The sequence below is a fragment of the Nocardioides sp. CCNWLW216 genome (assembly GCF_037120545.1).
GTDB classification, from domain to species: domain Bacteria; phylum Actinomycetota; class Actinomycetes; order Propionibacteriales; family Nocardioidaceae; genus Nocardioides; species Nocardioides lianchengensis.
On the sequence record NZ_JBBBBJ010000002.1, the window covers coordinates 252,795 to 307,000 of the forward strand.

Annotated in this window: 61 protein-coding genes (1 of these 61 only partly in view); 30 read left to right on the forward strand and 31 right to left on the reverse strand. The window is 72.9% G+C overall.

The window, feature by feature from the left end; translation table 11 throughout:
• Window positions 1–106: 106 nt before the first annotated feature.
• Window positions 107–250, reverse strand: coding sequence for a hypothetical protein (locus V7S47_RS05600; RefSeq protein ID WP_336560636.1), 144 nt, complete (start codon window positions 248–250; stop codon window positions 107–109).
• Window positions 251–275: 25 nt separating this feature from the next.
• Here V7S47_RS05600 and V7S47_RS05605 point away from each other — a divergent pair, with 25 nt between their 5' ends.
• Both V7S47_RS05605 and V7S47_RS05610 read left to right on the forward strand, forming a co-directional pair.
• Complete coding sequence (locus V7S47_RS05605) at window positions 276–818, forward strand: DinB family protein (protein WP_336560637.1); 543 nt, start codon at window positions 276–278, stop codon at window positions 816–818.
• A gap of 96 nt (window positions 819–914) precedes the next feature.
• Complete coding sequence (locus tag V7S47_RS05610) at window positions 915–1,550, forward strand: PepSY domain-containing protein (protein WP_336560638.1); 636 nt, start codon at window positions 915–917, stop codon at window positions 1,548–1,550.
• A gap of 15 nt (window positions 1,551–1,565) precedes the next feature.
• Here the strand turns inward: V7S47_RS05610 and V7S47_RS05615 are convergent, their stop codons facing one another.
• Complete coding sequence (locus tag V7S47_RS05615) at window positions 1,566–1,910, reverse strand: DNA polymerase ligase N-terminal domain-containing protein (protein WP_336560639.1); 345 nt, start codon at window positions 1,908–1,910, stop codon at window positions 1,566–1,568.
• 35 nt (window positions 1,911–1,945) lie between these two features.
• On the opposite strand from V7S47_RS05615, the gene dapD reads away from it, so the two are divergent.
• The 3 genes from dapD to V7S47_RS05630 all read left to right on the forward strand — a co-directional run bounded on the left by dapD (window position 1,946) and on the right by V7S47_RS05630 (window position 4,313).
• Complete coding sequence (dapD, locus tag V7S47_RS05620; protein WP_336560640.1) at window positions 1,946–2,887, forward strand: 2,3,4,5-tetrahydropyridine-2,6-dicarboxylate N-succinyltransferase; 942 nt, start codon at window positions 1,946–1,948, stop codon at window positions 2,885–2,887.
• Window positions 2,888–2,947: 60 nt separating this feature from the next.
• Window positions 2,948–3,904, forward strand: a complete 957-nt coding sequence (locus tag V7S47_RS05625) for a hypothetical protein (RefSeq protein ID WP_336560641.1) — start codon at window positions 2,948–2,950, stop codon at window positions 3,902–3,904.
• Window positions 3,905–4,133: 229 nt separating this feature from the next.
• Window positions 4,134–4,313 (forward strand): DUF5999 family protein, encoded by a 180-nt coding sequence (locus tag V7S47_RS05630; RefSeq protein WP_090857918.1) that lies wholly within the window; start codon window positions 4,134–4,136, stop codon window positions 4,311–4,313.
• 24 nt (window positions 4,314–4,337) lie between these two features.
• On the opposite strand, the gene dapC is transcribed toward V7S47_RS05630, so the two are convergent.
• Together dapC and fdxA are read right to left on the reverse strand one after the other, a co-directional pair.
• Window positions 4,338–5,441, reverse strand: coding sequence for a succinyldiaminopimelate transaminase (gene dapC, locus V7S47_RS05635; protein WP_336560642.1), 1,104 nt, complete (start codon window positions 5,439–5,441; stop codon window positions 4,338–4,340).
• A 5-nt stretch (window positions 5,442–5,446) separates the two neighbouring features.
• Window positions 5,447–5,773, reverse strand: a complete 327-nt coding sequence (gene fdxA / locus V7S47_RS05640; RefSeq protein WP_090857924.1) for a ferredoxin — start codon at window positions 5,771–5,773, stop codon at window positions 5,447–5,449.
• Window positions 5,774–5,859: 86 nt separating this feature from the next.
• On the opposite strand from fdxA, the gene V7S47_RS05645 reads away from it, so the two are divergent.
• A complete protein-coding gene (locus V7S47_RS05645) occupies window positions 5,860–6,744 on the forward strand; it encodes a GNAT family N-acetyltransferase (protein WP_336560643.1) in 885 nt (294 codons plus the stop codon).
• Window positions 6,745–6,751: 7 nt separating this feature from the next.
• Here V7S47_RS05645 and V7S47_RS05650 read toward each other — a convergent pair whose 3' ends face one another.
• The 5 genes from V7S47_RS05650 to V7S47_RS05670 are packed head-to-tail and all read right to left on the reverse strand — an operon-like array spanning window position 6,752 to window position 11,297.
• Window positions 6,752–7,561 carry an esterase/lipase family protein gene (locus V7S47_RS05650; protein WP_336560644.1) on the reverse strand — a complete coding sequence of 270 codons (810 nt, stop codon included), beginning with the start codon at window positions 7,559–7,561 and terminating at the stop codon, window positions 6,752–6,754.
• A gap of 29 nt (window positions 7,562–7,590) precedes the next feature.
• Window positions 7,591–9,327 carry a VanW family protein gene (locus V7S47_RS05655; protein ID WP_336560645.1) on the reverse strand — a complete coding sequence of 579 codons (1,737 nt, stop codon included), beginning with the start codon at window positions 9,325–9,327 and terminating at the stop codon, window positions 7,591–7,593.
• Window positions 9,324–9,689, reverse strand: coding sequence for a DUF6113 family protein (locus tag V7S47_RS05660; RefSeq protein ID WP_336560646.1), 366 nt, complete (start codon window positions 9,687–9,689; stop codon window positions 9,324–9,326). Before V7S47_RS05660 ends, V7S47_RS05655 begins: the two co-directional genes overlap by 4 nt.
• A 5-nt stretch (window positions 9,690–9,694) precedes the next feature.
• Complete coding sequence (gene mshB / locus V7S47_RS05665; RefSeq protein WP_336560647.1) at window positions 9,695–10,603, reverse strand: N-acetyl-1-D-myo-inositol-2-amino-2-deoxy-alpha-D-glucopyranoside deacetylase; 909 nt, start codon at window positions 10,601–10,603, stop codon at window positions 9,695–9,697.
• The gene (locus V7S47_RS05670; protein ID WP_336560648.1) at window positions 10,593–11,297 is read right to left on the reverse strand and encodes a (deoxy)nucleoside triphosphate pyrophosphohydrolase; all 705 of its coding nucleotides are present in this window, start codon (window positions 11,295–11,297) and stop codon (window positions 10,593–10,595) included. The genes mshB and V7S47_RS05670 overlap by 11 nt, the downstream gene beginning before the upstream one ends.
• A 24-nt stretch (window positions 11,298–11,321) precedes the next feature.
• On the opposite strand from V7S47_RS05670, the gene V7S47_RS05675 reads away from it, so the two are divergent.
• Window positions 11,322–12,269 carry a hypothetical protein gene (locus tag V7S47_RS05675; RefSeq protein WP_336560649.1) on the forward strand — a complete coding sequence of 316 codons (948 nt, stop codon included), beginning with the start codon at window positions 11,322–11,324 and terminating at the stop codon, window positions 12,267–12,269.
• A 318-nt stretch (window positions 12,270–12,587) separates the two neighbouring features.
• Window positions 12,588–13,844 (forward strand): HNH endonuclease, encoded by a 1,257-nt coding sequence (locus tag V7S47_RS05680; protein ID WP_336560650.1) that lies wholly within the window; start codon window positions 12,588–12,590, stop codon window positions 13,842–13,844.
• An 18-nt stretch (window positions 13,845–13,862) separates the two neighbouring features.
• On the opposite strand, the gene V7S47_RS05685 is transcribed toward V7S47_RS05680, so the two are convergent.
• From V7S47_RS05685 to V7S47_RS05705, 5 genes are read right to left on the reverse strand one after another with little or no spacing between them, the layout of a single operon-like run.
• Window positions 13,863–14,075, reverse strand: a complete 213-nt coding sequence (locus tag V7S47_RS05685) for a hypothetical protein (RefSeq protein WP_336560651.1) — start codon at window positions 14,073–14,075, stop codon at window positions 13,863–13,865.
• 48 nt (window positions 14,076–14,123) lie between these two features.
• Entirely contained in the window at window positions 14,124–14,405 is a 282-nt protein-coding gene (locus V7S47_RS05690; protein WP_336560652.1) for a hypothetical protein, read from the reverse strand.
• On the reverse strand, window positions 14,405–14,941 hold the full coding sequence (locus tag V7S47_RS05695; RefSeq protein ID WP_336560653.1) for a CPBP family intramembrane glutamic endopeptidase: 537 nt from the start codon (window positions 14,939–14,941) through the stop codon (window positions 14,405–14,407). Before V7S47_RS05695 ends, V7S47_RS05690 begins: the two co-directional genes overlap by 1 nt.
• Window positions 14,848–15,228, reverse strand: coding sequence for a hypothetical protein (locus V7S47_RS05700; RefSeq protein ID WP_336560654.1), 381 nt, complete (start codon window positions 15,226–15,228; stop codon window positions 14,848–14,850). Before V7S47_RS05700 ends, V7S47_RS05695 begins: the two co-directional genes overlap by 94 nt.
• A 32-nt stretch (window positions 15,229–15,260) precedes the next feature.
• Window positions 15,261–16,079 (reverse strand): thioesterase family protein, encoded by an 819-nt coding sequence (locus V7S47_RS05705; RefSeq protein ID WP_336560655.1) that lies wholly within the window; start codon window positions 16,077–16,079, stop codon window positions 15,261–15,263.
• 31 nt (window positions 16,080–16,110) lie between these two features.
• On the opposite strand from V7S47_RS05705, the gene V7S47_RS05710 reads away from it, so the two are divergent.
• Window positions 16,111–16,479, forward strand: coding sequence for a YidH family protein (locus V7S47_RS05710; RefSeq protein ID WP_336560656.1), 369 nt, complete (start codon window positions 16,111–16,113; stop codon window positions 16,477–16,479).
• Between the two features lie 6 nt (window positions 16,480–16,485).
• Here V7S47_RS05710 and V7S47_RS05715 read toward each other — a convergent pair whose 3' ends face one another.
• Genes V7S47_RS05715 through V7S47_RS05725 form a run of 3 tightly spaced genes read right to left on the reverse strand, consistent with a single transcriptional unit; the run spans window position 16,486 to window position 18,613 of the window.
• Window positions 16,486–16,863, reverse strand: a complete 378-nt coding sequence (locus V7S47_RS05715) for a VOC family protein (RefSeq protein ID WP_336560657.1) — start codon at window positions 16,861–16,863, stop codon at window positions 16,486–16,488.
• Between the two features lie 9 nt (window positions 16,864–16,872).
• A complete protein-coding gene (locus V7S47_RS05720; protein ID WP_336560658.1) occupies window positions 16,873–18,111 on the reverse strand; it encodes a PASTA domain-containing protein in 1,239 nt (412 codons plus the stop codon).
• Window positions 18,104–18,613 carry a SigE family RNA polymerase sigma factor gene (locus tag V7S47_RS05725; protein ID WP_336560659.1) on the reverse strand — a complete coding sequence of 170 codons (510 nt, stop codon included), beginning with the start codon at window positions 18,611–18,613 and terminating at the stop codon, window positions 18,104–18,106. Before V7S47_RS05725 ends, V7S47_RS05720 begins: the two co-directional genes overlap by 8 nt.
• Window positions 18,614–18,696: 83 nt before the next feature.
• Between V7S47_RS05725 and V7S47_RS05730 the strand changes: the two genes are divergently transcribed.
• The 12 genes from V7S47_RS05730 to V7S47_RS05785 all read left to right on the forward strand — a co-directional run bounded on the left by V7S47_RS05730 (window position 18,697) and on the right by V7S47_RS05785 (window position 31,477).
• Window positions 18,697–19,773: an acetamidase/formamidase family protein gene (locus V7S47_RS05730; protein WP_336560660.1), complete on the forward strand. Its 1,077-nt coding sequence runs from the start codon at window positions 18,697–18,699 to the stop codon at window positions 19,771–19,773.
• Complete coding sequence (locus V7S47_RS05735; RefSeq protein ID WP_336560661.1) at window positions 19,770–21,278, forward strand: AtzH-like domain-containing protein; 1,509 nt, start codon at window positions 19,770–19,772, stop codon at window positions 21,276–21,278. The genes V7S47_RS05730 and V7S47_RS05735 overlap by 4 nt, the downstream gene beginning before the upstream one ends.
• 85 nt (window positions 21,279–21,363) lie before the next feature.
• Window positions 21,364–21,855 carry a 2-oxo-4-hydroxy-4-carboxy-5-ureidoimidazoline decarboxylase gene (gene uraD, locus V7S47_RS05740; RefSeq protein WP_336560662.1) on the forward strand — a complete coding sequence of 164 codons (492 nt, stop codon included), beginning with the start codon at window positions 21,364–21,366 and terminating at the stop codon, window positions 21,853–21,855.
• Entirely contained in the window at window positions 21,852–22,172 is a 321-nt protein-coding gene (gene uraH, locus V7S47_RS05745; RefSeq protein WP_336560663.1) for a hydroxyisourate hydrolase, read from the forward strand. The genes uraD and uraH overlap by 4 nt, the downstream gene beginning before the upstream one ends.
• Before the next feature lies 1 nt (window position 22,173).
• Complete coding sequence (pucL, locus tag V7S47_RS05750; RefSeq protein ID WP_336560664.1) at window positions 22,174–23,052, forward strand: factor-independent urate hydroxylase; 879 nt, start codon at window positions 22,174–22,176, stop codon at window positions 23,050–23,052.
• Window positions 23,049–24,383, forward strand: coding sequence for an allantoinase AllB (allB, locus tag V7S47_RS05755; protein ID WP_336560665.1), 1,335 nt, complete (start codon window positions 23,049–23,051; stop codon window positions 24,381–24,383). The genes pucL and allB overlap by 4 nt, the downstream gene beginning before the upstream one ends.
• Window positions 24,380–25,597, forward strand: a complete 1,218-nt coding sequence (locus V7S47_RS05760; protein ID WP_336560666.1) for a pyridoxal-phosphate-dependent aminotransferase family protein — start codon at window positions 24,380–24,382, stop codon at window positions 25,595–25,597. Before allB ends, V7S47_RS05760 begins: the two co-directional genes overlap by 4 nt.
• Window positions 25,594–26,826 carry an allantoate amidohydrolase gene (locus V7S47_RS05765; protein ID WP_336560667.1) on the forward strand — a complete coding sequence of 411 codons (1,233 nt, stop codon included), beginning with the start codon at window positions 25,594–25,596 and terminating at the stop codon, window positions 26,824–26,826. Before V7S47_RS05760 ends, V7S47_RS05765 begins: the two co-directional genes overlap by 4 nt.
• The gene (locus V7S47_RS05770; protein ID WP_336560668.1) at window positions 26,823–27,635 is read left to right on the forward strand and encodes a MurR/RpiR family transcriptional regulator; all 813 of its coding nucleotides are present in this window, start codon (window positions 26,823–26,825) and stop codon (window positions 27,633–27,635) included. The genes V7S47_RS05765 and V7S47_RS05770 overlap by 4 nt, the downstream gene beginning before the upstream one ends.
• Window positions 27,635–28,399, forward strand: a complete 765-nt coding sequence (locus V7S47_RS05775) for an FAD binding domain-containing protein (RefSeq protein WP_336560669.1) — start codon at window positions 27,635–27,637, stop codon at window positions 28,397–28,399. The genes V7S47_RS05770 and V7S47_RS05775 overlap by 1 nt, the downstream gene beginning before the upstream one ends.
• On the forward strand, window positions 28,396–31,017 hold the full coding sequence (locus V7S47_RS05780) for a molybdopterin-dependent oxidoreductase (protein WP_336560670.1): 2,622 nt from the start codon (window positions 28,396–28,398) through the stop codon (window positions 31,015–31,017). The genes V7S47_RS05775 and V7S47_RS05780 overlap by 4 nt, the downstream gene beginning before the upstream one ends.
• Window positions 31,010–31,477, forward strand: coding sequence for a nucleoside deaminase (locus V7S47_RS05785; RefSeq protein ID WP_336560671.1), 468 nt, complete (start codon window positions 31,010–31,012; stop codon window positions 31,475–31,477). Before V7S47_RS05780 ends, V7S47_RS05785 begins: the two co-directional genes overlap by 8 nt.
• A 101-nt stretch (window positions 31,478–31,578) precedes the next feature.
• Here the strand turns inward: V7S47_RS05785 and V7S47_RS05790 are convergent, their stop codons facing one another.
• From V7S47_RS05790 to V7S47_RS05805, 4 genes are read right to left on the reverse strand one after another with little or no spacing between them, the layout of a single operon-like run.
• A complete protein-coding gene (locus V7S47_RS05790; RefSeq protein ID WP_090857997.1) occupies window positions 31,579–32,394 on the reverse strand; it encodes an ABC transporter permease in 816 nt (271 codons plus the stop codon).
• Window positions 32,394–33,200 (reverse strand): ABC transporter permease, encoded by an 807-nt coding sequence (locus V7S47_RS05795; RefSeq protein WP_244509428.1) that lies wholly within the window; start codon window positions 33,198–33,200, stop codon window positions 32,394–32,396. Before V7S47_RS05795 ends, V7S47_RS05790 begins: the two co-directional genes overlap by 1 nt.
• The gene (locus V7S47_RS05800) at window positions 33,197–34,018 is read right to left on the reverse strand and encodes an ABC transporter ATP-binding protein (protein ID WP_336560672.1); all 822 of its coding nucleotides are present in this window, start codon (window positions 34,016–34,018) and stop codon (window positions 33,197–33,199) included. The genes V7S47_RS05795 and V7S47_RS05800 overlap by 4 nt, the downstream gene beginning before the upstream one ends.
• A gap of 26 nt (window positions 34,019–34,044) precedes the next feature.
• Entirely contained in the window at window positions 34,045–35,175 is a 1,131-nt protein-coding gene (locus V7S47_RS05805) for an ABC transporter substrate-binding protein (RefSeq protein ID WP_336560673.1), read from the reverse strand.
• Window positions 35,176–35,305: 130 nt separating this feature from the next.
• Here V7S47_RS05805 and V7S47_RS05810 point away from each other — a divergent pair, with 130 nt between their 5' ends.
• The 4 genes from V7S47_RS05810 (at window position 35,306) to V7S47_RS05825 (ending at window position 39,627) form a co-directional block, all read left to right on the forward strand.
• A complete protein-coding gene (locus tag V7S47_RS05810) occupies window positions 35,306–36,022 on the forward strand; it encodes a GntR family transcriptional regulator (protein WP_336560674.1) in 717 nt (238 codons plus the stop codon).
• Between the two features lie 18 nt (window positions 36,023–36,040).
• Window positions 36,041–37,051 (forward strand): type IV toxin-antitoxin system AbiEi family antitoxin domain-containing protein, encoded by a 1,011-nt coding sequence (locus tag V7S47_RS05815; RefSeq protein WP_336560675.1) that lies wholly within the window; start codon window positions 36,041–36,043, stop codon window positions 37,049–37,051.
• Window positions 37,052–37,426: 375 nt separating this feature from the next.
• Complete coding sequence (locus V7S47_RS05820; RefSeq protein ID WP_336560676.1) at window positions 37,427–38,920, forward strand: NCS1 family nucleobase:cation symporter-1; 1,494 nt, start codon at window positions 37,427–37,429, stop codon at window positions 38,918–38,920.
• Entirely contained in the window at window positions 38,917–39,627 is a 711-nt protein-coding gene (locus V7S47_RS05825; RefSeq protein WP_336560677.1) for an aspartate/glutamate racemase family protein, read from the forward strand. The genes V7S47_RS05820 and V7S47_RS05825 overlap by 4 nt, the downstream gene beginning before the upstream one ends.
• Here V7S47_RS05825 and V7S47_RS05830 read toward each other — a convergent pair.
• Window positions 39,624–39,932: a cupin domain-containing protein gene (locus tag V7S47_RS05830; protein ID WP_336560678.1), complete on the reverse strand. Its 309-nt coding sequence runs from the start codon at window positions 39,930–39,932 to the stop codon at window positions 39,624–39,626. The genes V7S47_RS05825 and V7S47_RS05830 overlap by 4 nt on opposite strands.
• Window positions 39,933–39,941: 9 nt before the next feature.
• The gene (locus V7S47_RS05835) at window positions 39,942–40,499 is read right to left on the reverse strand and encodes a TetR/AcrR family transcriptional regulator (RefSeq protein WP_336560679.1); all 558 of its coding nucleotides are present in this window, start codon (window positions 40,497–40,499) and stop codon (window positions 39,942–39,944) included.
• Between the two features lie 76 nt (window positions 40,500–40,575).
• Between V7S47_RS05835 and V7S47_RS05840 the strand changes: the two genes are divergently transcribed.
• A complete protein-coding gene (locus V7S47_RS05840) occupies window positions 40,576–40,899 on the forward strand; it encodes a DMT family transporter (RefSeq protein WP_336560680.1) in 324 nt (107 codons plus the stop codon).
• Window positions 40,900–40,908: 9 nt separating this feature from the next.
• On the opposite strand, the gene V7S47_RS05845 is transcribed toward V7S47_RS05840, so the two are convergent.
• Entirely contained in the window at window positions 40,909–42,564 is a 1,656-nt protein-coding gene (locus V7S47_RS05845; RefSeq protein WP_336560681.1) for an FAD-binding dehydrogenase, read from the reverse strand.
• A 32-nt stretch (window positions 42,565–42,596) separates the two neighbouring features.
• Window positions 42,597–43,229 carry a FadR/GntR family transcriptional regulator gene (locus V7S47_RS05850; RefSeq protein WP_336560682.1) on the reverse strand — a complete coding sequence of 211 codons (633 nt, stop codon included), beginning with the start codon at window positions 43,227–43,229 and terminating at the stop codon, window positions 42,597–42,599.
• 119 nt (window positions 43,230–43,348) lie between these two features.
• On the opposite strand from V7S47_RS05850, the gene V7S47_RS05855 reads away from it, so the two are divergent.
• Window positions 43,349–44,704, forward strand: coding sequence for an SLC13 family permease (locus V7S47_RS05855; RefSeq protein ID WP_170867087.1), 1,356 nt, complete (start codon window positions 43,349–43,351; stop codon window positions 44,702–44,704).
• Here the strand turns inward: V7S47_RS05855 and V7S47_RS05860 are convergent.
• A complete protein-coding gene (locus V7S47_RS05860) occupies window positions 44,701–45,396 on the reverse strand; it encodes an HAD family hydrolase (RefSeq protein ID WP_336560683.1) in 696 nt (231 codons plus the stop codon). The two genes, V7S47_RS05855 and V7S47_RS05860, sit on opposite strands and share 4 nt — an antisense overlap.
• Window positions 45,397–45,496: 100 nt before the next feature.
• Here V7S47_RS05860 and V7S47_RS05865 point away from each other — a divergent pair, with 100 nt between their 5' ends.
• A complete protein-coding gene (locus V7S47_RS05865) occupies window positions 45,497–48,001 on the forward strand; it encodes a hybrid sensor histidine kinase/response regulator (protein WP_336560684.1) in 2,505 nt (834 codons plus the stop codon).
• Here V7S47_RS05865 and V7S47_RS05870 read toward each other — a convergent pair.
• The 3 genes from V7S47_RS05870 to V7S47_RS05880 all read right to left on the reverse strand — a co-directional run bounded on the left by V7S47_RS05870 (window position 47,993) and on the right by V7S47_RS05880 (window position 49,870).
• A complete protein-coding gene (locus tag V7S47_RS05870; RefSeq protein WP_336560685.1) occupies window positions 47,993–49,252 on the reverse strand; it encodes a sensor histidine kinase in 1,260 nt (419 codons plus the stop codon). The genes V7S47_RS05865 and V7S47_RS05870 overlap by 9 nt on opposite strands.
• 39 nt (window positions 49,253–49,291) lie before the next feature.
• Window positions 49,292–49,549 (reverse strand): hypothetical protein, encoded by a 258-nt coding sequence (locus V7S47_RS05875; protein WP_139175564.1) that lies wholly within the window; start codon window positions 49,547–49,549, stop codon window positions 49,292–49,294.
• 114 nt (window positions 49,550–49,663) lie between these two features.
• A complete protein-coding gene (locus V7S47_RS05880) occupies window positions 49,664–49,870 on the reverse strand; it encodes a hypothetical protein (protein ID WP_336560686.1) in 207 nt (68 codons plus the stop codon).
• Between the two features lie 145 nt (window positions 49,871–50,015).
• Here V7S47_RS05880 and V7S47_RS05885 point away from each other — a divergent pair, with 145 nt between their 5' ends.
• On the forward strand, window positions 50,016–51,119 hold the full coding sequence (locus tag V7S47_RS05885) for an alcohol dehydrogenase catalytic domain-containing protein (protein WP_336560687.1): 1,104 nt from the start codon (window positions 50,016–50,018) through the stop codon (window positions 51,117–51,119).
• An 18-nt stretch (window positions 51,120–51,137) separates the two neighbouring features.
• Here the strand turns inward: V7S47_RS05885 and V7S47_RS05890 are convergent, their stop codons facing one another.
• Window positions 51,138–52,745, reverse strand: a complete 1,608-nt coding sequence (locus V7S47_RS05890) for a methyl-accepting chemotaxis protein (RefSeq protein WP_336560688.1) — start codon at window positions 52,743–52,745, stop codon at window positions 51,138–51,140.
• 104 nt (window positions 52,746–52,849) lie between these two features.
• Here V7S47_RS05890 and V7S47_RS05895 point away from each other — a divergent pair, with 104 nt between their 5' ends.
• A complete protein-coding gene (locus V7S47_RS05895) occupies window positions 52,850–53,494 on the forward strand; it encodes an SDR family oxidoreductase (protein WP_336560689.1) in 645 nt (214 codons plus the stop codon).
• A 7-nt stretch (window positions 53,495–53,501) separates the two neighbouring features.
• On the opposite strand, the gene V7S47_RS05900 is transcribed toward V7S47_RS05895, so the two are convergent.
• Window positions 53,502–54,206 carry the 3' portion of an NAD(P)H-binding protein gene (locus V7S47_RS05900; protein WP_336560690.1) on the reverse strand. 273 nt of this gene lie beyond the right edge of the window, so the window shows 705 of its 978 coding nt (coding positions 274–978); the start codon falls outside the window, past its right edge; the stop codon is at window positions 53,502–53,504.

Genomic DNA, 54,206 nt, shown 5'->3' on the forward strand with positions numbered 1-54,206 from the left:
GACCCTCGTCTCACCGGGGGCGTTCTTCCGGAGGCTCACCGCTGATGACGGCTCGAGCGCCTGTGGACAAATCGTACGGCGGGCCCGGGTGCGGCCGCCAATCGGTTCAGGCGCGCAGGATCTGGTGCCGGTCGATCGGCGCGCTCACCCCGGCCGGCTCGACCTCGGCCGTCGGGTGGTCGTCGTCCACGCGGGCGAGCAGCGACCACCCGCCGTCGGCGGGCACCGGCAGAACCCGGTTGCCGTCCACCGGCCGCTGCTGGTCGGGTGGGGTGATGAGCGACCTGTGGCTGCCCGAGACCGAGGACCCCCGCACCTACGGCAACCCGCACGGCGAGAAGGCGACGTACGTCGTGTACCTCGCCAACTACCGACTCACCCTCGGGCTGAAGTGCGACGGGCTGACCCCCGAGCAGCTCGCCTCCCGCAGCGTGCCGCCCAGCACCATGAGCCTGCTCGGGCTGGTCCGGCACCTGGCCGCGGTCGAGCACAGCTGGTTCCAGCGCGTCGCGCAGGCCACCGGCGAGGGCCGGCTCTACCGGACCACCGAGGACCGCGACCACGACTTCAACGGCGCCGAGCCGACGCACGAGTGCGTGGACGACGCCTTCGCCACCTGGCGGCGCGAGGTCGCGAAGGCCGAGGAGTGGTTCGCGGGCGTGCCCGAGGCCGACCTCGGCCGCGAGCTCCCGATGCCCGGCGACGAGGGCACCGTGAGCGTCCGCGACCTGGTGGTGCACCTGATCGAGGAGTACGCCCGGCACTGCGGCCACGCCGACCTCCTGCGCGAGTGCGTCGACGGACGGACGGGTCAGTAGCCCTCTTTGCCTCGCCTTGAGGGTCGGTTCGCGTGCGGTTAGCGCGGGCCGACGCACGGTGGACCCGTACCGTCCACCGAACCGAGGAGACCTCCCGTGAACACCCGCCGTACCGCTTTCGCCGCCCTCTCGCTCCCCCTCGCTCTGGCGCTCGTCGCCTGCGGGGGTGACGACGACGCGGACGACCGGGCCGAGGACCGGGCCGAGCAGGCGGCCGAGCAGACCCCGGCGTCCTCCGCGCCCGCCACGCCGTCCGACGGCGCGTCCTCCGCCCCGGCCGACGCCCCCGCCGGCGACGACAGCACCCTCCTGGCCGCGGCGGCGACCGCCGCCGGCGCCGTCCCGGGCGGGACCCTGTTCACCCTCGACCTGGAGGCCGGCGGCTGGGAGGCGGACGTCGTGGACGCCGACGCGACCAGCTTCGACCTGGCCCTCGCCGCCGACGGCTCCAGCGTGACCCGCGAGCCCGTCGAGGACCGCGACGACGCGGACGACACCGACGACCGGGCCGAGCGGGAGCAGCTGCTGGCCGACGCGACCGTCGACCCCGCGGGGGCGGTCGAGGCGGCGCGCGGCGCCGTACCGTCCGGCACGGTCACCGGGCTCGACCTCGAGCTCAGCGCCGGTACGGCGGTCTGGGAGATCCAGCTCGACGAGGACACCGCCACCGAGCAGACGGTCGTGGTCGACGCCGCCACCGGCGAGGTGCTGCGGACCGAGCAGGACGACTGACCAGGAGCGGACGGACTAGGGCTGCTCCTTCGTGAGGTGGAGCAGCCAGTCCGCGCCCGTGTGGATCAGGGCGTAGCGCCGGCTGCCGGTCTCCCCGTGCAGCACGAACACGAACCGGCGCTCCGTCCGGTCCTCCAGCTCCCACCACCCGTGGTCGGCGATCGACTTGTGCTCGTCGGTGTACGACGCGTGGTCGAGGTCGTGGTCGTCCACGGCGACCGCGAGCCGGTCGTGCCGGACGTCGGTCGGGAGCCCCTTCGGCACCGCCCAGGACCGGAGCACCCCGTCCTCCTCCAGCCGGAGGTCGAGGTGCGGCCGGGGCTTGCGGTGGTCGTGCAGGACGAAGACCGGACGCGACATCTCCCCACTCTAGGAACCCCGTAGGGTGGACGCCCGTGACCACCGCTGCCTGGGGCTACGGCCTGACGACGTACGCCGCCGACGAGACCGTCCTCGACACCTGGTTCCCCGAGCCCGCGCTGGGCGAGAAGCCCGCCGACGCCGCGCCGCCGAAGGATCTGGTCGCGCTCGAGGGCACCGACACCGTCCGGCGGGTCGAGCGCCGGGTGACGCTGGTGGAGATCGCCGACCTGGCCGCCGCCCCGGCCTCGACCGAGGACGCGTGGCTGCGCCTGCACCTGCTCAGCACCCGGCTCGTCCAGCCGCACGGTCTCTCGCTCGACGGCGTCTTCGGCCTGCTCACCAACGTCGTGTGGACCTCCGCCGGCCCGTGCGCGGTCGAGGGCTTCGAGCTCACCCGCGCCCGGCTGCGCGCGGCCGGGCAGCACGTCACGGTCTTCGGCGTCGACAAGTTCCCGCGGATGGTCGACTACGTCGTCCCCTCCGGCGTGCGCATCGGCGACGCCGACCGGGTCCGGCTCGGCGCCCACCTGGCCGCCGGCACCACCGTCATGCACGAGGGCTTCGTGAACTTCAACGCCGGCACGCTCGGCACGTCGATGGTCGAGGGCCGGATCTCGGGCGGCGTCGTGGTCGGGGACGGCTCCGACGTCGGCGGCGGCGCCTCGATCATGGGCACCCTCTCGGGCGGCGGGAAGCAGGTCATCTCGATCGGCGAGCGCTGCCTGCTCGGCGCCAACTCCGGGCTCGGCATCTCGCTCGGCGACGACTGCGTGGTCGAGGCCGGCACCTACGTGACCGCCGGCACGAAGGTCACCATCACGGACCTGGACGGCAAGCCCCAGGTCGTCAAGGCGCTGGAGCTGTCGGGTGCGAGCAACGTGCTCTTCCGCCGCAACTCGGTGACGGGCGCGATCGAGGCCGTCCCGTGGAAGTCCGAGGGCGTCGCCCTCAACGCTGCGCTGCACCAGAACTGAGAGCCCGCTGAGAGGATTTCACCCCGTCCGGACACTGGCACCATGCCAGGTCTAGGGAGGGTGCGGACGGGGGTGGCGCTGCTCGGCGTCGCCGCGCTGGGGGCCGTCGCCGTCACCGTCGGGATCGACCGGCTCCGCGACATCAGCCCCTTCGCCCCGCCGGAGCAGTGCACGGCGACGGTCGACGGCACCACCGTCACCCTGGACCCCGAGCAGGCCGAGAACGCCGCGCTCATCACCGCGATCGCGGTGAGCCGCGGGCTGCCCGCGCGGGCCGCGACGATCGCGCTGGCCACGGCGTACCAGGAGTCCAAGATCGTCAACCTCGAGTACGGCGACGCCGACTCCCTCGGGCTCTTCCAGCAGCGGCCGTCGCAGGGCTGGGGCACCGAGGAGGAGGTCCTCGACCCGGTCTACGCGACCAACGCCTTCTACGACGCTTTGGAGAAGGTCGACGGCTACCGGTCGATGGAGGTCACGGTCGCCGCGCAGACCGTCCAGCGCTCGGCCTTTCCCGACGCGTACGCCGACCACGAGGCCGACGCGCGGGTGCTCGCGTCGGCACTGACCGGCAACTCCCCGGCCGCCTTCACCTGCCGAGTCGAGGGCGACGCCGCCGCGGCGCCGGACGGGCTGAGCGACAGCGGTCTGGTCCGCCGCGCGGACGTCGTACGGCGTGAGGCGCTGGCCGTCTTCGGCGACCTGTCCCTGGGCGGTTTCGAGCCGGGCGGGGTGTCGACCGGGCACATGGAGGGCTCCGCCCACTACGAGGGCCGCGCCGTCGACATCTTCTTCCGGCCGGTCAACGACACCACGAACGTCCGGGGCTGGGCGGTGGCGCACTACCTCGTGGCCCAGGCCGAGCGGCTGGACATCCAGACGGTCATCTTCGACGCCAAGATCTGGACCGCCCGCCGGTCCGACGACGGCTGGCGTGACTATGACGCCCCGGATCGCGCCGGCGACCCGGCGATCCTGGAGCACCGCGACCACGTGCACGTGGATGTGTTCGACTGACGGGCAGGCGCCAGCGGGCCCGTCGTTGGTGGTCGAGCGAGCGCTCTGACTGAGCCTGCGAAGTCAGAAGGCGCATGTCGAGACCCATCCTGTTCACGCAAGACGGGTCCGATCCGGTCCAGACCGGCGTTCATGAAGGTTCTCCACAGGGAAATCCGAAGAGCAGCGCCCCGGCTGCCGATGGCGTTCCATAGAAGAACCCACCCCCACACTCCCGGAGGACACGCTGATGTGTACTCACACCCCGAGCTGCCCGACCACCGATGCCGCCGACCGCTGCAGCGCCCACGTCGTGGCCGACCGCATGGACCAGGGCTGGTGCCGGCTGTGCAACGGCATCGTGCTGTTCGACGACGGTCACTACCTGACGCCCGACGGCCACGACCTGACGCTGCCGGTCTCCGCCTGAGCCCTCCCGGGCCCCTCCCCGGCCCTACCGACCGAGCCGGGCGACCGCTGCGTCGACGCGCTCGTCGGTCGCGGTGAACGCCACCCGCACGTGGCGTGCGCCCGCGGTCCCGTAGAACGAGCCCGGCGCGACCAGGATGCCCTGCTCGGCCAGCGCGGCGACGGTGGTCCAGCAGTCCTCGTCGCGCGTGGACCAGAGGTAGAGCGACGCCTCGGAGTGGTCGACCCGGAAGCCGGCGCCCTCGAGCGCCGCGCGCAGCCGGGCGCGGCGGGCGGCGTACCGGCCGTGCTGCTCCAGCGCGTGGTCGTCGTCGTCGAGCGCAGCCTTCATCGCGACCTGCTGGGGGCCGGGCATCTGCAGGCCGAGGTTCTTGCGTACGGCGAGCAGCTCCCCGACCAGCGTGGGGTCGCCGGCCACGAAGGCGCAGCGGTAGCCCGCGAGGTTGGAGCGCTTGGACAGCGAGTGGACCGCGAGGATGCCGTCGTGCGAGCCGCCGCTGATGTCGGGGTGCAGGACCGAGACCGGGGACGCCTCCCAGGCGCACTCCAGGTAGCACTCGTCGGAGACCAGGATCGTGCCGCGCTCGCGGCACCAGTCGACGACCTTGCGCAGGTGCTCCGGCGGCAGGACCCGACCGGTGGGGTTCGAGGGCGAGTTCAGCCACAGCAGGGCCGGGACCTCGGGGCCGAACGACGTCAGCGAGTCGGTCGCGACGGCGCGGGCACCGGCCAGCGCCGCACCGACCTCGTAGGTCGGGTAGGCCAGCTCGGGGTAGGCGATCAGGTCGCCCGGACCGATCCCGAGGTGGACGGCCATCGAGCCGATCAGCTCCTTGGAGCCGATTACGGGGAGCACCCGGTCGAGGCCCAGGCCGGTCACGCCGTGCCGGCGCTCCAGCCAGTCGATGCAGGCCTGGCGGAGGTCGGCACGACCGATGGTCACCGGGTAGCCGGGACTGTCGGCCGCCTCACGCAGAGCATGCTGCGCGACCTCGGGGGTCGAGTCGACGGGCGTCCCGACCGAGAGGTCGACGACCCCGTCGGGGTGGGCACGGGCCTGCTCGGCGTACGCCGTCAGGTGGTCCCACGGGAAGTCGGGGAGCCGTGCGGAGACGGCCCCCCGCTGCATCCGGGTCAGTGGTCCTGGTTCTGCGGCGGGAGCGCAGCGATCATCGGGTGGTCGTGGTCGATCTCGCCCATCTTGGCGGCGCCACCCGGGGAGCCCAGGTCGTCGAAGAACTTCACGTTGGCGTCGTAGTAGTCCTTGTTCTCCTCCGGGACGTCGTCCTCGTAGAAGATCGCCTCGACGGGGCAGACCGGCTCGCAGGCGCCGCAGTCGACGCACTCGTCCGGGTGGATGTACAGCATCCGCTTGCCCTCGTAGATGCAGTCGACGGGGCACTCGTCGACGCAGGCACGGTCCTTGACATCGACACAGGGCTGAGAGATGACGTACGTCACCGGGTCCTCCTGAAATGCTGGTGGGAGCAACTGCTCGACCCCAGCCTAGTATCCCGGGGGTGCAGAACGATGATCGACGTCAGCATGTGACCAAGCACATGCTTGGTCCGCACGTCGTGGGCCAGCGGATCGTGGTCCGGCGACTCGTCCGCGGGGAGACGGGACCGACCGGAGGACCGGCGTTCACCGACCTTCTCGGCACCTGCACCGCCTGGGGACCGACGACCTGCATGGTGCTGCCGGAGGGCGGCGCCCCGGTCGAGATCCCCCTCGCCGACATCGTCTCCGGCAAGCCGGTTCCGCCCCGCCCGTCGATCCGTCACCGGGCGTCGCCCCAGGAGGCCCAGGTCCGGTCGATGGCCCTGTGGACCGACCTCGAGACCGAGCCCCTGGGCGCCTGGGTGCTGCGACACTCCCCCGGCGAGACCGCTCGCCGGGCCAACTCCGTGCTGGCCTTCGAGCCGTCCGGGGCCGACGGCGACTACGAACGGGTCCTCGAGTGGTACGCCGGGCGCACCGGCCGGCCGATCGCCGCCGTACTCCCGGACTCGCCGGAGGACGCGCTCTTCCGCGGCCACGGCTGGGGCCCGGAGAGCGGTGACGCCGACACGGTCTTCCAGGTCACCGGGGTGGCCCGGGCCTCGCGATCCCTGGCGGGCGTGGACGTCGAGGCCGTCGAGGTGACCGGGGACGGCGCCCACGCCGTCGCCCGGATCGGCGACCGCGCGTCGGGCGTCGCCTCCGTCGAGCGCGACTGGGTCGGCTTCCGGGCCATCGCCGTCGCGCCCGAGCACCGGCGCCGCGGGCTGGGCCTGCAGGTGATGGCCGCGCTGCTGGAGTGGGGCGCCGAGCAGGGCGCGACGACGGCGTACCTGCAGGTGCTGGGCGACAACGCCCCCGCCCTCGCGCTGTACGACGGGCTCGGGTTCACCGAGCACCACCGCTACCGCTATCTGGCGCCCTCGCGCTGAGCGGACCTCACGAGCAGGGATCGAGGGCCGGGTCGGCCGGCCCGGCGTGGCTGAGCGCGTCGACGGTCCAGGCGATCGAGGCCCGGCTGGTGGGGATCAGCACGTGCTCGGAGAGGTCCAGCGGGCAGGCGTCCTGGACGGTCAGGTTGGTGACCTGTGGACCGGCCGCGAGGTGGCCCGAGGTGTGCGGGACGACGACCTCGTCGTACCGGGTCGTGACCTGGGTGTAGCTCACGTCGCCGGGGGTCTCGTCACCCGCGTTCAGCGCGGTGAGGAACGGGGAGCCGGCGGCCTGCTGGTCGCAGGCCACGCAGAACGGCACCGACCATCCCTGCGGGACGAGGGTGGTGCCGTGGTTGGACGGCGCCAGGCCGACCAGGTCGTCGACGACCGCGGCGCCGCCGAGGTTCTTGATGAAGTAGCGCGGCATCATCCCGCCCTGCGAGTGGCCGACGAGCGAGACCCGGGCCGCGCCGGTTGCGGCGAGCACACGGTCGACGTACCGCTTCAGCTCGGCGGCGGAGGCCGCGACGTCGCCGGTGCCGCGGTTGCCGTAATCGAGGGAGAAGACGCACCAGCCGCGTCCCGCGAGCGTGGCGGAGAGCGGCTCCAGCAGGTGCTGGCGGTCGCCGAAGGTGCCGTGCACGAGCACGACCGGCACCGGGCGGGCGGCACTCGGCCGGCAGGACCAGTCGTTGGCGCCCGGCGGGTCCACGGCGAACGGCGGCAGCGTGGGCGCCGCCTGGGCGGGGCCGGCCACGGGGGCGACCAGGGTCAGGAACAGGCCCGAGAGGGCGGCGATGAGCACTCGACGCATACCGACCCAACGAGCCGGTGTGACGGTCGTTACTGCTCGGGCTTCTCGTCCTCGCCGGGCTTCTTGCACACGACCGTGTCGCTGGGGATGTAGGTCGTGTGGAAGTTCTCGGTCTTCTCGACCGTGTCGGAGCCGGGCTTGGCGAAGAACCGCTTCACGTCGACGTCGAAGCCGGAGTAGCCGTTGTTGGGCAGGCAGTCGGGGGTCGTCAGGATGCGGGTCTTGGGCGCGGTGGTGTTGTAGCGGCCGGAGGTCGTCGTGGTGATGTCCCAGACCTTGGTCGACCACATGCTGACCGTGACCGTGCCCTGCGAGCGGCCGGCGCTCGGGATGACGTTCGCGTGGATGAGGACGCCGTACGGCGTGTCGTTGGTGAACCGGAGGTCGACCGCGCCCCAGGCGACAGTGGCCTCGCGACCGACCGGGTAGCGGTCGATGTAGACCGAGTGGGGCTTGTGCTCGACGTCCTTCAGCCCGGCGAAGAACGCCGCGTTGAAGGTCGTGGTGGCCATCTGCGAGACCCCGCCGCCGAGGTCCTCCTTGAAGATACCGTTGCTGATGATCGTGCCGGTGGTGAAGCCGTTCTCGACCGTGCGCTCCCCGACGATGTCGTTGAGCGAGAACGTCTCGCCCGGCTTCAGGACGGTGCCGTCGACCAGCTCGGCGGCCCGGCCGATGTTGGTGTCGCGGTACGACGCCGGCGGGTAGTAGGTGGTGAAGGTCGAGACCTTCTCGCGGATCCGCAGCTGCCGGGCGTCCTTGGTCGAGAACTCCGGCTCGTCGACCGTCGCCTCGACCTCCTGCTGGCGCTCGCCCTCGGGCTTGGTCAGCAGCGCGAGGAAGGCCGATGCGACGTCGGCCGGCTCGTAGGTGACACCCGGCTTGGCCGGCACCACCTTCGGCTTGCCGTTGCGCAGGACGACGGTCGCGTCGACCGGGGCGCCCCGCTCGGCGATGCCGTCGTCGACCAGGGCCGTGAGCGCCTTCTCGTCGATGTCGGGGACCAGCACGCCTCCCTCGGCCTTCACCCCGAGGGCCGCGCTGAAGTCGCGCGGCGCGAGCCGCACCGGCGAATCGCCGAAGACCAGGGTCACCGGCCCGGAGAGAGCGGGGTTGGCGAAGTCGTCGAGCGCGGCCTGCACGTCGGCCTCGTCGATGTCGGGCTGCGCCTCGACGAGCTCCAGCTCGACCGCCGGCTCGTCGGCGAGGTAGGCGGCGGTGATGGCCTCGGCCGCCACGTCGGGGTCGATGGCCTCCCCGACCTCGGGATCGACGGGGGTCACCCCGGAGCCCTCGAAGCTCAGGCCGCCGTCCTTGGGGAGCGTCCCGGCCTCGGCCCCGAGGCGGTCCAGCAGCTCGCCCATCGTGGCGTCGTCGACCTGGACGACCGGGTCGAGGTCCTCGCCACCGGTGAAGTAGTCCCAGAGCCGGCCGGGCTTCCAGCTGCGGCCGCCACCCGCCGCCTCCACGGAGGCGTCGAGGTCGACCGAGAGCCCGGCGTCGGCGGGGGTGACGTCCTCGGTCGTCTCACCGACCGTGACCGCGATCGGCTGGTCGAGCCGCTCGGCGAGACCGTCCTCGAGCGCCCGGACCGCGTCGGCCTGCGTACGACCGCCGACGTCGACCCCGGCGACCGTCGTACCGCGCGGGACCTTGTCCCCCGCGACGGCGTACGCCGCTCCCCAGCCGCCCGCGACCAGCAGCGCCAGAGCGAGCACCACCAGGACGACAGCCCGGCCGCCGGCCCGCTCGCTCTTGTTCTTCACGCGGTCATCCTAGGTTCCGGGTCGGCGCGCTCCGGTGCCCCCCGCCGCGGGAGGGTCACCAGGCCCGCGACCAGGAACGCCATCGCGGCGGCGAGGAGCACGTAGCCGGCGAGGCCGTTGCCGATCACGAAGTCGCCCTCCGGACGCGGCACCGTGAGGTAGCCGACCATCGCGATCCACCCCAGCGCGAAGGGCAGTCGGGACGTCCAGCCCGGGGGCAACGCGACCAGGGCCGCGGCCGGGGCGAGCACCCCGAGGAGCAGGCCCCACCAGAGCTGGTGCAGCGCCACGGACGCCAGGCCGGTGGCGGCGCCGACCAGGAGGCACCCGGCCAGGGAGACCAGCCGGACCAGGACCCGCACGCGGCCTACAGACCGGCGAAGAGGTCGGTCTCGAGACCGTCCTCGCCCAGCTCGCCGCGCTCGCCCTTGGCGATCCGATAGAACTCGTGGCCCCAGACGCTGCTGCCCTGGTTGTTGCTCAGCGCGAAGAACGGCCCGTCCAGGGTGATCTGGCTGGCGTGCGCCTTCATCGCCGCCATCTTCGCGTCGACGTAGTCGTCGGCCGCCACGACCGCCGCGAGGTTCTCGTCGGCGGTGATGAAGTGCGGGAGGGGGCCGTCGGGGTCCATGCCCTCGAAGGTCGTGGTGTCGCCGGCCTCGCGCAGCGCCCGCAGGCTGGCCCGCATCCGGCTCTCCGACATCGCGCCCCAGTAGATCTTCGCGACGTCCCAGGCCTCCCCGAGGTCCGGGCGGTACGACGGGACCGCGGCCAGCGCGGCGCCGTACGTCGCGACCCGGTGGGCCTGGATGTGGTCGGGGTGGCCGTAGCCGCCGAACTCGTCGTACGTCACCAGCACCTGCGGGCGGAGCTCGCGGATGATCGCCACCAGGTGGGCGGAGGCCTCGGTCAGGTCGGCGTTCGCGAAGGCCCGCGGATCGGTCTCGTCGGCGGCGATCGCGTGGCCGTCCTCGTGCCACTTCATGCCCGAGTCGCGGTAGGCGCCGAAGCCGCCGAGGAAGCGGTGGTCGCTCACACCGAGCGCCTTCATCGCGTTGGCCAGCTCGCCGCGACGGTGCTCACCCAACTGGTCGTCGCGGTCGGCGGCGAGGTGCTCCAGTTCGGGGACCAGGATCTCGCCCATCTCGCCGGCCGTGCAGGTGACGAGGGTGACCCCGCGGCCCTCGGCGACGTACTTCGCCATCGTCGCGCCGTTGCCGATCACCTCGTCGTCGGGGTGGGCGTGCACGAGGAGGAGGCGCTGGTCAGCGGTCATGGGGCGATCCTAGGTTTTTGATGCGGCGCGGCTGGGTCGGGAGCTCGAGCGGGCTCCTCGCTGTCGAACTCCCGGCCGGCCCGGTCTGTTCCTCGCGGTCCAGCCAGCCGTCGTGCTCGTCGACCAACAGCTCCAGCAGCATCTCGGGCGCGTCCGACAGGACCGCCCAGGGATGGTCCTCGTCGTCGTCCTCGCCCGCAAGCCGCTCGCGGACCACCCAGGCGTCGTACCCCTCGGCGCGCAGGCGGGCGGCCACAGCCTCCGCGTCGTCCTCCTCGAAGACGATGACCCGCAGGCCGGTGCCGGGCGTCGCACGGAGGACGTGCTCGATCTCGCCGAGGAACGGGCGGTCGGGCTCCAGCCAGTCGACGTCGCCGAGCTCGTCGGGCCCGAGCCACCGGACCTGGTCGTGCTCGGTGGGGTCGGGCTCGCCGCCGCCGCGGAGCCGAGCGGTCGCCACCCGCAGCTCGTGGGTGTCGCTGATCCGCGTCGTCCCGGTGAGCCATCCCGTCACCTCGACGGTGCAGTCCAGCTCCTCGGCGACCTCGCGCTCCAGCGCGTCCGACGGCGACTCCCCCGGCTCGACCTTGCCGCCCGGGAGCTCCCAGCGGCCGGCCAGCTCCGGCGGCGTCGTACGACGGGTCGCGAGCACCTTCCCCCCGCGCACGATCGCGGCACCGACCACCTGCTTCACGGGCGTGAGGCTACGTTGCGTGGCATGTCGTCGCTCCCGGGTGTGCACCTCGTCCGCACCGACGAAGACCTCACGCCGGTCGGCGAGCGGGTCGGGCTGGACGGCCTCCTGGGCGCGCTGGACCGGCGGGCCCGACGCACGCTGGCCCCCGGCCTCGCCGTACGACGGGCGCTGACGTGGGACGCGGCGGACCGCCGCGACCCGCACTGGTGGCCCCAGGGGATCACCTGGGAGGACGTGCCCGGGACCGGCCGGGTGCTGGCCATCAGCTGGTACTCGAAGGCCTCCCACGGCGCGCGGGTGACCTTCCTCGACCTCGACTCCCGCCGCTACCGCCACGTGCTGCTGGTGACGCCTTCCCTCGAGCCGGTCCACGCCCATGCGGGCGGGCTCGCCTGGCACGGCGGGTTCCTGCACGTCGCCGCGACCGGACGCGGGCTGCTGACCTGCCGGCTGGACGACCTCGCCCGCGTTCCCGGCGGGGTGCTCGGGCACGAGCTGGTGCTGCCCGTGCGGTCCTCCTACCGGGCGGTCACCCCCTCGGGCACCGAGAAGCTGCGGTACTCCTTTTGCTCCTACGACCCGGCCGGACCCGCGCTGGTGGTCGGCGAGTACGGGAGCTCGTCGCAGACCCGCCGGATCGCCCGCTACGACATCGACCCGGCCACCCGGCTGCTGGCGACCGGGGACGACGGGGCGTCGTACCCGCTGGTGGCGGACGAGGGCGCCGTCGTACGCACCCAGGGCGTCGTGGTCGTCGGCGGGCGGCACTACCTCACCCGCTCGCACGGCCCGTGGATGCCCGGCTCCGTGTACGCCGGCGCGCCCGGCGCGCTGCGCCGGCACCGCTGGGCCGCCCCGATGGGACCCGAGGACCTCTCGTGGATGCCCGACCGCGACCTGCTCTGGTCGGTCTCCGAGCACCCCCGGCGGCGGTGGGTCTTCGCCATGCCCCGACGCGCCTTCGACTGACTGCTCAGCATTCTGCGGCCGGTGGCCCTCGCCGGTGGCCTTCACCGGTGGTCGAGCAGTGAAGGACGAAGTCCTGAACGCCCGTCGAGACCCCCGCAGCCCTGCCGCTGACCTCGTTCGAGCCGGCCTCTGCCGCGGCGTCTGCGCCTGGCACCAGGCCGGTTCAAAGACATTTACTGAAAGAAGGGGGCTCACCGTCCGCGGTGATCAAGGGCCATCACGAGCCTGCTTCTAGCTTTCGGTTCCTTCGGGTCGACCGTTCGAACAAGGCTGTGAACAACCCTCGCATTCGATCACCTGTTCGAGTAGAATGAGGGCATGGCTCGGGACCTCGACGACTGCGACACCGCACCCACGGTGCTCGCCTTCGTCCGCGCCCGACGATCTGTGCAGTTGCAGGCCGAGGCCGACCAGCTCGCTGCTGCGGTCGCCTGGGCCGGGATGCACTCCACCGACTCCCTGCACGATGCCGCCGCGGCGTGGGTGCCGGGCTGCGAGGACGAGATGGCCATCGCCGGACCCGGCGCACCCCTGATCGCCGAGTTCAGTGTGCTGGAGTTCTCCGCCGCGCTCGGCCTGTCATCGGACTCCGGGCGGATCTACCTCGGCCACGCCGTCGAGCTCGCCCACCGACTGCCCAGGGTCTACGAACGCGTCCAGTCCCTCGACCTCCCGGTCTGGAAGGCCCGACGCATCGCGGCGGAGACCATCGACCTGCCTGAGGACGGCGCCGAGTTCGTCGACACCCACGTCGCCTCAGTGGCGCACAAGATCTCCATCGCCCAACTCGACCGCACCATCGAAGAAGCCCGCACCCGTTTCGACCCCGAGGCCGCGGCCCAGCGCGCGCGGGATGCGGCCGAGGTGCGGCACTTCGACATCGAGACCCAGCAGGTCTCCTACGACGGCCACGTCGAGGTCCGCGGAACCCTGGATCTGGTCGACGCACTGGATCTGGAGGACGCGGTCGCGCGGGGTGCGACCCACCTCGGCACGATCGCCGCCGACGGGCTCTCCCTCGACGTACGCCGGTCCATCGCCGTCGGTGACCTCGCCCGCCGCCAGCTCACCCTGGACCTGAACGCCGACCCCGACCCCGACCGGAAGCGACCCCGGCAGGTCGTCGTGCACGTGCACCTCGCCGACGCCGCGATCGCCCGCGTCGAGAACACCCGATCGATGGTGTCCGTCGAGCAGGTGCGGTCCTGGTGTCAGAGCAGCGACAGCCAGGTCGTCATCAAGCCCGTCATCGACCTCACCGACCACGTCCACGTAGACGCCTACGAGGTCCCCGACCGGCTCAAAGAACGCCAAGCACTCCTCCAACACTCCTGCGTCTTCCCCTGGTGCCGCCGCCGCGCCCGGTCCTGCGACCACGACCACAACGACCCCGCATCCAACGGCGGCGCCACGTGCGACTGCAACATCGCACCCCTCTGCCGACGACATCACCGCGCCAAGACCCACACCAGGTGGCGCTACGACAAGATCGACGACACCACGTTCATCTGGCGATCACCCAACGGTCTGACGTTCACGCGCGACCACACCGGCACCACCACCCCGCAGCCCTGACGGCCCGCCCGCTCAGGGCTACGGGCGCGCCTCCAGCGTCCACCCGTCCCAGCCCGCCCACCAGCGACGCCCAGCGTCGAGGTCCTCTGCCAGGGCGGCGGCCCGGGTGCGCAGCTCGTCGGCGACCTCCCGGGTGATCCGCCCCTCGCGGACGAGCTCGTCCGGGTCGTCGACGTCCTTCCAGGTGCGCGAGCCGCTGGGCATGATCACGAGGTCGAGGCCATAGTCCACGGTCTCGAACCAACCGGACCCCCGACGTACCGGCGCCTCGAAGTTCACCTACCAGCCGAGGTCGCTGTCGCCCTCGAACATCCGCCACACGGCGTACCAGTCGCCCGCCCGGTGGAGCTGCAGCACGGTGGTGCCGCCCCAGGTGTCGACGCCCGCCCACGGGTGCTGACCGAAGGGGTGGTCGGGGTAGGTCATCGGCGCTCCCGGGACGAGGCGGACGGCGAGCGTCTCGCCGTCGTCGTCGACCACGGTGACCGGCGTCGAGAGCCAGACCTGCCCGTGCAGCACCTCGCGGCGCTCGACGACCGTGCCCGGCGCGAAGGCGTCCATCAGGCCCTCGCAGTGGCCGGACGGTCGTCGCGCACCAGGACGACGGCGACCAGGGCGAAGACGATCATCAGGATCGTCATCAGCGCGGCGAGGAGCGACCAACCGCCGGTCTGGTCGGTGACGGCCTCGTCGAGGCCGCCCGAGGCGAGGAAGGTGCTGGGGTCGGTGGCGGCGTGGAGCAGGATCGCGGCCCAGAGGGAGCCGGTGACGCGCATGGCGAGGTACATGCAGGTGCCGAAGGCGAAGGTGTAGACGACCGTGACCGCGACCGTGCTGACCTTCATCCCGGACAGCAGGTTGACCAGGTGCATCAGCGCGAACAGCAGCGAGGACACGACCATCACGAACCGCTCGCGGTGGCCGGCGTCGCGCAGGATCTTCACAGCCAGGCCCCGGGTGGCGAGCTCCTCGGCCACGCCGATGCAGAGACCGAGGCCCAGGATCAGCAGGATCTCCTCGGTCGTCCACACGTCCCAGTCGGCCGAGCCCAGGTGACCGACGACGGCGCCGAGGACCAGGACCGGGCCGATCCACATCCAGGGCCGATCCACATCCAGGGCCGACCGCGGCCCGGCTGGCGGCCGAAGAGGGCGCGCAGCCAGCCGAGGGCGGCCGAGAGACCCACGAGCGAGGTCGCGCCGATCGCGATCGGCAGCACCAGGCCGAAGAAGATGCTGCCCGTCGTACCCAGGATGTCGTCGGTGTCGATCTCGTCGCCGAAGAGCAGGCCGACCACCTGCCCGACGGCCAGGTACAGGACGAGGTAGGCGACGACGAGGACGAGCGCCTTCCAGGCGGCCGGTCGGGCGAAGAAGCGGCGCATGTGCCGATCCTTCCGAGCCCGGCGCGGCGCGGTCAAGAAGTCCGTGGCTGCAGCGCCAGCTGGCGCGACTGGGCGACGAGGCGGCCGGTGGAGTCCCAGACCTCGCAGTCCTCCTCGAACATCCCGCCGGCCAGGTTGCGGGTCTCGTGGCGCACCTTCAGCCAGCCGGGGGCCGGGCGGGCGCGGACGTGGGCGCTCAGCTCGAGGGTCGGCGCCCAGCCCATCAGGCCCAGGTTGAAGGTGACCGGCGGGAGCGCGTCGACGACCATCAGCAGGGAGACCGGGTCCGGCTGCCGATCGTCGTTCAGCCGGAACCAGGCGCGCATCACGCCCCGACCGCTCGGGGCGCCGACCGCCCAGCCGACGTCGTCGGGGTGGAAGCGCATGTCGAAGCGGCCCATCATCGGCGCAAGCTCCAGCACCTCCGGCGGGGCGTCGCTGCCGCGCACGCACTCCTCGAGCGGCGGCAGGTCCGGCTCTACGGCCGTGGTCCGGACGTCGTCGCCGAAGCGCTCCAGGTCGCCGTACGTCGCCAGCACGGTGATCCGGCTCTCGTCCCCCTGCACCAGGTCGGCCGCGACGGTGGCGACCCGGCCGCCCTCGCGCCGCACGTCCACCGCGACCTCCGCCGGGCCCGGCCGGGTCGCGGAGAGGTAGTAGGCGCTGACCGCGACCGGGTCCGGCTTGGCCGGCAGCGACGCGCGGACCGCATTGCCGATCACGGCGAGCAGGTAGCCGCCGTTGACCCCGCCACCGACCACCCAGCCCGGGTCGATCTCGGCGGCGTACCGGCCCTGACCCTCGGCGGTCACGGCGATCTGGCGGTCGAACTCGAAGCCCTCGGCGTCCATGACGGGCAAGGTATCGGGCAGGATGACGGACATGGACGAGGAGGGCGGCGGACGGCACCCGGCCTGGGTGTACGACGCGGGCGACGAGCCCGACCCGCGCTACTCGCTGGCCAACGAGCGCACCTTCCTGGCCTGGGTGCGCACCAGCCTCGGCGTGCTGGCCGGCGCGGTCGCGCTCGAGTCGCTCCAGGTGCCCGAGCAGGACGGGCTGCGACTGGTCCTCGTCGTGGCGCTGCTGCTCTTCGGCGGCCTGACCGCCACCCTGTCGTGGATCCGCTGGGCCCTGGTAGAGCGGGCCATGCGCACCCGCGCCCCGCTGCCGCCGTTCAACCTCGGGATCCTGGTGACGGCGGCGCTGGTGGTGCTGTCGGTGCTGCTCGCGGTGACGCTGGCCCTCTAGACGCCGTCAGTCCCAGGTGAGGGCGTGCTGCTCGAAGAGCTCGCCCGTCTGGACGGGTACGACGCAGAACGGCAGCCCGGCGGGATCCGCCAGCACCGCCCAGGTGTCGTGGTCGGTCACCACCCGCGCGCCGAGCGCCACCACCCGCGCGACCTCGGCCGGCACGTCGTCGGTCTCGATATCGAGGTGGATCCGGGGCGGCGTGCCGTCACCGATGCGCTGCGACTCCAGCTTGACGCCGCCGACCTCGCCGATCGCCCAGTAGGTGCCGGACTCCCCCGCCTCGGGGGCGACCCCCTGTACGCCGGACCAGAACGCGACGCCGTCGTCCCAGTCGGAGGCCGGGTGGTCGACGAGCACGATGCCGATGCGGGAGCGGTGCATGGCCCGACGCTACGACGCCCGCCCCATGTGAACCCGGACCACGCTGCCGACCGGTACGACGGTCCCGGGCTCGGGCGTCACCGTCAGGACGTCCGTCCCCTCGCCCACCTTCGTCAGGTCGACCTGGAACCCGGCCTGCTCCAGGCGCTCGGCGTAGCGGCCGACCGCGAGCGGCACACCGTTGCCGAGCCGCGGCACCGGCACGGCCACCAGCGTCCGGTCGAAGGTGGCGGTGCTGAGTAGCGCGTCCACGGTCTCGGCGTCGGTCGTCGAAGTGACGACCAGTCCGACTCTCTCTGACGGCAGCCAGAGGCGCGCCTGACACATCCCGTCGATGCTGAGGTTGCACGCGGTCGCCGTTCGCAGCGCCGGCACCCCGTCCAACGCCACCTGATCGACGAACCGACCGTCGAGCCGGTCGCCGAGCACCGGGTCCTCCGTGACGATCCGGACGCCCTCGACCCCTGGCGGAGCGTCGGGGATACGGCAGGCGCGGTCCACCGCATAGGTCAGCAGCGTGTCCTCCAGCGCGGTCCCGCAGCGACTCACGTCGCGCGACCAGGAAGCCGACACCTCCACCGACAGGTGCCCGATGCCGACCCGCTTGGTGGAGGCATCCGCGGGGAGGACCCGGATCCCCGATAGCAGGTCCTTGAGCGCCAGGATCCCTGTCGACGACTCCAGGACGAGCTGAACCCCCTCGGTCGGAAAGATGACCGCGACCCCATAGACGGGCGTCTCGCCTGCGACGAGCGTGACGAAGGACGTACGTTCCGCAGGTACGCCGTCGATCACCAGGTCCTGACGAGGTGCCCAGCGCGCGGCGGGCCAGGACCCGTCCGTTCCGCTCAGGACCTGGACGGTGTCGACGCCGCTCGGCCTGCTCTTCGGTCCCTGACACCTCCCCACCGGCGCCCCGTGGAGAACCGAGTCCACCTGCGGCGCTCCGCAGATCCCGGCCTCCGGCCACCCGGCCGGGACCGCGATCTGCACTCGCCCGTGCCCGACCCATCGGGTCTCGGCGGGCGCGGGGGCAGGCGGGGCCGGGGCAGGCGGTGAGGACTGCCCGACCATGGTGAGCCCCGTGACCAGGACCGCCACGACTGCCGCCGCGGCGAGCGCGACCCACGGCCGCCGACGTCGTACGACGGCCGCGCGCACCATGCCCTCGACGGGGGCCGGCCCGACGGGGACCCGGTCGGCGCGGACCCCCAGGCGGTCGGTGAGCAGCTGCTCGAGGTCAGTCATCGGTGCCTCCGGAGGGGGCGAGGGCCGGGTCAGCGGCCAGGGCGGTGAGCGCGCGGGAGAGCCGGCTCTTCACGGTGCCGGGCGCGACGCCGAGGGCGCGCGCCATCTGCTGCTCGGTGAGGTGGAGGTAGTAGCGGAGCACCACGGCCTCGCGCTGCTCGACGGTGAGCCGGGCGAGCGAGCGATCGAGGGCGTCGCGGTCGTCGACGAGGCCGGTGCCGTCGGAGACCGACCGGTCGGGCAGGTGCGCGGCCGGCAGCTCCGAGCGCGAGCGGCGACGGTGGGTGTCGGCGAGGGTGTTGACCAGGACCCGGTGCACGTAGGCGTCACGATCGTCGGCGGTGCGGACCCGCGACCAGTGCACCAGGCAGCGGACCAGCGCGGACTGGACGACGTCCTCGGCCTCGTGCGGGGTGCACCCGAGGAGCACGGCGGCGCGCACCAACCGCGGCCACCGCGCGGCGGCGTACTCGCCGAACTCCGCGGCGGACCGATCCCTCATGCTCACCTGACGCACCCGCCCGGGGTCGGGGTTCCCGGCGCACCGGAACATTCTTGAAACAGGTGTTCCGTAGCGTTCTGCCCATGAGCACGACGTTCCAGGCGCTGCAGCCGGGCACCGGGCCCGTCCGGTCGGCGACGTACCTCCCGGCCACCTCCGACACCGTGCTGTGGGGCCGGCTGCCGAGCCGCACCGACGCGCCGGCGCTGAGCGTCGCGCCCGGCACCGAGGTCACGTTCGACACGATCAGCCACGAGGGCATCCTGGAGGACCAGGGCCGCGACCCGGAGGCGTTCTTCGCAGGTCACGGCGCCGAGGTCGTGCTGGAGGACGCGATCGCGCTCGCGGCGTCGCCGTACGAGCGCACCTTCGGGGTGGACGGGCCACACGTCGTCAGCCGGCCGGTGCGGGTCGAGGGCGCCGAGCCCGGCGACCTGCTGGCGATGACGGTGGTGGAGACGCTCCCGCGGGTGCCGTACGGCGTCATCAGCAACCGGCACGCGAAGGGCGCGCTGGCCGGCGAGTACCCGCTCGGCGGGGAGCCGGTCCACAGCGTCTTCGCGACGGTCAGCGACGACGGCGGCCACGGGCTGCTGCCGCTGGTCGAGGGCGGCGAGCGGAGCGTGCGGTTCCCGCTGCGGCCGTTCCTCGGGATCATGGGCGTCGCCGTCGACGACGACGAGCGGCCGCACTCGGTGCCGCCCGGCGCCCACGGCGGCAACATCGACATCAACCTGCTGACCGTCGGGGCGACGCTCTACCTGCCGGTGCAGGTCGCGGGCGCGCTCGCCTACGTCGGCGACCCGCACTTCGCCCAGGGCGACGGCGAGGTGTCGCTGACCGCGATGGAGGCGTCGCTGCGGGCCACGGTGCGGCTCGACGTGGTCCCCCGCGAGGACGCCGTACGACGCTTCGGCGAGCTCGCCGGTCCGCTCGCCGAGACCGGCGACCACCTGGTCCCCACCGGGATGGACGAGGACCTCGACGTGGCCGTCCAGAACTGCGTGCGCGCCGCGATCGCCCTCCTCCAGGCCCGCTACGGCATGGACCCGCGGCTGGCCTACGCCTACCTGTCGGCCGCGACCGACTTCGACATCTCCCAGGTGGTGGACGTCGTGAAGGGCGTGCACGCCCGCATCCGGAAGGCGGACTTCGCATGACGGTGGACCCCGGTCGGCGACTGCCGCCCCCGCCCGGCCTGGTCGAGGCGTTCCGCGCCTACGAGCAGGCCCTGATGACCAACGACCTGGCCGAGCTCGACCGGCTCTTCGCCCCCGGCCCGACGACCATGCGCGGCGACGCCCAGGGGCTGCTGGTGGGGCACCACATGATCAGCGCGTTCCGCGGCGGGCGCGGCGGCGCGCCCGCGCGGCGGATCGTGCAGACCCACGTGCAGACCATCGACGACGACCACGCGCTGGTGGTCGCGGTGACCGAGCTCGAGCGGGGAGGCCGCGGCCAGCAGACCCAGCTCTGGGCGCGGTTCCCCGACGGCTGGGCCGTGACCGCCGCCCACGTGTCGGTCCCGCCGCCCGCGCTCGACACCCGGGTCTGGCGCCTGGTCGGTGACCCGCTCGTGCCGGCCACCGGGAGCGGCGCGCTCGACGGGGAGAGCGTCGCCGTCAAGGACCTGTACGCCGTCGCCGGCCAGCGGGTCGGTGCGGGCAACCCGGCCTGGCTGGAGCAGGCACCGGTCGAGACGGAGCACGCCGCCGCGGTGGCGAGCCTCCTCGCGGCGGGCGCGTCGATCCGCGGCATCGCCCGCACCGACGAGTTCGCCTACTCGCTCGCCGGCGCCAACGCCCACACCGGCAGCCCGCCCAACCCGCGGGCGCCCTACCGACTCAGCGGCGGGTCGACCTCCGGCTCGGCCAGCGCCGTCTCGCTCGGTCAGGCCACGATCGGGCTCGGCACCGACACCGGCGGCTCGATCCGCGTCCCGGCCGCCTACCAGGGGCTGTTCGGGATCCGCACCACCCACGGCGCGATCCCCCGCGACGGCCTGCTCGCCCTGTCTCCCGGCTTCGACACGGTGGGCTGGCTGACCCGTACGGCGAGCCTGCTGCGCACCGTCGGCGACGTGCTGCTGCCACCGCGGGTGGCCTCCAGCGGCACCCGGCTGGTCGGGGTCCCGGCGCTGACCGCGCTGGCCGAGTCCGACGTCGTCGCCGCGGTCGCGGGCATCCCGGTCGACGCCACCGACGACCGGCCGCTGCCGGACCTGCAGGCCTGGCGGGCGGCGTTCCAGACCTGGCAGGCCTGGGAGGCCTGGCAGGTCCGCGGCTCCTGGCTGACCGGCCGGCTCGACACCCTGGGCGACGACGTCCGCGGCCGCTTCGAGCACGCGGCGTCGATCGGCCACGACCAGGCGGACGCGGCCCGTCGTACCGTCGACCGCGCGGCGCGGGCGATCCGCGACCTGGTCGGGGACGACGTGCTGGTGATCCCGTCGGCGTCGTCGGTCGCCCCCCGGGTCGGGGTCGATCTCGGCCCGGTCCGCACCGCGACCATGACCCTCACCAGCATCGCCGGGCTGGCCGGCCTGCCCGCGGTCAGCCTGCCCGTCACCACCAGCGGCGGACTCCCCGCCGGCGCCTGCCTGGTCGCCGCCCCCGGCCGCGACCGCGACCTGCTCGACCTTGCGGCGGAGCTGTCCGGAACGTAACCCTGGTGAAACGGATGTTTCGGATTCGCGACACATCCGGGCCCTAGTTTCATCGGCGGGGCCTGATCCTGGGAGGGAGCTGACGTTGCGGATCGAGGAGTTCGACGCGCTGGACGCGGAGGCGGCGGCCGAGGTGCTGCGCCCGTGCGTGGCCATCGGGTCGTGGGTGGACGCGCTCGTCGCCGGTCGCCCGTACGACGACGCGGCGGCCCTGCACGCGGCGGCCGCGGCGCAGGCCGCGACGTGGACCGACGCCGAGGTCGAGCGGGCGCTGGCCGACCACCCGCGGATCGGCGAGCGGCACCAGGGCGCCGGCACCAGCGCCGCGATGTCGCGCAGCGAGCAGGCCGGCGTCCCGCAGGACGCCGACGTCCAGGCCCGGCTCGCCGACGGCAACCGGCGCTACGAGGAGCGGTTCGACCGGATCTACCTGGTCCGCGCGGCCGGTCGCAGCGCCGAAGAGATGCTGGTCCTCCTCGAGGAGCGGCTCGCGAACGACGACGCCACCGAGCGGGCGGTGACCCGCGGCCAGCTCGCGGAGATCGCCGTGCTGCGGCTGCAGGGGGCGATCGCATGAGCACCCTCAGCACCCACGTCCTCGACGCCGCGCTCGGCCGCCCCGCCTCCGGGCTGAGCCTGGCCCTGTCCGGGCCCGACGGCGCCACGCTGGCCACGGCGGTCACCGACGGCGACGGCCGGGTCCGCTTCGACGCCGAGCTCGGCGCCGGCGCACACACCCTCGTGTTCGAGACCGGCGCCTGGTTCGCCGACGCCGAGCGCGACACGTTCTTCCCCACCGTCGAGGTCGCCTTCGCCGTCGACGACGAGCAGCCGCACTTCCACGTGGCGCTGCTCCTGAGCCCGTACTCCTACACCACCTACCGAGGGAGCTGAGATGACCGGCAGGATCGTGCTGGGCGCCAACCAGTACGGCAAGGCGGAGTGCCGCGTGGTCAAGGTGACGCGGGCCTCGACGGGCTCGGCCGACGGGGGACGCCACGCGATCGAGGACCTCAACGTCACCACCCAGCTCCGGGGCGACTTCGAGGCCTGCCACACCGCGGGCGACAACAGCCGGGTGGTCGCGACCGACACGCAGAAGAACACCGTCTACGCCTTCGCCCGCGAGCACGGCGTCGGCACGCCCGAGGACCTGCTGCTCCGCCTGACCGACCACTTCGTCGACGGCTTCGAGTGGGTCACCGGCTCCGAGCTGTCGGCCGAGCTGTTCGCGTGGGAGCGGATCGCCGTCGACGGGCAGGGTCACGACCACTCCTTCGTCCGCTCCGGCCGCGAGACCCGGACGACGGTGGTCACCCGCGCCGGCGACGAGACCACCGTGGTCAGCGGGCTGAGGGACTGCACCGTGCTGAAGAGCACCGGCTCGGAGTTCCACGGCTTCCCGCGCGACCGCTACACGACGCTCCAGGAGACCACCGACCGGATCATGGCCACCAGCGTCACGGCGACCTGGCGCTACACCGGGACCGACCACGACTACGACGCCCTCTACGCCGGCATCCGCGACCTCCTGCTCTCGACCTTCGCGACCGTGCACTCGCTGGCCCTGCAGCAGACCGTCTTCGAGATGGGAAAGGCCGTCCTCGAGCGGTACGACGAGGTCGCGGAGGTCAGCCTGTCCTGCCCCAACAAGCACCACTTCCTGGTCGACCTGGAGCCGTTCGGGCTGGACAACCCGGGCGAGGTGTTCTTCGCCGCGGACCGGCCCTACGGGCTGATCCAGGCCACCGTGCTGCGCGAGGCGACCCCGTGAGGGTCGACGCCGTCCGGGCCCGGCGGGTCCTGGTCGACGGGACGTTCGTGCCCGCCACCGTGACCGTCCGGCACGGCACGATCGCGGGGGTCGAGCCGTTCGAGCACGACGTGGACGGGATGGTCCTGCACGCGCCCGACACGGCGTACGTCGTCCCCGGGATCGTCGACACCCACGTGCACATCAACGAGCCCGGCCGCACCGAGTGGGAGGGGTTCGTCTCGGCCACGGAGGCCGCCGCGCTGGGCGGCGCGACCACGCTCATCGACATGCCGCTCAACTCGATCCCACCGACGACCACGATGGAGGGGCTGCGGGTCAAGCAGCAGGCCGCGCTGGGCGAGCTGATGGTCGACGTCGGCTTCTGGGGCGGCGCCGTCCCCGGCAACGTGGCGGACCTGCTGCCGCTGTGGGAGGCCGGGGTGTTCGGCTTCAAGTGCTTCCTCGCGCCGAGCGGGGTCGACGAGTTCCCGCCGCTCGACCCGGCCCAGTTCCTCGCCGCGCTGACCGAGGTCGCCCGCTTCGACGGGCTGATGATCGTGCACGCCGAGGACGCCCGGGTGCTGGAGGAGGCACCCGCGGCGCCGAGCCGGGCGTACGCCGACTTCGTCCGCTCCCGGCCCCACGAGGCCGAGCTGGCCGCGATCAAGCAGGTCATCGACGGCGCCCGCGAGACCGGGGCCCGGGTGCACGTCCTGCACCTGTCCAGCGCCCGCGCGCTCGACCTGATCGCCGACGCCAAGGCCGAGGGGCTGCGGCTGACCGTCGAGACCTGTCCGCACTACCTCTGCTTCGCGGCCGAGACCATCCCGGACGCGGCGTCGCAGTTCAAGTGCTGCCCGCCGATCCGCGACGGCGGCAATCGCGAGGAGCTCTGGCAGGCGCTGCGGGCCGGCGTCATCGACACCGTCGTCAGCGACCACTCCCCCGCGACGGCGGAGGAGAAGAACAGGGGCGGCGGCGACCTCCAGCAGGCCTGGGGCGGCGTCTCCGGGCTCCAGGTCGGGTTCAGCGCCGTCGCCGCCGAGGCCCGGCGCCGCAACATCCCGCTATCCAGCGTGAGCCGGTGGATGTCGACCAACACCGCCGACCAGGTCGGCCTGACCAGCAAGGGCCGGATCGCCGTCGGCGCCGACGCCGACCTCGCCGTCTACGACACCGGCGTCGACTTCCGGATCGAGGCGACCCGGCTCGCCCACCGCAACCCGATCTCGGCGTATGACGGGCTCCGCTACGGCGGCCGGGTCACCCGGTCGGTCGTCCGCGGCAATGCCATCGACGTCGAGCGCCCCGACCACGGCTGGGGCCGACAGCTGAGGAGACTCTCGTGACCTCTCCCGTGAACCCACCCCCGCGGCTGCTGATGGGCCCGGGCCCGATCAATGCCGACCCGCGCGTGCTGCGCGCGATGTCGGCGCAGCTGGTCGGCCAGTACGACCCCTGGATGACCGACACCATGACCGAGACGATGGGTCTCTACCGCGACGTCTTCCGCACCACCAACGAGCAGACCTTCGTGGTCGACGGCACCTCACGTGCCGGCATCGAGGCCGCCCTGGTCTCGCTGGTCGAGCCCGGCGACCGGGTGCTGGTGCCGGTCTTCGGGCGGTTCGGCCACCTGCTGGTCGAGATCGCCGAGCGCTGCGGCGCGGAGGTGGACACGATCGAGGTGCCGTGGGGCGAGGTGTTCGACCCGTCGGCCGTGGAGGAGGCGGTCGTCGCGACCCGCCCGAAGGTGCTCGCCGTCGTCCAGGGCGACACCTCGACCACCATGTGCCAGCCGCTCGAGGACCTCGGCGAGATCTGCCGTCGGCACGACGTGCTGCTCTACTGCGACGCCACCGCCTCGCTGGGCGGCAATCCCTTCGAGACCGACCTCTGGGGCCTGGACGTCGTCACCGCCGGGCTGCAGAAGTGCCTCGGCGGGCCGTCGGGGTCGGCGCCGATCACCCTCTCCCCACGGGCGGTCGCCGTGATCGACGGACGCAAGCACGTCGAGGCCGGCATCCGCTCGGACGACGACGAGGACGCGGCCGGCGTACGGATCGCCTCCAACTACCTCGACCTCGCGCAGGTCATGGACTACTGGGGCCCCCGACGGCTCAACCACCACACCGAGGCCACCACCATGCTGTACGGCGCCCGCGAGTGCGCCCGGCTGCTGGTCGAGGAGGGCCTCGACGCGGCCGTCGAGCGGCACGCCCGGCACGGGCTGGCGATGCTGGAGGGCGTCCGCGGGCTGGGGCTGACCGTCTTCGGCGACGTGGCGCACAAGATGCACAACGTCGTGGCCGTCGAGATCCCCGCGGGGGTCGACGGGGACGCCGCACGGTCGGCGCTGCTGACCGACTTCGGCATCGAGATCGGCACCTCGTTCGGCCCGCTGCACGGCAAGGTCTGGCGGATCGGCACCATGGGCCACAACGCCCGGAAGGACGCCGTGCTGGTGACGCTGGCGGCGCTCGAGCAGGTGCTGCGCGGCGCCGGCGTACCCCTGAGCGCCGGAGGCGGCGTGGGGGCCGCGCAGGAGGTGTACTCCTCGTGACCACCGCACGGGTCGTCCTGGACCGCTGCACCGAGCTGGACCGGTTCTCGTCGATGCGGACCGGACTCGAGCGGGTACACCTCTCGACGGAGCACGCCGGCGCCAACGCCGTCGTCGCCCGTTGGATGGAGGAGGCCGGGCTGCGCACCTGGACCGACGCCGCCGGCAACGTCTGCGGGCGCCGCGAGGGCACCGAGCCCGGCTTGAAGGCGCTGCTGCTCGGCTCCCACCTCGACACCGTCCCCGACGCCGGGTCGTACGACGGGATGCTCGGCGTGGTGATGGCCGTGGCCGTCGCCGAGCGGCTCCGCGACGCCGCCCTGCCGTTCGCTCTGGAGATCGTCGGCTTCAGCGACGAGGAGGGCACCCGGTTCGGGAAGGCGCTGCTCGGGAGCCAGGCGCTCGCCGGCACCTGGGACGAGGACTGGTGGGCGCTGCGGGACAAGAACGGCGTGACGCTGCACCAGGCGTTCCTCGACTTCGGGCTCGACCCGCGCCGGATCGGCGAGGCGGCCCGCCGGCCCGAGGAGCTGGTCGGCTACCTGGAGGCCCACATCGAGCAGGGCCCCTACCTGGAGGCGGCCGACGCGAGCCTGGGCTACGTGACGACGATCGCCGGCGCGCGCCGCTTCGCGATCTCGGTGCTGGGCGAGGCCCGGCACGCGGGCGGCACGCCGTACCACCGGCGCAAGGACGCGTTGGTCGGCGCGAGCGAGATCGTCACCGCCGTCGAGCGGATGGCGCGGGCCAGCGAGTGCATCGCCACCGTCGGTCGGCTGCACGTCCGGCCGGGTGCGGTCAACGTGATCCCGGGCCGCGCCGACCTGACCCTCGACCTGCGGGCCGCGACCGACACCGAGCGCGACGCGATGTGGACGGCGATGCACGCCGAGATGGAGCGGCTGTGCGCCGACCGCGGGCTCCGCCTGGAGGTCGTGGAGACCCACACCGCGCCGGCTGCGCCGTGCGCCGCCTGGCTCCAGCGAGCGGTGGTCTCCGGCATCGCCACCACCGGCGACGCCGCCCCGATGGGGCTGTGGAGCCGGGCCGGCCACGACGCGATGGCGGTCGCGGCCGTCGCCGACATCGGGATGCTCTTCGTGCGCTGCTTCGACGGGATCAGCCACCACCCCGGCGAGGACGTGCGCGAGGTCGACGTCGCGCGCGGCCTGGACGCGTTCGAGGCAGCGGTGCTCGAGGTGGCCGCGACGGTGGGGGTCGCGCGGTGAGCCTGCGCATCGACGAGCGGATCGCCGAGCACCACGCCGCGCTCTCCCCGCAGGAGCGCAAGGCGGCCGCCACCCTGCTCGAGCACCTCGACGACCTGGCGACCTACCGCGCGGCCGAGCTGGCCACCCTGGCCGGCGTCTCGAAGGCCACCATGAGCCGGCTCTTCCGGCACCTCGGGTACGCCGACTTCGACGAGGTCCGCGAGCACCTCCGGGCGCTGCGCACCGCCGGTGAGCCGCACCGTGTCGACGGCGCTCCCGACCTGGCCGCCCACGCCGCCCAGGAGGCCGAGGCGATCCTGCGCGCGCTGCAGCAGCCCCGGCTGACCGAGGCCGTGGCCCTGGTCGCCGGCGCCCGGCGGGTCACGGTGGTGGGGTGGCGCAACAGCCACCCGGTGGCGCTGCACCTGCGCCAGCAGCTCGCCCAGGCGCGCGGCGACGTGCGGCTGGCCCCGCTGCCGGGGCAGGTGGTCGGCGAGGAGCTGGCCGACCTGGGGCCGGGTGACGTGGTGGTGGTCGTGGGCTTCCGGCGCCGACCGCGCGGGTTCGGCGCGTTCCTGGCCGAGGCCGCCGGCACCGGCGCGGCGCTGGTGCTGCTCGCGGACCCGACCGCCCGGCCGCACGCGACGCCCGCGACGGTGTGGCTCGAGTGCCCGGTCCAGGGGGCGCTGGCCTTCGACAGCTACGCCGCCGCGATGAGCCTGGTCGGGGCGCTCGCCGACGGGGTGCTCTCCCACACCGGCCGCCCGGCCCGGGAGCGGGTCTCCGCCATCAGCCGCACCTACGAGCGGCTGATGGAGGTGGAGTGATGGACCTCGGCACCGTCCGGTCCTTCCGCCCCGCCCGCTCCCGCGACGACCTCACCCTCTCGGGCGGCGAGGTCGTCGTCGGGGGCGGGACCTGGCTGTTCTCCGAGCCGCAGCCCGGGACCACCGGCCTGGTCGACCTGACCACGCTCGGCTGGGCGCCGTTCGAGCCCCTGCCCGACGGCACCCTGCGGATCGCCGCCACCTGCACGATCGAGCAGCTGGTCGGCGGCCCGTGGGGCCCCCTCGCCGAGCTCGCCCGGCAGGCGGCCGACGGGCTGCTGATGTCCTTCAAGGTGCAGCGCACCGCCACCGTCGGCGGCAACGTCTGCCTGGCCCTCCCGGCCGGGGCGATGACCTCGCTGCTCGCGGGCCTCGGCGCCGAGGCGGTCGTGTGGACCCCCGACGGCGGCGAGCGGCGCGAGCCGGTCGCCACGTTCGTGCGCGACGTGCGGGTCACCTCGCTGCGGCCCGGCGAGGTGCTACGGGCGATCGACGTACCGCCCACGTCGCTGACCGCACCGGCCGCGTTCCGCCGTACGTCGTTGTCGCCGCTCGGCCGGTCCGCGGTCGTCGTGGTCGGCAGCGGACGCACGGTCACCGTCACCGCCTCGACCACGCGTCCGGTGGTGCTCGACGCGGACGACCTCGACGCGGGACTGGCCGCCGTCGACTGCTGGTACGACGACGCGCACGGCGCGGCCGACTGGCGCGCCGCGGTCACGGGCCTGCTCGCCCGCGAGGTCGTCTCGGAGCTGGGCAGATGAGGATCGACGACCGGCCGGTCGACGCGACGCCCGCGCCCGGCCAGTGCCTGCGCACCTTCCTGCGCGAGCAGGGCGCGCTGGCGGTCAAGAAGGGCTGCGACTCCGGCGACTGCGGGGCCTGTTCCGTGCTGCTCGACGGCGAGCCGGTGCACTCGTGCATCGTCCCGGCGGCTCGTGCGGTCGACTCGGCGGTCACGACCGCCGCCGGGCTGGGGAGCCCCGACGACCTCTCCCCTGTGCAGCAGGCCTTCGTCGCGGCGTGCGGCTTCCAGTGCGGCTTCTGCACCGCCGGGTACGTCGTCACCGCCGCCGCCGTCGGACCGGAGGCCGAGGACCCCGAGCGGACGTTCAAGGGCAACCTGTGCCGCTGCACCGGCTACCGGTCGATCCGCGACGCCCTCGCCGGCCGGTCGAACGTCGCCCCCGGCGCGGTCGGCGCGTCGGTCGGCGCCCCCGCGGGCCCGCGGATCGTGTCGGGCCGCGAGCCGTACACGCTCGACCTCCCGGGGACCGACGTCCTGCACGTGAAGCTGCTGGCCAGCCCGCACTCGCACGCCCGGATCACCGCGATCGACACGGCCGCGGCCGCGGCGCTGCCGGGCGTCCACCTGGTGCTGACCCATCTCGACGCCCCCGACGTCCTCTACTCCTCCGGCCGCCACGACAGCCGGCTCGACGACCCCGACGACACCCGGCTGCTCGACGACGTGGTCCGGTTCAAGGGCCAGCGGGTCGCCGCCGTGGTGGCCGACTCGGTCGCCCTCGCCGAGGAGGCCCTCGCCCTGATCCGGGTGGAGTACGCCGTGCTGCCCGCCGTGCTCGACCCGGAGGAAGCCCGGACGCCGGGCGCGCCGCTGGTGCACGGCGAGAAATCCACGATGCGCAGCCGGATCTCCGAGCCGATGCGCAACGTGGTCGCCCAGACCCACGGCGAGGTCGGCGACGTGTCCGCCGGGCTGGCCGCGGCCGCGGTCCGGGTCTCGGGCACCTGGCGCACCTCGCGGGTCACCCACGCGGCGCTCGAGACCCACGGCGCCCGCGGCTGGGTCGACGACGCCGGGCGGCTCGTCGTACGCACGAGCACGCAGGTGCCGTTCCTGGTCCGCGACGAGCTGGCCCACGTGCTCGGCCTCGAGCGCGCGCAGGTGCGGGTGCTGGCCGCCCGGGTCGGCGGCGGGTTCGGGGGCAAGCAGGAGATGCTGGTCGAGGACGTCGTCGGGCTGGCCGTGCTCCGGCTCGCCGCCGCGGGGGTACGCCGTCCCGTGCAGCTGGAGCTGACCCGCGAGGAACAGTTCACGCTGGTGCCCAGCCGACACCCGATGCGGGTGGAGGTCGACCTCGGGGCCGACGCGGACGGCGTGCTGACCGCGCTGCGGCTCGACGTGCTCAGCGACACCGGGGCCTACGGCAACCATGCCGCCGGGGTGCTCTTCCACGGCTGCCACGAGTCGGTCGCGCTCTACCGCTGCCCCAACAAGCGGGTCGACGCGGAGGCGGTCTACACCCACACCGTTCCCGCGGGCGCGTTCCGCGGCTACGGGCTGGGGCAGGTGATCTTCGGGATCGAGTCGGCGCTGGACGACCTGGCACGCGAGCTCGGGATCTCGGCCGCCGAGGTCCGGAGGCGCAACGCCGTACGGCCCGGGGACGGGTTCGTGGTCAACGGTCCGCCCGACGACGACCTGATGCTGACGGAGTCGTCGTACGGGCTGCCGGAGTGCCTGGACCTGGTCTCGGCCGCGCTGGAGGAGGACCGCACCCCCGTTCCCGGCCCGGAGTGGCAGGTCGGCAGCGGACTGGCCGCCGCGATGATCGCCACCATCCCGCCGCGCGGCCACCACGCGACGGCCACGGTCACCGCGGAGCTCGACGGGACGGTCACCGTCGGCGTCGGCTCGGCCGAGTTCGGCAACGGCTCGGCGACGGTGCACGTGCAGCTGGTCGCCGAGGAGCTCGGCGTCCCCGTGTCCCTCGTCCGGCTGCGCGGGTCCGACACCGACGCGACGTCGTACGACACCGGGGCCTACGGCTCGACCGGCACCGTGGTCGCCGGGAGCGCTGTCGTGGCCGCGGCCCGGGAGCTCCGCTCCCTCCTCGCCGCCCGCGAGGGAGCACCGCTCACCGAGCCGCTGGTCGCCCACGGCGAACACCACGGGACGCCCCGCTCGGTCGCCTTCAACGTGCACGGCTTCCGGGTCGCGGTGCACCCGCCGACCGGCGAGGTCCGGCTGCTCGCCTCGGTGCACGCCGCCGACGCCGGCGTCGTGATGAATCCCGAGCAGCTGCGTGGCCAGGTCGAGGGCGGGGTCGCGCAGGCGATCGGCACCTCGCTCCAGGAGGAGGTCCGCCTGGTCGACGGCGCGGTGACGACCCGGACCTTCCGCGACTACCGGGTTCCGCAGATGGGCGACCTGCCCCCGACCCGCGTGCTGTTCGCCGACACGTACGACGACCTGGGCCCACGCGGGGCCAAGTCGATGAGCGAGGCGCCGTACAACCCCGTCGCACCGGCCCTGGCCAACGCCGTCCGGGACGCCACCGGCGTACGACCCCACGAGCTGCCGATGACCCGAGACCGGGTCTGGCGGATGCTGCAGGAGAGGAACCCCCATGACTGACCAGGTGTGGCTGGAGCAGGCGGTCGCGCTGGCCGTCGCCAACGTCGAGGCGGGCGGCGGGCCGTTCGGCGCGCTCGTCGTACGGGAGGGGACGGTGCTGGCCACCGGCCAGAACCGGGTCACCCGCGACCTCGACCCGACCGCGCACGCCGAGGTGAACGCGATCCGCGCCGCCTGCGCCGAGCTCCGCGACTTCTCGCTGGCCGGCTGCACGCTCTACACCTCGTGCGAGCCGTGCCCGCTCTGCGTCTCCGCGTCCCTGTGGGCCCGGGTCGACCGCGTCGTGTACGCCGCCGACCGCCACGACGCCGCCCGCGGCGGCTTCGACGACCGCGAGTTCTACGAGCTCTTCGCCCGCGACCGCGCCACCTGGCCCACCCCGGTGGACGCCGTACCCGTCCCCGCCGCCTTCAGCCCCTTCCGGGCCTGGCTCGACAACACCACCCGCACCCACTACTGACCCCCCCAACCGAGCGCCGAGTCAGCAGCAATGGTGGGCCGAGCCAGCACAAGTAGTGCTGACTCGGCCCACCATTGCCGCTGACTCGGCGTTGCGGGGGGCTAGGCGGTGCTCTGGGACATGCCCATTCTCGCCAGGACGATGTTCTCGACGAGCTGGACGACGTTGTAGAGCGCGAGGGTCACGAAGGTGATGATCGCGACCGCGGCCCAGAGGTTGTCGAACTGGGCGGCGGCGTTGAACTTCGTGATGTTGCCGCCGATGCCCTTGCCGGTCGAGAGCCACTCCGCGAGCAGGGCGCCGGTGACCGCGCCGGGCACGGAGACCCGCGCCGCCGCGAAGAGCGAGGGCAGGGCGCCGGGGATGGCCACCTTGGTCAGGGCCGACCAGTTGCCGCCGCCGTACACCTTGACCAGGTCGAGGCTCTCCTTGCTGGCGCGGCTGAGCCCGAAGAGCACCGAGGCCAGGGCGGGGAAGAGCACCACGATGCTGCCGATCACCGCCACCGAGGCCGCGGTGCCGCGGCCGGTGATCAGGATGATGACCGGCGCGATCGAGACCAGCGGGATGCTGCGCAGCAGCAGGGCCAGGGGCATCACGCCGGCCGACACGGTCCGCGAGACGGTGAAGGCCATGGCCAGCACGGTGGCGACGACCATGCCGACGACGAAGCCGAGGGCGGCGTCCTTCAGCGACTTGCCCGCGAGCCCGAACAGGACCTCGCGGTGCTCGGCGGCCGTGCTGCGCGCGCCCTCCTCGTCGACGAAGAGGTGGTTCCAGACGTCGGTGGGCCCCTTGGCGACGTACTCGGTGATGCCGGAGAAGCTGAGCACGGCCTGCCACAGGAGCAGCACCACGGCCACGGTCAGCACGGCGTTGAACAGCGCGCGGCCGACGGCCTTCGCGAACGGGTGCATCAGCTCTCCCTCCCGGACACCCAGGGCGTGACGAAGCGGGCGAGCAGGCCGACGAGGCCGTAGCCCACCAGGGCGATCAGGGCGCAGAGCAGGAAGACCACCCAGACCCGCTCGGAGTCGAGGTTGCCCTGCAGCCGGATCAGCAGGATGCCGACGCTGCGGTCGGTGGCACCCATGTACTCGCCGAGGACGGCCCCCAGGAACGCCGTGGGTACGGCGACCTGCAGCGCGTTCAGGATCGCGGGCAGCGCCGCGACCAGCCGCACCTTGCGCAGCTGGGTCAGCCGGCCCCCGCCGTACACGCTGACAACGTCGAGGCTGGCCCGGTCGGCCGCCCGGAAGCCGAGCAGCGCGCCGACGACAGTCGTGAAGAAGACCGCCAGCGCCGCGAGCAGGATGGCCGTCTTGGACGGATCCCCCGGCTGGTCGGCGCCGCCGACGGCGACGATCGCGATGCCGCCGACGGCGACCATCGGCAGGCAGTAGCTCACCACCGCGACCTGGACGATGACCGGCTCCAGCCGCGGGACCAGCAGCACGGTGCTGGCGAGCAGCAGGGCCAGGCCGTTGCCCCACACGAAGCCGTACCCGGCCTCGGTGAGGGTGACCTCGAAGGCCGGCCAGTAGGCGCCGAGGCCGTCCTCGAAGAGCCGATGGAACACCGCCCACGGGGAGGGCACCGGCGTGAAGCTGGTGCCCTCGTCGGGACGGAAGGCGACCACGGAGAACAGCCACCAGGCCAGCACGATCCCGACACCGCCGATGATGCCGGCGAGCCAGCCGGGGATGCGGCCCTGGGCGATCACGACTCGGCCGCCGCGCGCCCGTCGGCGCCGAAGAGCAGCTCCGAGGCCCGGTCGGCGAGCGCGTGGAACTCCGGCGTGCGCATCATGTCGGGCGTCCGCGGGCGCGGAAGGTCGACCTCGATGATCTCCTTGATCCGGCCGGGCCGCGGGCTCATGACCGCCACCTGGTCGGAGAGGAAGATCGCCTCGTTGATGCCGTGCGTGACCAGCAGGGTGGTCGCCGGCTTCTCGGTCCAGATCCGCAGCAGCTCCAGGTTGAGGTTCTGGCGGGTCATGTCGTCGAGCGCACCGAACGGCTCGTCGAGCAGCAGCACCGACGGCTTGAGCGCCAGCGCGCGGGCGATGGACACCCGCTGGCGCATGCCGCCCGAGAGCTGGGCCGGCTTGGCCTTCTCGAAGCCGGTCAGCCCGACCAGGGCGATCAGCTCCTCGACGTACGCCTTGTCGACCTTGCGGCCGGCGACCTCGAAGGGCAGCTGGATGTTCTTCACCACGCTGCGCCACGGCAGCAGGGCGTGGTCCTGGAAGGCGATGCCGAGCTCGCTGTCGCGGCGCAGCTCGCGCGGCGTCTTGCCGTCGACGATGGCCTCGCCGCTGGTGGGCGACTCCAGCCCCGCGAGGATCCGCAGGATCGTCGACTTGCCGCAGCCCGACGGGCCCAGCAACGCCAGGAAGGAGCCCTGGTCGGTGTGCAGGTGGGCGTCCTGGAGGGCGGTGACGGGCTTGCCGCCACTGCCCTTGAACGTCTTGGTCAGTCCCTTGATCTGGATGCCGGTGCCCAGCCGGGCACCGGCATCCAGGTTCTGCTCAGTCGTCATGTGTACGACGGGTCGAGGACCCGACCTCAGCCCTGGTAGGCCTTGAGGTCGGGGTTCTCCTCGTAGATCTCGTCGATGAGCGAGGTGTCGAACAGGTCCTCGACCGAGACGTCCCAGCCGGCCGCGGCCAGCGACTCGACGGTCTGCGACTGCAGCTCGTCGGTGATGGTGAACAGGCCGTTGGCCTCGGTGTCCGGCGTGGAGATCAGCAGCTTCGAGGCCTCCAGGCCCATGCCGGTCTTCTTCGGGTCGAGCGCACCGAAGACCGACTCGAGGCCCTCGGCGTTGTCGGAGGCGGCCTCGTTGTAGTACTTCGTGATCAGGTCGACCGTCGCGTCGGTCGGCTGCTGGAAGACGTCGCTCCAGCCCTTGATCTCGGCCGTGAGGAACGCCTTCACCTTGTCGCGGTCCTCGGCCAGGGTCTGGTCGGTGACCGTGAACGTCTCGGCGACGTACGGGACGCCGTTCTCGGCGTACGGCAGGTTGGTGATCTCGTAGCCGGCCAGCTCCACGGTCAGCGCCTCGTTGGTGAGGTAGGCCATGAAGCCGTCGACGTCCTTGTTCATCAGCGGCGTCGGGTCGAAGTCGACCGGCACGACCTCGACGTCCTTCTCGTCGATGTCGTTGGCGGCCAGGATGGCGCGGAAGACGTTGGCGTTGGAGTCCTGCACCCCGATCTTCTTGCCGACCAGGTCCTGCGGCGTCGCGATGTCGGCGCCGTCCTTCAGCGACAGGATGGTGAAGGGGTTCTTCTGGAAGGTCGCGCCGACGATCTTCAGCGGCGCCTCCTCCTCGGCGATCGCGGCGCCGACCGAGGCGGCGTCGTTGATCGCCACGTCGACGGTGCCGCTCAGCAGCTTGGCGACGCCGGTGTCGGGGCCCGAGATCCCGTTCACCGCGTCGAAGCCGGCCTCGTCGTAGTAGCCGTTCTCGTAGGCGTAGAACTCGCCGCTGAACTCCTCGTTCTTGATCCAGGAGTACTGCACGTCGATCTCGCCGTACGACGCGTCGCCGCCGCCGTCGCCACCGGCGTCGGTGGAGGAGGAGTCGTCGCTGCCGCAGCCGGCGAGGGCGAGGACCGCGACGAGCGACACGGCGCTCGCGGCGATGGTGGAGCGCCGGGCCGACAGGCGGCGGGCGCGCGGAAGTGCTGCCATTTCTTGGGGTCCCTCCCAGGAGAGCGTTTCTCGGGTGCGCCGCACGCTAGCCAGGCTGCGTTTCGTGTTCTGACACGTTCGTTTCACCGGTGTAACGATGTTGCCGCACGCGGCTGCGATGCTGACGGCCATGACCAGCCAGGGCGCCCGGCGCCGCTCGATCTTCACGGCCCGGCTCGTGAACTCGGCCCTCGACGGCCAGCAGCCCCGGGTCATCGAGGACCTGCGCCGCGCGATCCTGGCCGGCGACGAGCCGCCCGGAACCCTGATCCCCATCGATGCCGTCGCCCGCTTCTTCGGCGTCAGCCAGATCCCCGTGCGCGAGGCCCTGAAGGTGCTGCTCGGCGAGGGGCTCGTCGAGCACGTCCCCCACGTCGGCTACAGCGTGGCCAAGCTGCGCTTCGCCGAGTTCCGCGAGCTGTACGACGTACGCCAGGCCCTCGAGGCTGCCGCGCTGCGCGAGGCCGTGCGCCACGCCTCCCCCGCCGACGACGAGCTCGTCCGGACGACCCACACGGCCATGGGCGTCGCCATGGCCGCCGGCGACGAACGCGCCTACCACGCCTCGTCGCGCAGCTTCCACGTCGCGCTCATCGCCCCGGCCCGGATGCAGCGGCTGGTGCACATGTACGAGTCGGCCTGGAACATGACCGAGCCCGCCCGCCCCATGGCGCGCGTCGACCCCCTGGGCCGCGCGACCTTCTACGACGACCACGACCGGATGCTCGAGGCGTTCATCGCCCGCGACGCCGACCGGCTGGTCGGTGAGTCGCACGACCACTTCGCGCACCTGAAGGTCGCCATCGAGGGGTTCCGGTCCGATCCGGACGTGTTTCGGGTGGAGTAGGGGTGGGCGGCCTGCTGAATGCTTCACCGGCCGGCCGGTGAAGTTGGCGCTGGGCGGCCGAAGTTTCGGCCTCCCAGCGCCAAGAACCATCCACAAGCCGCGCCCCAGCCGGGCTTTCCACAGGGCGCCGCGAGGGGCGCGTACGCCGGACGGGCGCCGGGGATCTCCTCGGCCATGATGATCCGGTCCGACCACCCCATGCTCGCCCCCGTCCACCTCCGCAAAGAGCTGTTGGCTCGCGGCTTCAACGACCGCGCCATCGCACGTGCGGTCGCCGCCGGTCAGCTGCAACGGCTGCGCCACGGCTCTTACGCCGGCACCGACTCCTGGCGGCAGCTGGACGACGCCGGTCGCCACGGTCTGGTGGCCCGGGCCGTCCTTAGACGGGCCGGAACGGGCGCCTTCCTCAGCCACACCTCGGCGCTCCCGTTCTGGCGCATCCCGACCTGGGGCTTCGACCTGGAGGTCTCCCACCTCACCCGCACGGACGGGAAGGCCGGCCGCAAAGAGGCCGGTGTCCGCCAGCACCGCGGTCGGGTGCGCAACGGCGACATCGAGGACGTCCACGGGGTCCCGGTCGCATCCGTCCCACGTGCGCTGATCGAGCTCACGACGATCGGCAGCGTCGAGGCATGCCTGTGCGCCTGGAACGAGGCGCTGCACCGCAAACTGACGACGGCCGCCGACATCGAGGCCCGTTTCGTCGCCTCCGCCGAGAACTCGGATCCGATGGATCACTGGCCCGGCACCCTCAAGACGGATCTGATGCTGCACCTCGCTGACGGACGGGTCGAGACCGTCGGCGAGTCCCGGACCTTCTTCGTGTGCTGGCAGCACAACCTGCCGATCCCCACTCCGCAGTATGAGATCCGCGACGCGTTCGGTCAGGTCGTCCACCGGGTCGACTTCGCCTTCCCTGACTATGGGTGTGGCTGGAGTTCGACGGACTCATCAAGTACGCCGAGCTCGTCCGCGAGGACGAGGAGGTCAGTGACGTCGTCGTGCGTGAGAAGCAGCGTGAGGACCTGATCCGCGAGCTGACCGGTTGGACGTGCATCCGCATCACGTGGGCCGATCTCGAGGACCCGGAGCGCCTGGCCGAGCGCATTCGTGCCGCTCTCCGGGCCGGCGCCGCTCGCCTGGGCCGCCCTCTCGCATCCTGAGGGCCGACCCCTGAACTGGAGGGGTGAAACTTCGGCCGTCTAGTGCCGGCTTCACCGGCCAGCCGGTGAAGCATCCAGAGCGGCCGGCCCGCCAACACCGCCCACCCAACCGCTATACCCCTATATCTTTCCCGTGACCTCGGCTTCACAGCACGCCACGACGAGCGAAACACCCGCTTCCTAGCGTCCCGGCATCGCCCTCCCCCGCTCGGGAGGCCCCGGACCGAGGAGCAGGATCACCATGACCCAGACCGAGCCCGCGCCGGCGAGCACGCCGGCGTACGATCCCCGGCTGACCAACGAGGACCTGGCCCCGCTGAAGGACCAGCACTGGACCAGCTACAACATCTTCGCGTTCTGGATGTCCGACGTGCACAGCGTCGGGGGGTACGTCACCGCCGGGTCGCTGTTCGCGCTCGGGCTGACCAGTTGGCAGGTGTTCGTGAGCCTGATCGTCGGCATCGTGATCGTGCAGTTCTTCTGCAACCTGGTGGCCAAGCCCAGCCAGGTGGCGGCGGTGCCGTACCCCGTCATCAGCCGAGCCAGCTTCGGCGTCCTGGGCGCCAACATCCCGGCGATCATCCGGGGGCTGATCGCCGTCGCCTGGTACGGCGTGCAGACCTTCCTCGCGGCCGGCTCGCTCACCATCGTGATCCTCAAGCTCTGGCCGGGGCTGGTCGACTACGCCGACAGGACCCAGCACGGGTTCCTCGGGCTGAGCCTGGTCGGCTACGTCAGCTTCGCCATCCTGTGGGTCGCGCAGGCGCTGGTGTTCTGGCGCGGCATGGAGGCGATCCGGAGGTTCATCGACTTCTGCGGCCCGGCCGTCTACGTGGCGATGTTCATCCTCTGCGGCTACATGCTGGTCCGCGCCGACTTCGACATCAGCTTCACCCTGACCGACCGGGAGCTGTCCACCAGCGCCACGATCTCGACGATGCTGGGTGCGATCGCACTGGTGGTGTCGTACTTCTCCGGGCCGATGCTGAACTTCGGTGACTTCTCCCGCTACGGCGAGAGCTTCGAGGCGGTGAAGCGGGGCAACTTCCTGGGCCTGCCGGTCAACTTCGTGGTCTTCAGCCTGCTGGTCGTCCTGACCGCCAGCGCGACTATTCCGGTCTTCGGCCAGATCATCACCGACCCGGTGCACACCGTGGAGCAGATCGACACCTACACCGCGGTGCTGCTGGGCGGCCTGACCTTCGTGATCGCCACGATCGGCATCAACATCGTCGCCAACTTCATCTCCCCCGCGTTCGACTTCTCCAACGTCGCCCCGCAGAGGATCAGCTGGCGGATGGGCGGGATGATCGCGGCCGTCGGCTCGGTCCTGCTCACCCCCTGGAACTGGTACGACGACCCCGACGCCATCTTCTGGACCCTCGGCATCCTGGGCGCGCTGATCGGCCCGCTGTTCGGCATCCTGATCGCCGACTACTACCTCGTCCGCCAGCAGCAGGTCGACGTCGACGACCTGTTCACGCTCGACGAGGACGGCCAGTACTACTACCGCAAGGGCTACAACCCGGCCGCGGTCGGCTCGGTGGCCGTGTCCGGCGTGATCGCCATCCTCAGCGTGGTGATCCCCAAGGAGCTCGACGTCGTCACCTGGCTGCCCGACTACAGCTGGTTCCTCGGCTGCGCCCTCGGCTTCGCGACCTACTACCTGGCCGCGCACCGGCTCGACGTCGCCGGCGTCCGCACGGGTGGTCGCGGGGAGGTCGCCGCCCGGTGAGGATCCTGGTCGTCAACCCGAACACCACGGCGTCGATGACCGCCCTGATCGAGGAGTGCGCCCGGGCCGTCGCCGGCCCGGGCGTCTCCGTCGACGCGGTCAACCCGGCGACCGGACCGGTCTCGATCGAGAGCCACTACGACGACGCGCTCGCCGTCCCGGGCCTGCTGGCCGAGATCGCCGCCGGCGAGGACCAGGGGTACGACGGCTACGTCATCGCGTGCTTCGGCGACCCGGGTCTGCTGGCCGCCCGCGAGCTGGCCACCGGGCCGGTCGTCGGGATCGCCGAGGCGGCGATGCGCACGGCGTCGTACCTCGGGCGGTCGTTCAGCGTCGTGACCACCCTGGCCCGGACCGTGGGCCACACCCGCGACCTCACGCACGCGTACGGCGTCGCGGCCCAGTGCGCCGGCGTGCACGCGTGCGAGATCCCGGTGGTCGAGCTGGAGACCGACCCGCTCGCCCGGGCGACGGTGCTCGCGGCCTGCGAGGCGGCGCTGGCGCGGGACGGCTCGGACGTCCTGGTGCTCGGCTGCGCCGGGATGGCCGACCTGGCCGACCGCGTCTCGCGCGAGCTCGGCGTACCGGTCGTCGACGGGGTGGTCGCCGCGACCCTGGAGGTCGAGAAGCTGGTCCGTCTCGGCCTGCGCACCAGCACCCGCGGCGAGTTCGCCCCGCCGCCGGTCAAGGAGCGGATCGGGGCCTAGGGAGCCGTGACGTAGAGCTTGCGGAGCGTCTCGGTCACGGTCCACACCGTCCGGTCCCCGGCTCGCAGGCGTACGACGACGCCCGGCGCCAGCGTGAGCACCGACCCGTCCTCGAAGGCCACGGTCCCGGCGCCGGCCAGCACCACGAACACCTCGTCGGCCTCGGTGTCGCGGTCCTCGCCCGGCGCCATCTCCCACAGCCCGATCCCGGCACCGCCGAGGTCGGCGAGCTCGGCGAGCCCGAAGCCGGGGCGAAGCGGGTCGAGGTCGTGGGTGCGGGCGTCGGTGCTGAGGATCCGGGTCACGCGCCGACCCTAGTGGCCGGCGTCGGCGATCGTCTGGGCCGCCGTCGCGAGGTCCTCGACGCCGCGGGTGAGCACCTCGGGGCGGTCGGTGGTGAGGTCGAGGTGGAACCCGTAGAGCGCCGAGTCGACCAGGGTGATGATCCGGGCCACCCGCTCGCGCGGGGCGCCGCAGCGCACGAGGTACTCCTGCAGCGCCTGCGCCCACAGCTCGTTGCCGGCGCGGGCGCTGGACAGGTAGGGCTCCTGCCCGATCAGGCCGCTCGCCGCGGCCTGGCAGTAGAGGTCGAGGCAGGCCTTGAACGGCGGCCCCTGGTAGGCCGCCCACAGCGCGAGCACGCCCCGTCGTACGTCGGCCTCCGCCGGCAGGGCGTGCACCGCGGCGGTCGAGCGCTCGGTGCTGCGCGCGACGACGGCCGAGACCAGCGCGTCCCGGCTCTCGAAGTGGTAGATGAGCATCCGGTCGCTGGTCCCGATCGCCGCGGCCACGGGACGCAGGGTCAGGCCGATCAGCCCGTGCTCGTAGACGTAGTCGGTGACCTGCTCGAGCAGCTCCTCGCGACGGTCCATCCTCCGAGCGTAGCGAGTGCTACAGTCGAGGCGTATGTAGCGAGTGCTACATCGCGTGTCGACGAAGGAGAGACCCGTGCTGGCCGCCGTCCTGCTCGCCGTGGCGATCGTCCTGGAGGTCGCCTCGAGCGCCCTGCTGCCCCGGGCCCAGGGCTTCACCCATCCCGGCTGGACCGCCGTCGTGCTGCTCGGCTACATGAGCGCGATCTGGCTGCTCACCGTCGTCGTCAAGACGGTGCCGGTCTCCGTCGCCTACGCCATCTGGGCCGGCGCCGGCACCGCGCTGGTCGCCGTGGTCGGCTGGGCCTTCCTCGGCGAGCCGCTCGGCTGGCTCAAGGCCGCGTCGATCGTGCTGATCGTGGCCGGCGTCGTCGGCCTCAACGTCACCGGCGCCCACTGACCCCACGCGTCAGCCGACGGCCTTCGCGGCGGCGCGTCCCGCCGTACGGCCGGAGAAGAGGCAGCCGCCGAGGAACGTGCCCTCGAGCGCGTTGTAGCCCATCATCCCGCCGCCGCCGAAGCCGTTGACCTCACCGGCCGCGTAGAGCCCCGGGAACGGCGTACCGTCCGCGCGCAGGCAGCGCCCGTCGAGATCGGTCTCCAGCCCGCCGAGCGTCTTGCGCGACAGGATGTTCAACCGTACGGCGATCAGCGGGCCGGCCTTCGGGTCGAGGATCTTGTGCGGCGTCGCCACCCGGATCAGCTTGTCGCCGCGGTAGGTCCGCGCCCCGCGGAGCGCGGTGATCTGGGCGTCCTTGGTGTAGGCGTTGTCGATCTCGCGGTCGCGCCGCTCGATCAGCTCGCGCAGCTCGGGCTCGGAGATCGTCGCGCCCTCGCCGACCTCGTTCATGCCCCGCACCAGCTCGCTGAGCGAGTCGGCCACCACGAAGTCCTCGCCGTGCTGCTTGAACGCCTCGACCGGGCCCGGAGCGCCCTTCTTGACCCGCGAGAGCAGCAGCTTGATGTCACGACCGGTCAGGTCGGGGTTCTGCTCGGAGCCCGAGAGCGCGAACTCCTTCTCGATGATCTTCTGGGTCAGCACGAACCACGAGTAGTCGTGCCCGGTGCTCCGCAGGTGGGCGAGGGTGCCGAGGGTGTCGAACCCCGGGAAGTACGGCGCGGGCAGCCGCTTGCCGGTCGCGTCCAGCCACAGCGACGAGGGCCCGGGGAGGATCCGGATGCCGTGGTTCTCCCAGATCGAGTTCCAGTTGCGGATGCCCTCGACGTAGTGCCACATCCGGTCGGGGTTGATGACGTTCGCCCCGGCGTCCTGGGTGATGCCGAGCATCCGCCCGTCGACGTGGGCGGGCACGCCCGACACCATCGTCCGCGGCGGCGTGCCGAGCCGCGCCGGCCAGGCCTTGCGGACCAGGTCGTGGTTCCCGCCGATGCCGCCACTGGTGACGATCACCGCCTGGCCGTGGATCTCGAAGGCCGCCACCTCGGTCCGGGAGCTGGCGACGCCGCGGTCGACGGAGGTCGGCTCCAGCACCTGTCCCTCGACGCCGACGCAGACGCCGTCGGTCACGATCAGCCCGTCGACGCGGTGCCGGAAGGCGAAGGCGATCCGACCGGACGCGACGTGCTCGCGGACCCGTCGCTCGAACGGCTCGACCACCCCGGGCCCGGTGCCCCAGGTGATGTGGAAGCGCGGGACCGAGTTGCCGTGGCCGTCCGCGCGGCCGTCACCGCGCTCGGCCCAGCCCACGACCGGGAAGATCCGGTGACCCATCTCGCGCAACCAGGACCGCTTCTCGCCGGCCGCGAAGTCGACGTACGCCTCGGCCCACGCGCGCGGCCACCGGTCCTCCTCGCGGTCGAACTGGGCGCTCCCGAGCCAGTCCTGCCAGGCCAGCTCGTGGGAGTCCTTGACCCCCATCCGGCGCTGCTCGGGGCTGTCGACCAGGAACAGCCCGCCCAGCGACCAGAACGCCTGCCCCCCGAGCGACTGCTCGCCCTCCTGGTCGACCAGCACCACCGACCGACCCGCGTCGGCGGCCTCCGCAGCAGCGACCAGACCGGCCAGGCCGGCACCCACGACGACGACATCCACCTGTTGAGTCACGCCGCGCATCCTCCGGTGACCCGGGTCACGGGTCAAGCAGGCCCCGAGAGCAGGCCCAGGCACGCGGTGGCCGCAGCACTGCCGTCGGCGCGGATGATCGCCTCGGCCAGCGCGTCCAGCCGGGCCCGTACGGCGGGGGTGTCGCCCGGGTCCGGCGCACTCTCGGCCAGCAGGTCGTCGAGGTCGGCCATCAGCGGCGACTCCGCGAGCCGGCGGATGCAGCGCCAGGTGTGCCCGAAGCTGCGGGGGCGGCCGTCGGGGGCGAGCATCGCGGTTCGCAGCGCGTCCTGCGGGTGGCTCGCGGCCGCCCGCGCCAGCCCGGCCAGCATCGCCTCGCGGGCGACGGTGACCTGCTCGGGCGGCCGCTCGGACAGCCCCTCGGCGAGGCCGCCTCCCCCGCCGGTCGCCGGGACGTCGGGGTCGCGCACCAGGGCCCCCACCCCGTGCCGGACCTCGATCCGGCCGCGGGTCTCCAAGGAGGCCAGGGCCCGCGACAGGGTCGCTCGACTGACGCCGAGGTCGGCCGCCAGCTGGCGCTCCGACGGCAGCCGGTCGCCACCCACCAGGCCCTGCGCCTCGATGAAGTCGGAGATGTGCGCGGCGAGGCTCTCGTAGAGCCGCTCCCGGCGCATCGGCGGCAGGCTCCTGGCGGGCTCCGGCGTCATGACGGGGATCCTAGGCCGGAAGTGGCTGGGTTGCCAGGTGGCTCAGCCACTGACATGATCGAGCCGTCCTCATGACGTGGGTCACATTCTCGGACCCCTCCTCTGACGAACGGATTCCCGTGTCCCACGAGATCATCTCGCTGATCGTCCTCGCGGTCGTGTTCCTGGTCGCCACCGTGCGTGGCGTCAACATGGGCGCCCTGGCCCTGGTGGCCTCCTTCGTGGTCGGCCTCTCCGTCTACGACCTCGAGGTCGACGACGTGCTGGCCGGATTCCCGAGCGACCTGTTCGTGATCCTGGTCGGCGTCACCTACCTCTTCGCGCTGGCCAAGAACAACGGCACCGTCGACTGGATCGTGCACGGCGCGGTCCGCGCGGTCGGGGGCCGGGTCGCGCTGGTCCCGTGGGCGATGTTCCTGGTCTGCGCGGCGGTCACCGCGATCGGCGCGGTCAGCCCGGCCGCGGTCGCCATCGTGGCGCCGGTGGCGATGGGCTTCGCGCTGCGCTACGAGATCAACCCGCTGATGATGGGGATGATGGTCGTCCAGGGCGCGACGGCCGGTTCCTTCTCCCCCATCGGCATCTTCGGCAGCATCACCAACGGCGTCGTCGAGCGCAACGACCTTCCCGGCAACCAGCTCTTCCTCTTCTGCACGACGTTCCTGGCGGCCACGATCATCGCCACCGTCGCCTACCTCGCCTTCGGCGGCCGCCAGCTGATCGCCCGGGGCCGCGAGGACGCCCGGGTCGCCGCGATGGGCACCGAGGCCGAGGCGGCCAGCTTCCGGGCCACCCACGCCGGCGGCTCCAGCACGCCGCACTCCGCGGTCGAGGCCTCCCGCTCGGTCACGGCCGACGACGACGCCGCCGACCCGACCCGGCTCACCCCGCAGCGGATCGTCACCCTCCTCGGGCTCGCCGCCCTGATGGTCGGCGCGCTCGTCTTCGACCTCGACGTCGGCTTCACCGCGCTGACCATCGCCGTCACCCTGACCCTGGTCTTCCCGACCTCCGCCAAGGGTGCGGTCGAGAAGATCAGCTGGGGCACCGTGCTGCTCATCGGCGGCATCGTCACCTACGTCAACCTGCTCCAGAACGAGGGCGTGGTGACCTGGCTCGGCGACCGCGTGGCCGAGGTCGGCGCACCGCTCGTCGCGGCCCTGCTGATCTGCCTGATCGGCGCCGTGGTCTCCGCGTTCGCCTCCACCACCGGCATCATCGGGGCGCTCATCCCGCTGGCCGTGCCGTTCCTGCTGACCGACCAGGTCAACGCCATCGCCCTGATCGCCGCGCTGGCCATCTCCAGCTCGGTGGTCGACTGCAGCCCGTTCTCCACCAACGGCGCCCTCGTGGTGGCCAACGCCGACGCGACCGACCGCGAGCTGGTCTTCAAGCGGCTGATGCAGTGGGGCATGTCGATCGTGGTCATCGCCCCGCTCGTCGCCTGGGGCCTGATGGTGGTCCCGAGCGCCTAGCCCTCGGAAAGGTCGGCCACCACGCGGCGCAGGTCGCCGCCGTGGCCGACCTCGACCGTCGGCGCGGGCCCGTCCGGGTCGAGCAGGTGACCCGGACGGGCCAGCCGCACGGTGGCGATCCCGGCCTCCAGCGCTCCGCGTACGTCGCGCGCCGACGCCGCGACGTGCACGAGCCGGGCGGGCGCGACGGCGGTGACGGCCGACCGGTAGATCTCCGGCGCGGGCTTGTAGGCCCCCAGCCGCTGCGAGGTCAGCACCCGCTCGGGGTCCACCAGCGGGTAGGCCCGGGAGCGGCGGACGAGCGCGTCGTCGACGTTCGACAGGATCCCCACCTCGGCGAGCGTGGCGACCGCCTGCAGGGCCGCCTCCGCATCCGGCCACAGCGGCCAGTCCGCGACCGACTCCTCCAGCAGCGCGAGGTCGTCGTCGACCCGGCCCAGCGGGTGGCCGAGCTCGTCGTACGCCCGGGCCAGGGCCTCGCGCGACAGGTCGTGGAAGGTCGTGGGCGGGCGCGCGGTCCGCTGCAGCGCCTTGTTGTGCCGGTCCCAGCGGTCGTAGAGCGCGGTGCCGTCCTGCTCCCAGCCGCGCTCGGCGGCGAGCCGCCCCAGGAGCGCAGCCGCTCCCGTGCGGCTGTCCGTCAGCGCGCTGAACAGGTCGAACGTGACCACGAGGTTCGTCTCCGAGACAGCCATGCCGTCGATCGTCGCATCTTCAACCACGACACGCCGTCAGACATCCGATGTCCCACCGTTCGGCCCGGTCACGTGCGAGAACATCTCCGGGACGAGGGAGGTGAGCGGGACGAACACTCGGGTTCGGGCGAACGGGTCGCGCTCGCTGCTGCTCGCAGCGGTGCTGGCGCTGGCCGTCGTGCACGTCGTCCGACCGGTCGAGATCCCCTCCGACGTCACCTACCTGGCCGTGATCGGCCCGGCCAGCCTGCTCGCCTGGCTGGGCGTACGACGGGCGCCGGCCGGTGCCCGGAGCGTCCCCGCCCTGATCGCCGCCGGCGTCACCTCGAGCACCCTGGGCGAGATCGTCTACTTCGGCTACGAGACCCGGCGGCAGACGCCGGAGGCTTCGTGGGCCGACCCGTTCTTCGTCGCCGCCTACGTCTTCCTCGGGATCGCGCTGCTGCTCACCCTGGTCCGCGGCCAGCGCGAGGCGGGCCTGGACGCGCTGGTCGACGCGCTCACCGTGCTGGTGGTCTCCGGGCTGCTGGTCTGGAACCTCACCATCGACACCCTGGTCTCGGACGACTCCTACTCGCCGCCGGTGCGCGCGGTGCTCGCGACCTACCCCGCCCTCGACGCCGTGCTGCTCGCGCTGGTGGCTCGCGTGCTCGCCGACCGTCGTACCCGTTCGGCCGTGAGCAGCTGGCTGGCCGCGGGCGTGACCTGCTGGCTGGTCTCCGACCTCGGCTACCTGGTCCTGGTGCGCGACGGCGCGGTCTCCCGACTGCTCGACGCCGGCTGGATGATCGGCAGTGCGCTGCTGGCGGCGGCCGCCCTCACGCCCGCCCGCCCGCTCCCCGAGCCGGCCCCGGTGGTGTCCAGCCGCGCCGCGATGCTGCGCCGACTCGCCGTCGCCGTGCTCCCGCTGCTCGTCCCGCCGCTCCTGCTCGCGCTCGACGCGGCCCGTGACGTCCCTCTCGACCCCGCGGCCCAGCTGGTCGGGCTCACGGTGCTGCTCGTCCTGGGCTTCGTGCGCACCGCGCGGCTGCTGGAGTCGGAGCGCCGCGCCCAGGTCGAGCTCGTGGGCGCGCGCGACGCCGCGCTCGAGGCGTCCCGGGCGAAGTCGGAGTTCCTGGCCACCGTGAGCCACGAGATCCGGACGCCGATGAACGGCGTCATCGGCCTCACCGGGCTGCTGCTCGACACCGAGCTGGACAGCCGGCAGCGGGCCTACGCCGCCGGCGTGAAGGGGGCCGGTACGCAGCTGCTGGCCACGATCAACGACATCCTGGACTTCTCCAAGGCCGAGGCGGGCCGCCTCGAGCTCGAGGCGGTCGACTTCGACCTCGGCCAGCTCGTGGAGCAGGCCACCGAGCTGGCCGCGCAGGCCGGCCGGCGCGACGACGTCGAGCTGCTCGCCTACTGCGCGCCCGACGTGCCGTCGGCCCTCCACGGCGATCCCGTGCGGCTCCAGCAGGTGCTGCTGAACCTGATCGGCAACGCCGTGAAGTTCACCGAGCACGGCGAGGTCGTGGTGTCGGTGCACCGCGCGGACGAGACCCTGCGCTTCGAGGTGCGCGACACCGGCATCGGCATCGCCGCGGACGACCAGGCCCGCCTGTTCGAGCCGTTCTCACAGGCCGACTCCTCCACCACCCGGCGCTACGGCGGCACCGGCCTCGGGCTGGCCATCGCCCGTCGACTGGTCGCGGCGATGGGCGGCGACCTCGGCCTCACCAGCACACCCCGGGTCGGCAGCACCTTCTGGTTCACCGTCCCGCTCGTGCCCGCGCACGCGCCGGTGGAGGTCCTCCCGGTCGACGCCGACCGGCTCGCCGGCGCCCGGGTGCTGGTCGTCGACGACAACGAGACCAACCGGCAGATCCTGGTCGAGCAGGCGCGCGCCTGGGGCATGGTCGCCACCGCCGTGCCCGGCGGCGTCGAGGCGCTCCAGGCCCTCGACGAGGCGGCCCGCGCCGGCGAGCTGATCGAGGTCGCCGTCGTCGACCTCTGCATGCCGGTGATGGACGGCCTCGAGCTCGCCACCCGGATCAGCGAGCGCCGAGCGCCGCGGCCGGGCATCGTGATGCTGACCTCGGGCCCGGAGGTCCCGGCCACCGCGGCGGCCGCGGCCGGCGTCGAGGCCCGGCTCACCAAGCCCGCCTCGCTCCCCCGGCTGCGCGACGCGCTGCTCCAGGTGGTCGAGGCCCGCGAGGCGACGGAGCGGCCCGAGCCGGCGCCCCGCTCCCGCGGCCACGTGCTCGTCGTCGAGGACAACGACGTCAACCAGGTGGTCGCCGTCGGCATCCTGGCCTCGCTCGGCTTCACCGCCGACGTCGCGGAGGACGGCCGGGCGGCCCTCGACCGGCTGCGCACGACGTCGTACGACGCGGTGCTGATGGACTGCCAGATGCCCGAGCTCGACGGGTACGACGCCACCCGCGCGCTGCGGGCCATCGAGGGCCCCGGTCGTCGTACGCCGGTGGTGGCACTGACCGCCAGCGCGGTGCAGGGCGAGCGCGAGCGCTGCCTGGAGGCCGGCATGGACGACTACCTGGCCAAGCCGATCATGCCCGCGGACGTCGACGCGGTGCTGACCCGCTGGGTGCCGGCCTCAGCCTGAGGTCGCCGCGCCGTCCGCCCGCGCGAGCGGCAGCACGAACGCGAAGGTGCTGCCCGCGCCCGGGGTGGCGCTCACCCAGATCGAGCCGCCCATCAGGGTCACCAGCTGCTTGCAGATCGCCAGGCCGAGGCCGGTGCCGCCGTAGCGCCGGCTGACCGACTGGTCGCCCTGGCTGAACGACTCGAAGAGCCGGCCCTGCTGCACCTCGGTCAGACCGATGCCGGTGTCCTCGACCCGGAACAGGACCTTGGTCGCGGCCGGGGTCCGCTCGGCCACCTCCACCCGCACGTGGACGCTGCCCTCGTCGGTGAACTTCACCGCGTTGCTGAGCAGGTTGGTCAGCACCTGGGCGATCCGCTCCGGATCGCCGGTCAGCGGACGGGACAGCGCCGGATCGACGTCGACGGCCAGTGACAGGCCCTTCTCCTCCGCCGCGGGCCGGGCCAGCGCGACGACGTCGAGGACGACGGCCGGCAGGTCCAGCGCGACGTCGTACACGGTGGCCTTGCCGGCCTCGATGGCCGAGAAGTCGAGGAGCTCGTTAACCAGGCGCAGCAGCCGCTGGCCGGAGCGGAGCATGGTGTCGGCCAGCGGGACCTGGTCGTCGTCGAGCTCGCTGTCGACCAGCAGCTCGGCCGTCGCCAGCACGGCGGTGAGCGGGGTCCGGATCTCGTGGCTGACGTTGGCCAGGAACATCGACTTCGCGTCACTGGCCTGCTCCGCGCGCACCCGCGTCTCGTGGAGCTCGCGCTGCATGCGGTTGCGCTCCGTGACGTTCTCGGCGATGCCGTAGACCCCGACCAGCCGGTCGTCGACGATGATCGGGAGACCGGTCACGTGGAGCTCCACGTCGGTCCCGGTGCGGGTCCGGATCACGGTCTCCAGCTGCTGGGCGTCCCGACCGAGGACCCGCTCGAAGGCCTCCGCGACCGGCTCGAGGTGCTCGGGCCACAGGATGTCGGCGAAGAACATCCCCTGCAGCTGCGCCTCGGTGTAGCCGCTGACCCGCTCGGCGGCGGTGTTGGCGGCCGTGAACCGACCGTCGAGGTCGAGGGAGAAGACCGCGCTGGGGTGGTGGTCGAAGAGCGAGCGGTAGCGCTCGCTGGTCTCGGCGAGGATCCGCTGGGCGTCGTCGAGACGCCCGTCCGGGTGGGTCCCCGCGCGCCGCGACCAGAGGTACGACGCCACGAGGTGCGCCGTGGCCGAGGCGGCCAGCGCGACGACGGCGGTGGTGCTGCGCTGCCCGATCATGGCCGTCACGCTCTCACAACCGGCGGCGCCGTCGGGCGCTCAGCGCCACAGGTCACGGTGCAGCTGCAGCTCCGTCCGCAATGCGGGCGGAACGGGCAGGCCGTGCTCCTCCAGCGCACCGGTGAAGTCCTCGAGCGCGGCCAGCAGGTCGCGGTGCGCCCGGGTCAGCTCGTCGCGGTGGCCACGGCCGGTCCGCCGCTCCGCGACCTGCCGCCGGGCCTCGTGGAGTCGGTGGTCGAGGTGCGCGAGCGACTGCGGGATGCCCGTTCGGGACCCCTCGTCGGGCGACGCCGCCATGACGCCCACCTTCCGTTCCTGCCCTCGGCGGCCCGGTCGGGCCGCGCCTGGCAGGCGTGGTTGCCGCCACGGTACCGCCCATCCGGGGACGGCGGGCGGCTCTGCCGAGAAGCGTCAGGCGGCCCGGCGGCGACGCAGCGGGAGCAGGTGGGTCTTGCCCTCGCGCTGGGCGACCATCAGCGTCGCCTCGCGGTCGTACGACGCGGCCAGCTCGGCGACGTAGTCGTCCTGGCCCGACTCGATGGCCAGGTTGATGGCGCTGACGTACGACGAGTGCAGCACGTCCAGGTCGTGGACGAGCGTGGTGGTGGGGGTGCTCATGGCATCTCTCCTGGGGTTGGGTGAAGGGGTGTCCCTCACCCGGTAGATCGTCCGGAGCCGCCCGTTCGTTCCCCTTTCGGGCCCGGTGTGAGCAAGGTCTACCGGTGGACTTGATCGGCGTCACACGAGCGGCCACGATCACGGGATGAGGATCACCGGCGCCGTCCTGGAGGACATCGGGCTGGAGCGGCCGTACGCCGTCTCGCAGCCGCTCAAGGTCCGTGAGCTGGAGCTGGCCGAGCCGGGCCCGGGCGAGCTGCTCGTCCGGGCCGAGGTGGCCGGGCTCTGCCACTCCGACCTGTCCGTGGTCAACGGCGACCGGGTGCGTCCGGTGCCGATGCTGCTCGGCCACGAGGCGGCCGGGATCGTCGAGGCGGTCGGGTCGGGCGGCTCCGACCTGGGCGTCGGTCAGCGGGTGGTGATGACGTTCCTGCCCCGCTGCGGCGACTGTGCGGGCTGCCGCACCGACGGCGTCCGGCCCTGCGTCCCGGGCTCGGCCGCGAACGGTGCCGGCACCCTCCTCGGCGGCGACGTCCGGCTGAGCGGCGACGCCGGCCCGGTCCTGCACCACCTCGGGGTCTCGGCCTTCGCGAGCCACGCGGTCGTGGACCGGCGCTCCGTCGTACCGGTGGCGGACGACGTGCCCGCCGACGTGGCCGCGCTGCTCGGCTGCGCCGTGCTGACCGGCGGCGGCGCGCTGCTCAACGCCGCGCCTCCCGCCCCCGGGTCGACGGTGACCGTGGTCGGCCTCGGCGGCGTCGGGATGGCCGCGCTGCTGACCGCCCTCGCGCTCGACGTCGAGGTGGTCGCGGTCGACACGGTGCCGGAGAAGCTGGCCATCGCGGCCCGGCTCGGCGCCGTGCGCACCGCCCATCCCGACCAGGTCGGCGACCCGGACCTGCTCGGCGACGTCGTGGTCGAGGCGGCCGGCAGCGCCCGCGCGTTCGAGACCGCCGTCGCCCTCACCGCACCAGGCGGTACGACGGTGACCGTCGGCCTCCCCCACCCCGACGCGCGGGCCAGCGTCTCCCCGCTCGGCCTGGTCGCCGAGGGCCGCACCATCGTCGGCAGCTACCTCGGAAGCGCCGTCCCGAGCCGCGACATCCCCCGCTTCGCGGAGCTCTGGCGGGCCGGCCGGCTGCCCGTCGAGGAGCTGGTCTCCTCGACCATCCCGCTCGCCGACATCAACACCGCCCTCGACGTGCTCTCCGACGGCGCCGCCCTGCGGCAGCTGGTGGTCTTCGGATAGGTCCCCGGGAGCGGGAGCTCAGACCCGGAAGCGGGCGACCGCCCCGCGCAGGTCGGTGGCCATCCGGGCCAGCTCGTCGACGACCAGCTGGGTCTGCGCGAGCGCCTGGGTCGTGGTGTCGGCCGCCTCGGCGACGCCGGTGATGTTGGCGGCGATCTCGTCGGTGCCGGTCGAGGCCCCGGCGACGTTGCGCGACATCTCGTTGGTCGTCGCGGTCTGCTCCTCGACCGCGGACGCGATGGTGCTCTGGTAGTCGTTGATCGCCTCGATCACCCCGCTGATCTGGCCGATCGCCTCGACCGCGCCCCCGGTGTCGGCCTGGATCGCCTGGACCCGGCGCGAGATGTCCTCCGTCGCCCGGGCGGTCTCCTGGGCCAGCTCCTTGACCTCGCCGGCCACGACCGCGAAGCCCTTGCCGGCCGCGCCCGCACGGGCCGCCTCGATGGTCGCGTTCAGCGCCAGCAGGTTGGTCTGTTCCGCGATCGAGGTGATCACCTTGACCACGTTCCCGATCTCCTCGCTGGAGGCGCCGAGCTTGGCGACCGAGGCGTTCGTGGTCTCGACGATCGCGACGCCCTGGGCGGCGACCCGCGACGCCTCCGCGGCCGAGCCGGAGATCTCGCGGATCGAGGCCCCCATCTCCTCGGCGCCGGCGGCGACGGTGCGGACGTTGAGCGAGACCTCCTCGGCCGCGCCGGCCACCACCCCGGCCTGCACGCTGGTCTCCTCCGCACCGGCCGAGATCTGCTGGGCGGACGCGGAGAGCTCCTCCGACGAGGCGGCCAGGGTCTCCGAGGACCCGACGACGGTGGCCATCAGCTCGCGCAGGCGTCTGATCGCCTCGTCCAGGCTCGCGGCCATCCGGCCGACCTCGTCCCGACTGCTGATCCCGGACGTCCGCGTCAGATCACCCTCGGCCAGCGCCTCCGAGACCGCCTGCACCCGGCGCAGGTTCCCGGCGACGATCCGGGCGATCACCAGGCCGACGGCGAGGCCCAGCGCGACACCGAGCACCAGGACGGCCACCGCGACCTTCCGGGCGTGCTCGTACGACGACTCCGCCTCCGCCGCGGCGGCCTCGGCGTCGTGGGCCACGTCGTCGCCCAGCTCGTGCAGCTCCTCGACGGCCGCGGCGAAGTGCTCGTTGCCGGCGTTCGCGCTCACCCAGGCGTCGGTGCGGTGCGCGAGCGCGAGCGGGGCGGTGTGCTGCTCGTCGTACGCCAGGCCGGCCTCGACGTCCGCGCGCACCTGGGCGAGGAGCTCGTCCGTCTCCGCGGAGGAGTGCGCCTCCTCCAGCGCGGCGAGGTCCTCCTCGACGCTCGCCCGGAGCGCGGGGACCCGGTCGAGCGCCTCCTGGGCCGCGGTGGGGTCGGAGGCCAGCGCGGCGTCGCGCATCGCCAGACCCATGTCCTTGACGTCGGTGACGATCCGGGTGGTCGTGGTCGAGCTGAGCACGTGGTGGCGGTACATGTCCTGCGTCCCCGACGACGCCCGCGCCAGGTCGACCAGGCCGAGGACCCCGATGACGGCCGCGACCAGGGCCACCACGCCGATGGCGGAGAGGATCTTGGTCGCGATCCCGCGGTCGAGGAACCAGCGCATGGCGGCGGGAGGGGTGCTCGTCACAGGGGCGTCATCGGCCGGTCCGGCCCCGACCTGAGACTCCCCGGACCCGGTGCGCGGGGCTCCTGGCCCGGTCGCGGCCTGCGAGGTCGTCTAGATTCGGGGACATGTCCCAGGTCATCGTCATCGGCGCCCACGGCAAGATCGCCCTGCTCGCGCAGCGGCTGCTCAGCGACGGGGGCCACACCGTCACCGGGGTGATCCGCAACCCCGAGCACGTCGCCGACGTGGAGGCGAGCGGCGCGGCCGCGGTGGTGGCCGACGTCGAGAACCTCGACACCGACGCGCTGGCCGGGCTCGTGGCCGGCCACGACGTCGTCGTCTGGTCCGCCGGGGCGGGCGGCGGCAACCCGTCGCGGACCTACGCCGTCGACCGCGACGCCGCGATCCGCTCCGTCGACGCGAGCGCGCAGGCCGGCGTACCGCGGTTCGTGATGGTGTCCTACTTCGGGGCCGGGCCCGACCACGGCGTCGCGCCCGACCACTTCTTCTTCCCGTACGCCGACGCCAAGACCGCCGCCGACGCGTACGTCGAGCAGTCGCCGCTCGCCTGGACGATCCTGCGTCCGAGCACCCTCACGCTGGAGCCCGCCGGCGGCATCGCCACCTCCGACACCGTCGAGAAGCAGGTCTCGCGGGCCACCGTCGCCGAGGTGATCGCTGCGGTCGTGGACTCCCCCGGCACCACCGCGGGCCGGATCCTCCGGTTCAACGACGGCGACGAGGACGTCCGGGCCGTCGTCGGCGGCTGAGGCTTCGTCAGCCGACCCACTCCGGGTCGGAGCTCGCCTCGCCCTGCACGTCGCCGGTCGAGGACGTCGCCCGGGTCTCGCCCTCGAGCGACCGCTCGACCGCCTCGCGCAGCGGGACGAAGCCGTGGCCCGGCACCAGGTCGCGTCGTACGTCGTCGTCGCGGCAGACCATCTCGTGGGACAGGCTGTCGACCAGGCTGGTCACCGTGCCGCGAGGCATCTGCGACAGCAGCGCCGCCACCTCGCCGACCAGCCACATCGGCACGAACGGCACCGTGACCTGCGGGCGACGGAGGTTCGCCACGTCGGCGTACAGGTCGAGGAGCTCGGGGTAGGTCAGCACCTCGTCGCCACCGAGGTCGTAGGGCCGGTCGATCCGGGCGGGGTCGTCGACGCCGACCGCGCGGGTCAGCACCTCGACGACGTCCTCGACCGCGACCGGCTGCAGCGAGCGCTTCATCCAGGTCGGCACCAGGGTCACCGGCATCCGCCGGCTCAGCTTGCGCATCAGCTCGAACGAGGTGGACCCGCCGCCGACGACCATGGCCGCGCGCAGGGTCGTCGTCGGCACGCTGCTCGCCTCGAAGACCTCCTCGACCTCGAGCCGCGAGCGCAGGTGGTCGGACAGCTCGCCGTCCGGGACCAGGCCGGACAGGTAGACCAGGTGGCCCACCCCCGCTGACTCGCACGCGTCGGCGACCCGCTCGGCGGC

What these genes read in the sequence shown, in the direction of transcription:
- V7S47_RS05780 (WP_336560670.1), top strand. Translation starts at nt 28,396, where the DNA reads ATGAGGATCGACGACCGGCCGGTCGACGCGACGCCCGCGCCCGGCCAG.
- V7S47_RS05690 (WP_336560652.1), bottom strand. Translation starts at nt 14,405, where the DNA reads ATGGACGCCTTCGCGCCGGGCACGGTCGTCGAGCGCCGCGAGGTGCTG.
- V7S47_RS05695 (WP_336560653.1), bottom strand. Translation starts at nt 14,941, where the DNA reads ATGTGGATCGGCCCGGTCCTGGTCCTCGGCGCCGTCGTCGGTCACCTG.
- V7S47_RS05805 (WP_336560673.1), bottom strand. Translation starts at nt 35,175, where the DNA reads ATGGCAGCACTTCCGCGCGCCCGCCGCCTGTCGGCCCGGCGCTCCACC.
- V7S47_RS05885 (WP_336560687.1), top strand. Translation starts at nt 50,016, where the DNA reads ATGAGGATCACCGGCGCCGTCCTGGAGGACATCGGGCTGGAGCGGCCG.
- V7S47_RS05775 (WP_336560669.1), top strand. Translation starts at nt 27,635, where the DNA reads ATGGACCTCGGCACCGTCCGGTCCTTCCGCCCCGCCCGCTCCCGCGAC.
- V7S47_RS05710 (WP_336560656.1), top strand. Translation starts at nt 16,111, where the DNA reads ATGGACGAGGAGGGCGGCGGACGGCACCCGGCCTGGGTGTACGACGCG.
- V7S47_RS05700 (WP_336560654.1), bottom strand. Translation starts at nt 15,228, where the DNA reads ATGCGCCGCTTCTTCGCCCGACCGGCCGCCTGGAAGGCGCTCGTCCTC.
- uraH (WP_336560663.1), top strand. Translation starts at nt 21,852, where the DNA reads ATGAGCACCCTCAGCACCCACGTCCTCGACGCCGCGCTCGGCCGCCCC.
- V7S47_RS05800 (WP_336560672.1), bottom strand. Translation starts at nt 34,018, where the DNA reads ATGACGACTGAGCAGAACCTGGATGCCGGTGCCCGGCTGGGCACCGGC.
- V7S47_RS05810 (WP_336560674.1), top strand. Translation starts at nt 35,306, where the DNA reads ATGACCAGCCAGGGCGCCCGGCGCCGCTCGATCTTCACGGCCCGGCTC.
- V7S47_RS05705 (WP_336560655.1), bottom strand. Translation starts at nt 16,079, where the DNA reads ATGGACGCCGAGGGCTTCGAGTTCGACCGCCAGATCGCCGTGACCGCC.
- V7S47_RS05650 (WP_336560644.1), bottom strand. Translation starts at nt 7,561, where the DNA reads ATGCGTCGAGTGCTCATCGCCGCCCTCTCGGGCCTGTTCCTGACCCTG.
- V7S47_RS05630 (WP_090857918.1), top strand. Translation starts at nt 4,134, where the DNA reads ATGTGTACTCACACCCCGAGCTGCCCGACCACCGATGCCGCCGACCGC.
- V7S47_RS05735 (WP_336560661.1), top strand. Translation starts at nt 19,770, where the DNA reads ATGACGGTGGACCCCGGTCGGCGACTGCCGCCCCCGCCCGGCCTGGTC.
- V7S47_RS05850 (WP_336560682.1), bottom strand. Translation starts at nt 43,229, where the DNA reads ATGACGCCGGAGCCCGCCAGGAGCCTGCCGCCGATGCGCCGGGAGCGG.
- V7S47_RS05675 (WP_336560649.1), top strand. Translation starts at nt 11,322, where the DNA reads ATGTCGTCGCTCCCGGGTGTGCACCTCGTCCGCACCGACGAAGACCTC.
- pucL (WP_336560664.1), top strand. Translation starts at nt 22,174, where the DNA reads ATGACCGGCAGGATCGTGCTGGGCGCCAACCAGTACGGCAAGGCGGAG.
- V7S47_RS05895 (WP_336560689.1), top strand. Translation starts at nt 52,850, where the DNA reads ATGTCCCAGGTCATCGTCATCGGCGCCCACGGCAAGATCGCCCTGCTC.
- V7S47_RS05680 (WP_336560650.1), top strand. Translation starts at nt 12,588, where the DNA reads ATGGCTCGGGACCTCGACGACTGCGACACCGCACCCACGGTGCTCGCC.
- V7S47_RS05815 (WP_336560675.1), top strand. Translation starts at nt 36,041, where the DNA reads ATGCTTCACCGGCCGGCCGGTGAAGTTGGCGCTGGGCGGCCGAAGTTT.
- V7S47_RS05870 (WP_336560685.1), bottom strand. Translation starts at nt 49,252, where the DNA reads ATGATCGGGCAGCGCAGCACCACCGCCGTCGTCGCGCTGGCCGCCTCG.
- V7S47_RS05715 (WP_336560657.1), bottom strand. Translation starts at nt 16,863, where the DNA reads ATGCACCGCTCCCGCATCGGCATCGTGCTCGTCGACCACCCGGCCTCC.
- V7S47_RS05720 (WP_336560658.1), bottom strand. Translation starts at nt 18,111, where the DNA reads ATGACTGACCTCGAGCAGCTGCTCACCGACCGCCTGGGGGTCCGCGCC.
- V7S47_RS05860 (WP_336560683.1), bottom strand. Translation starts at nt 45,396, where the DNA reads ATGGCTGTCTCGGAGACGAACCTCGTGGTCACGTTCGACCTGTTCAGC.
- V7S47_RS05835 (WP_336560679.1), bottom strand. Translation starts at nt 40,499, where the DNA reads ATGGACCGTCGCGAGGAGCTGCTCGAGCAGGTCACCGACTACGTCTAC.
- V7S47_RS05875 (WP_139175564.1), bottom strand. Translation starts at nt 49,549, where the DNA reads ATGGCGGCGTCGCCCGACGAGGGGTCCCGAACGGGCATCCCGCAGTCG.
- V7S47_RS05605 (WP_336560637.1), top strand. Translation starts at nt 276, where the DNA reads ATGAGCGACCTGTGGCTGCCCGAGACCGAGGACCCCCGCACCTACGGC.
- V7S47_RS05790 (WP_090857997.1), bottom strand. Translation starts at nt 32,394, where the DNA reads ATGCACCCGTTCGCGAAGGCCGTCGGCCGCGCGCTGTTCAACGCCGTG.
- dapC (WP_336560642.1), bottom strand. Translation starts at nt 5,441, where the DNA reads ATGCAGCGGGGGGCCGTCTCCGCACGGCTCCCCGACTTCCCGTGGGAC.
- V7S47_RS05880 (WP_336560686.1), bottom strand. Translation starts at nt 49,870, where the DNA reads ATGAGCACCCCCACCACCACGCTCGTCCACGACCTGGACGTGCTGCAC.
- V7S47_RS05820 (WP_336560676.1), top strand. Translation starts at nt 37,427, where the DNA reads ATGACCCAGACCGAGCCCGCGCCGGCGAGCACGCCGGCGTACGATCCC.
- V7S47_RS05785 (WP_336560671.1), top strand. Translation starts at nt 31,010, where the DNA reads ATGACTGACCAGGTGTGGCTGGAGCAGGCGGTCGCGCTGGCCGTCGCC.
- mshB (WP_336560647.1), bottom strand. Translation starts at nt 10,603, where the DNA reads ATGACCGCTGACCAGCGCCTCCTCCTCGTGCACGCCCACCCCGACGAC.
- V7S47_RS05615 (WP_336560639.1), bottom strand. Translation starts at nt 1,910, where the DNA reads ATGTCGCGTCCGGTCTTCGTCCTGCACGACCACCGCAAGCCCCGGCCG.
- V7S47_RS05725 (WP_336560659.1), bottom strand. Translation starts at nt 18,613, where the DNA reads ATGAGGGATCGGTCCGCCGCGGAGTTCGGCGAGTACGCCGCCGCGCGG.
- V7S47_RS05730 (WP_336560660.1), top strand. Translation starts at nt 18,697, where the DNA reads ATGAGCACGACGTTCCAGGCGCTGCAGCCGGGCACCGGGCCCGTCCGG.